Genomic DNA, 55,677 nt, shown 5'->3' with positions numbered 1-55,677 from the left:
TCTGGTATTCCTTGCCCGTCAGGTGAACGCGCTGTCCGCCGACTTCGACGGTCTTGGCGTCGAGGTTGACGATAAGCTCGCCCGTGACGATGACCGACTGAGCATGGCCCTTAGAACGGCGGACGATGGCGTGGATGCGGGCGACGAGCTCGTCCTTGTGGAACGGCTTCGTCATGTAGTCGTCGGCGCCGAAGCCGAGGCCACGAACCTTGTCTTCGATGCCGGCCATGCCCGAGAGGATCAGGATCGGTGTCTTGACTTTCGACAGGCGGAGAGTGCGAAGCACTTCATATCCGGACATGTCGGGAAGGTTCAGATCAAGAAGGATGATGTCGTAATCATACAGCTTGCCCAGATCCACGCCTTCTTCGCCGAGATCTGTCGTATAAACATTAAAACTCTCAGATTTGAGCATCAATTCGATACTCTGCGCCGTAGCGCTGTCGTCCTCAATGAGAAGTACCCGCATAATTATCCCCTTTACCGCCGCCGAAAGGTGGCATGGCCCCCTACGCGATACCGAATAAGCTACGTGATTTGGAAGCTGCCACGAAATGGTTAACAAATTCTAATTCACTCTGGCAAGGTGTATCGAATTTATTAAATAATTTTTCCATTTCACTGTTTTCCAATGAGAATCTCAAAACACATTTCTCAACTATGACATTAAGAAGCCGCGCTAAGTGATTCATCTGACTCGCCAATGAAAAGGTTCGGCATTCCTGTCCTGGTGTTTACCGACCCTTAAATCATCGGGCCTATCATTAACGATGCCCGTAAACGAAAGGTTACCAGCGGTAGGTTTTTGTTAATATCGCAGGAAATTTTTCGGCAAACCGTGTCAAAGCGGCGCGCAAGGGCGGTTTCAAGTTGAGCCGGGGTCTCGCATCACGGGAGTAATGCGTATGAAGTCGCGAGAGAGCCTCGTTCGCCTGAAAGAGTTTCAGGTGAACGAAAAACGTCGTCAGCTGCAGCAGTTGCAGATGATGATGTCCGAATTTGAACGGATGACGAAGGATCTGGAGAGCCAGATCGTCGTCGAGGAAAAGAAGTCCGGTATTTCCGACCCGAATCACTTCGCATATCCGACCTTTGCAAAGGCCGCACGTCAGCGCGCCGACAATCTTCAGGTTTCGATCAAGGAACTGAAGGTTCAGGAGGAGGCGCTGGAACTGGTGCTGGAGGAAATGCAGGCGGAATATGCCAGGGCAACGGCGCTCGAAGAGCGCGACGGCGCAGTTCGCGCCCGGGCCTGACGAATATTGCAGGCGCCGATCCCGGCGCCTTGGGGATAACCACAGAAGCCATGCATGACGGGCGCGGTGTCCGTCATGCATGGCTTTTGGTGTTTCCGTCGGATAACGGGCGCGATCAGTTCACCACATCGTTCCATTCGGGATGGCGCTGCGCCTGTGATTTAAAGAAAGGGCAGAGCGGGATAATCTTCCAACCGCCCTTTCGGGCGGCCTCAACCGCATGAAGGGCGAGCGCCTGGCCGACGCCCTTACCGCGCAAGGCGTCCGGCACACCGGTATGATCGATGATGATCAGTTTCGGCGATGTGCGGGAATAGGTCATTTCCGCTTCATGGCCTTCCAGCGCTGCAACATAGCGGCCGCCCGACGTATTCTCCTCAATCCTAATATCCATGTCTGTCTCCTGACGAATTATGTGATCGGGAGCGTGACATGGCGGCATCGGCATGCCAAGCCGTGGCGGCAGGAGACAGTGTGTTCAAAGAGGAGGCGGGAAATTGAACAGGCTCTCAGCGATTCGGCCCGTTCTGCTGGTGGCAGCACTGTTTCTTCTGGCGCTTGGCCTTGTCCTGCCGCTCGTCCGCTTCGAGAAGCTCTGGTTCTTCGACGAGACGCCGTCGCTCCTGGAAATCGTGGCCTCGCTCTGGGGTGGCGGCGACGTGGCGCTTGCGGCACTCGTTGCGCTCGTCTCGATTGTGCTGCCGGTTCTGAAGATGATCGGGTCGCGGCGGAATCCATGGCTGCCGGCAGCACCGGCAGCCTGTTTTATCGCAACGTCGTGCCGCATCTGTCCAAGTGGTCCATGATGGACGTGCTGCTCGTCGCGATCGTGATTGCGGCAGCGAAGACGACTGGACTCGCGAATGCGTTTACGCAGCCCGGCCTCTGGTGTTACGCAGCCTCGGCAATGATTTCGGGCCTTCTTCACTCCCTCGAGGGAAATGCGTCCGGCCCGAAATAATCAAATCGAATGGAACGTGATCAGTGGCGGTACTGCTGGATGCGCGTGGTGCGCAGGCCGGCGAGACCATGGCTGTTGATGGAGGACTGCCAGGACAGGAATTCTTCGACAGTGAGCGTGTAACGCTCGCAGGCTTCTTCCAAGCTCAACAAGCCACCGCGAACAGCCGCGACAACCTCTGCCTTGCGACGGATGACCCAGCGCCGCGTATTTGGCGGCGGAAGATCGGCAATCGTCAGGGGGCTGCCATCGGGGCCGATGACATACTTTACTCGGGGACGTATCATTTCGGTCATTGGACTCTCTACACAACGCAAGACCACGGACGCCACTCTAACTTGCCACATTTAAAAATTGCCTAAACTCATCGTAAGACTTTGATAACAACTTTAGGCGCCGGTCGCGGGTGATTTGCGGATCGCCTGCCGTTACGTCAATTTGAGGCGGCTGCATGGGAGCCATGCGGAATAAATGTTACATATTTTTCCCAGGCAATTTTATAAGCGCTGCAACATAAGCATGAGCGCAAAGACTTCGTCTCCGTTCTTCTCGCAGTATCAATAAAGATTGCCATTTGAATGCTTCGTATCCTTCGGATGCGGGGCAAACGCCGTCTTTCCTGATCGTCCGGCGCGTCCAATCCGCGGCCGGTTGCGGAGCCGAGCCGAAGCCAGGCCCGTGAAGGAACATAGAGAATGAAGAGACGTGAACGCGCAGTCCGCGACTGCGCCGATGATACCGCATTTTCGCCTTTCGGAGCCCGTTCTACGGGCATTTCCGTCATCGACGGCGCAAGCCGCCTGGACGAGCTGACGAAGGCTGCCGGGTTCGAATTCCACCTGTTTTCCGTGTTCCCGCGCGGGGACCGGACGGCCTTTCTCGAAAACAAGCTGATCAGCAACTGGCCGCCGAGTCTCGTCAACTTTTACGAGGAGGCGGACCTCTTCTATTGCAGCAAGCTGGTTGCTGTCATGAAGCGCACCATCATGCCCGTCTTCTGCGATGAGGGGCCTTTTGGCGGCAATGCAGCGAATCAGGAAAACCGCCGTCTGAACACGATGTTTCAGATGCACGGGTTGAAGCATACCTTCGCCTTCGCGCTGCACGACGCTGACCTGAAACAATACATCTTCGCTTTTTCGGGTACGCGTGCCATGCCCTCTCGCGAAGAAGCAACGGCGCTGCTTTATGGCTGCATGGAGCTTCTGGACACGCTTCCGAGCGACGAGAAGCCGGAAGACCGGCCATCGGAAAGCCTCACACGGAGGGAGATCGAATGCCTGCGCTGGTCGGCCGCGGGCAAGAGCAGCGACGAAATTGCGATCATTCTCGATCTCTCATCGCATACAGTGGTGGGATATCTGAAGAGCGCCATGCGCAAGCTGGATTCGGTCAACCGCATGCAGGCTGTCGCCCGAGCATTCCGGTATCGGCTGCTCTAACAGCCGATACGCTTTTTTCCAATCAGAAGCCTTTACCGCCGTTCAGCTCGGAAATCAGCGTTCCGATGATGATGCGGATGTCCATCATAAGCGAGAAGTTCTCGACATAATGGAGATCGCTGGCGATGCGGGCGCGGGCCTTGGCCGGGCGGTCCGTCGGGCCGCGCAGGCCGCGCATCTGCGCCAGACCGGTGATGCCGGGACGCATGGCGTGGCGGTGATGATATTGCGGAACCAGCTCTTCATAGAGCATGCCGCCGGCACGCATGCCGATTGCATGGCAGCGCGGTCCGACAACCGACATGTCACCCTTCAGCACGTTGAGAAGCTGCGGCAACTCATCAATGTTCGAGCGACGCAGGAAAGCGCCGACGCGGGTGACGCGTGGATCGTTCTTCACGGTTTGGGCAACGCCCGTGACGTCGCACATGTCGGTACGCATCGAGCGGAACTTGTAGACCTTGATGGAACGGCAATTCTTGCCCCAACGGGTCTGCTTGAAAAGCACCGGACCGGGGCTGTCCATCTTGATCAGGGCGGCGACGACCAGAAGAAGCGGAGCAAGCACGATGAGTGCGCTGATCGAGGCAAAAATATCGAAGGCTCGTTTCAGCGCGAACTGCACGGAGGCAGGCGGCGGAACGATGCTGTCGAGTGCGGCAACTGGGAACCTCGCGTTGACCTGATGAACAGGCGTAACGCGAAAGCTCTCTTCAGAAATACTTTTGTTAAGGTCCATGACGCTCAAGGATCTACCCTTTGTATTTTGAAGCTTTCGGGGTGTCATTCGATGGCTTGGTTAGCGCCACATTAAGGCGCTACAATGTTAGGCGGCGTTTAACCCTACTACATCCTAAATTTGCGACATTTGTTTAACCGAGTCCAGAGAAATTTCGCATCGCAGCAAACTTCGCAGTTGCGTTAAGTTAATGCAAAATCAGGAGTTTTATTTTTCAACCGGGGTTTTTATTAGGAATTATATGTGCTTGGCAGATTCGAGACAGCAAACGACGGTTGTGATAGTCGTGGCTTACACCGTGCCAAAACGCTCCATTCCCGGCGGGGCTGGGGTGATCCCGGTCCGCCAAGATCGAATTTATCGCCTGTTGTACCAGAATGGGAGTGAGTGGAATTGCCCGGACTGGTGTTCCGAAACTATGGTTTAGCTATCATAATTATGTCTGCCTGCCACAGCGATGTTACCGAAGTCACACGATGTGCGCGGCGGCGATTGTGGCGACATTGTGTCGAGAGGGCATGCAGCGGGAAGGGAAGGGGGCGTTGGTTCTGAATCAAATTGAGGACCGAGACCGGAACTGCCGGGTGATTCTTCAAGCCGGAGGGCATCCAGGCGCTGATGTAAATCGCCCTGCTGCAATATTACTGCGAAGAAGCTGAAAGAGACGCTAACTTCGGCGACCGTCACGCCCGCTTGAGCGCAGGCTTCGTGCCACCCCAGGAGACGAAATGGGGATTTGCGAAGTCGAAATCTGCAGATGCACCGGTTTTGCCGTAGATGAGCGGCTGGCCATCCATCGTGACAGTCGATCCACCGGCTGCCCGCAAGACCGCATCGCCGGCCGCGGTATCCCACTCCATGGTCCGGGTGAAGCGTGGGTAGACGTCGGCCTTGCCTTCTGCCAGCAGACAGAATTTCAGGGACGAGCCGATGTTGGTGCATTTGGAGATCGCATGCCTGGCGAGGAAAAGACCGGTCTCTGGGCTGTCATGCCGGAAACTCGCGAGCGCCATACTCTCTGCCGGCTGTTTGCGCACCTTGATCGGCATTCTCTCTGTTATCGCAAAGTTCTCATCGATTATCAGCTTCTCCGCGCTTCCGCGCTCGCCGGAAAAAGCGATGCCGAGCGCTGGGGCATAGACGATACCGGCGACGGGGACGCCGTTTTCCACGTAGGCGATGTTGACGGTGAATTCCTGGCGCTTATCCAGGAATTCACGGGTGCCATCGAGCGGATCGACAAGGAAGAAGGAGTTTCCGGCGATATCAGGCACTTTGCCAGCTGCTACCGATTCCTCGGCGATGACAGGGATCTCGGGGAAATCGCGTTCCAGATGCGCCAGTATGATGCGCTCGGCCTCCTGATCGGCGATCGTCACGGGGCTTTCATCAGCCTTCATTTCCACCGGGCAGCCGTGGCAGAAGACCTCCAAAATAGCCTTGCCGGCTTCGAGCGCCGCCCGTTCAAATGTCCTCAGCATATTCCTGCCGTTCGTCTGCGAATTCGTCTTGAGATCGCCGTGTCATATATAGTGCATACCGGGAGCTGCCGCATCCCTTCACTGAAACCCCATAACACTAGCACGGGCTTGCCAGTTTGCATAAGCACGTCATGAGCATTTGCCCGTGAAATGCCATTTGCAATTGATGGCATCTTCGAGTTTGAAATTTCGTCAACTTCCTTACTTGTGGAACAGTTTGCGCAGAGGGCGAACATTTTCGGTTTCGTTCAGTACACAAAGATTAATTGACGAAGCCGGATCTGGCTAAAAATTTGCCAAACGATGCCGCTTTTGTGTGGATTTTGGTTTGAATTGCGCCATTTAGGGCTGTTTACCCAAGATTCTGACGCGGTAAATCCTTTTTGTCTTCACATTTCCAACGAAACCGCTATGCAATGCGAGCTAGTGGTTCGTGTGAAAGCACGAGCGATAAAACCAATAAGAGATGCAACTTAAATTTGGTTCGCATCCAGGGGAAATGACATATGGAGTATTTCGTCCAGCAGCTCTTCAATGGGCTGACTCTCGGATCCATCTATGGCCTTGTGGCTATTGGCTATACGATGGTTTACGGCATTATCGGCATGATCAACTTCGCCCATGGCGACATTTTCATGCTCGGTGGCTTCGCTGCTCTTATCGTCTTTCTCGTTCTCACATCCATCTTCGCAGGTCTTCCGGTAGCCGTGCTGCTGCTGGCGATGCTTGTGATCGCGATGCTGATGACGAGTTTGTGGAATTGGACGATCGAGCGTGTCGCCTACCGCCCGTTGCGCGGTTCTTTTCGCCTGGCGCCGCTGATTACCGCGATCGGCATGTCGATCACGCTATCGAACTTCATCCAGGTCACGCAGGGTCCACGCAACAAACCGATTCCGCCACTTGTCGGCACGGTTTATAATGTCGGCAATATCTCGATCTCGCTGAAGCAGATCATCATTATCATCGTGACCGTCGTCCTGCTTGCCGCCTTCTGGTACATCGTCAACAAGACAGCACTCGGGCGCGCCCAGCGCGCGACGGAACAAGACCGCAAGATGGCAGCCCTGCTCGGCGTCAATGTCGACCAGACGATCTCCATCACCTTCATCATGGGTGCGGCACTCGCTGCCGTCGCCGGCACGATGTACCTGATGTACTACGGTGTCGCCTCGTTCAACGACGGCTTCGTTCCGGGCGTGAAGGCCTTCACAGCGGCGGTTCTCGGGGGCATCGGCTCGCTGCCGGGCGCCGTTCTCGGCGGGTTGATGATCGGTCTCATCGAATCCCTGTGGTCGGCCTATTTCACCATCGCGTACAAGGATGTCGCCACCTTCGCCATCCTCGCTTTCGTGCTGATCTTCAAGCCGACGGGCATTCTCGGCCGGCCGGAAGTCGAGAAGGTATAAGTCATGGCAAACATCGATACTTCCGCTGGCAAGTCCAACGCCGGGCTTGTCCAGAAGGGGCTTAGGGAAGCCTTCTTCGCCGGTCTCATCTCGCTTGGCCTGTTCGTTCTCTATGTCGGTCTCGGCACGCAGCAGAACATCAACAACGAGCTGATCGTCGTTCAGCGCTGGGGTCTGCTGGCAGTCTTCGTGCTGGTCGCTGCCATCGGCCGTTTTATCATGGTCGTTTTTGTCAGGCCGCATCTTGATCAGCGCAAGCTTTCGAAGGCGCGTCATGGTGAACTGGATATTTCAACGGATAAGGGCTTCTTCCGGACGCATTTCCTGAAGATCGCGCTCGTATTCCTTCTGGTCTATCCGCTTGCCACTGCCTATTTCCTCGGCCCGCAGGGCGCGTTGAAGTGGGTGGACAATTTCGGCATCCAGATCCTGATCTATGTGATGCTCGCCTGGGGTCTGAACATTGTCGTCGGCCTCGCCGGGCTGCTCGACCTCGGTTATGTCGCCTTCTACGCGGTCGGTGCCTATTCCTATGCGCTGCTTTCGGCCCATTTCGGCCTGTCCTTCTGGGTGCTGCTGCCGCTCGCCGGCATCTTTGCGGCTCTTTGGGGCGTCATCCTCGGCTTTCCGGTGCTGCGCTTGCGCGGTGACTATCTGGCGATCGTCACGCTTGCCTTCGGTGAAATCATCCGTCTCGTCATCATCAACTGGACGGAAGTCACGAAGGGCACCTTTGGTATCTCCGGCATCGCCAAGGCTTCGGTCTTCGGAATCTGGAGCTTCGATGTCGGCAAGGCGAATAACTTCGCCAAGGCCTTCGGCCTGCCGTCATCATCGGCCTATTACAAAATCTTCCTGTTCTACGTTATCCTGGCGCTCTGCATGCTGACCGCCTATGTGACGATCCGGCTGCGCCGCATGCCGATCGGCCGTGCATGGGAAGCGCTTCGCGAAGACGAAATCGCCTGCCGTTCACTTGGCATCAACACGGTGACGACGAAACTGACGGCTTTCGCTACCGGCGCGATGTTCGGCGGCTTCGCCGGCTCCTTCTTCGCTGCCCGCCAGGGCTTCGTTTCGCCGGAATCCTTCGTGTTCCTGGAATCGGCCGTCATCCTCGCCATTGTCGTCCTTGGCGGCATGGGTTCGTTGACAGGTATCGCGATCGCAGCCGTCGTTATGGTCGGCGGCACGGAAGCGCTGCGCGAAATGGACTTCCTTAAGGTTATCTTCGGACCGGATTTCACGCCGGAACTCTACCGCATGCTGCTCTTCGGCCTCGCCATGGTGATCGTCATGCTGTTCAAGCCGCGCGGTTTCGTCGGCTCGCGTGAACCGACCGCCTTCCTCAAGGAGCGCAAGGCGGTATCTGGAAGCTTTACCAAGGAGGGCCATGGTTGATGAGCCCTATCGAGAACACGATGTCGAATGACACTTTGCTCAAGGTCGAGCACCTGTCGATGAAGTTCGGCGGCCTGATGGCCATCAACGACTTATCCTTCGAGGCCAAGCGCGGCGATATTACCGCGCTGATTGGCCCGAACGGTGCGGGCAAGACCACCGTCTTTAACTGCATCACCGGTTTCTACAAGCCGACGATGGGCATGATCACACTGACGCAGAATAGCGGCAAACAGTATCTGCTCGAGCGCCTGCCGGACTTCCGCATCACCAAGGAAGCCAAGGTTGCCCGTACCTTCCAGAACATCCGTCTATTCTCGGGTCTCACCGTTCTGGAAAACCTGTTGGTCGCCCAGCACAACAAGCTTATGAAGGCTTCGGGCTTCACGGTGCTGGGTCTGCTCGGCATCGGTCCCTATAAGAAGGAGGCGGCTGCCGCCATCGAGCTTGCACGCCACTGGCTGGAGAAGGCCGACCTTATCGACCGCGCCGACGACCCGGCCGGCGATTTGCCTTACGGCGCCCAGCGCCGCCTGGAAATCGCCCGCGCCATGTGCACCGGCCCGGAGCTGCTTTGCCTCGACGAGCCGGCTGCCGGTCTCAATCCGCGTGAATCGGCGTCGCTCAATGCCTTGCTGAAAGGCATTCGCGCCGAAACCGGGACCTCCATCTTGCTTATCGAGCACGACATGTCTGTCGTCATGGAAATTTCCGACCACGTCATCGTCCTGGAATATGGCCAGAAGATTTCCGACGGCAATCCTGACCATGTGAAGAACGATCCGAGGGTTATTGCGGCCTATCTCGGTGTCGAGGATGAAGAAGTCGAAGAGGTCATTGCGACCGTAGAAGGGGGCGCAATCTGATGGCGGCCGGAGAACAGCTTCTCAAGGTTCAGAGCGTCGAGACCTATTACGGCAATATCCGCGCGCTCGCAGGCATCGATGTCGAGGTGAAGAAGGGCGAGATCGTCAGCCTGATCGGCGCCAACGGCGCCGGCAAGTCGACGCTGATGATGACGATCTGCGGCAGCCCGCAGGCCCGCACCGGCTCGATCATTTTCGACGGCCAGGACATTACCAAGCTGCCGACGCATGAGATTGCACGGTTGCGTATCGCGCAGTCGCCCGAAGGGCGGCGTATCTTCCCACGCATGACTGTTCTAGAAAATCTCCAGATGGGCGCTGGTCTCGACAACCTCAAATATTTCAATGAAGACGTCGAGAAGATTTTTACGATGTTCCCACGCTTGAAGGAGCGCCAGTCGCAGCGCGGCGGCACACTTTCGGGCGGCGAACAGCAGATGCTTTCAATCGGCCGCGCGCTGATGGCGCGTCCGAAGCTGCTGCTGCTTGACGAACCCTCGCTCGGCCTTGCGCCGCTGATCGTCAAGGGCATCTTTGAAGCCATAAAGGTGCTGAACGAGAAGGAAGGGCTGACCGTCTTCCTCGTGGAGCAGAACGCATTCGCAGCGCTCAAGCTGTCGCACCGTGCCTATGTGCTGGTCAACGGCAAGGTGACGATGAGCGGCAGCGGCAAGGAACTGCTCGCGAATCCCGAGGTCCGTGCTGCCTATCTCGAAGGCGGGCGGCATTGATCGCGGCAGAAGGGAGAGTTTGATCATGCAGGGACTTTTCTTCGAAAGCGACAGCGGGGTGAAGCTCGTCATCCGCGCATTCGTGGTGCTTATCGGTTTCTGGACGGCGTGGCGCGCCGGCAGGGCGGTTGCAGACGGCTGGAACAACTATTCGCTGGTTGTCGTCTACACCTTCCTGCTCGCTTGGGCGATGCAGTTCCTGCATCATGCGCTGTTTGACGGCCCGATGCTCAGCGCCTTCTTCTACATCATCGATTTCGTAACTTTGCTGGTCTTCTCGACAGCCGGGTTCCGCTATCGCCGTACCAATCAAATGGTCAACAACTATTACTGGCTGTACGAAAAAACTTCCGCGTTTTCGTGGAAGGAGAAACATTGACAGCCCGTTGAAACTAGGCATGAATTGCCTTCAGAGTGGAACAGCTTTCCTGGCGCAGTCAAAGGTGGGGTATGTGTCAGGCCTTGGAAGAAACCCGCCCAAAAATTGGGAGTAACAATATGAAGAAGTCTCTCTTGTCAGCGGTGGCACTGACGGCGATCGTTGCGTTCGGCGGCGTCGCACGAGCTGACATCGTGATCGGCGTTGGCGGCCCGCTGACGGGTCCAAACGCTGCATTCGGCGCCCAGCTTCAGAAGGGTGCCGAGCAGGCAGCCGCTGACATCAATGCTGCTGGCGGTATCAACGGCGAGCAGATCAAGATCGAGCTCGGCGACGACGTTTCCGACCCGAAGCAGGGCATCTCCGTTGCCAACAAGTTCGTTGCTGACGGCGTGAAGTTCGTTATCGGCCACTTCAACTCGGGCGTTTCCATCCCGGCTTCCGAAGTTTACGCAGAAAACGGCATTCTCGAAATCACCCCGGCTGCTACGAACCCTGTTTTCACCGAGCGTGGCCTGTGGAACACCTTCCGCACCTGCGGCCGTGACGACCAGCAGGGCGCCATCGCCGGCAAGTATCTGGCCGACCACTTCAAGGACGCCAAGATCGCCGTCATTCACGACAAGACTCCTTATGGCCAGGGTCTCGCTGACGAAACCAAGAAGGCTCTGAATGCCGCTGGCGTTACCGAAGCCATGTACGAAGGCGTCAACGTCGGCGACAAGGACTTCTCGGCCCTCATCGCAAAGATGAAGGAAGCCGGCGTTACCATCATTTACTGGGGCGGTCTGCACACCGAAGCCGGTCTCATCATCCGTCAGTCGGCCGACCAGGGCCTGAAGGCAGCGCTCGTTTCGGGTGACGGTATCGTCTCGAACGAACTTGCTTCCATCGCTGGTGACGCCGTTGCCGGTACGCTGAACACCTTCGGCCCGGATCCGACGATCAACCCGGCCAACAAGGACCTCGTCGCGAAGTTCAAGGCTGCCGGCTTCAACCCGGAAGCTTACACGCTCTATTCCTACGCTGCGCTGCAGACGATTGCTGCTGCTGCCAAGGCTGCCGGTTCTACGGACGCTGAAGCGGTTGCCGCGGCCATGAAGGAAAAGGGTCCGTTCCCGACCGTTCTCGGCGACATCTCCTTTGATGAAAAGGGCGACCCGAAGCTTCCGGGCTACGTCATGTATGAATGGAAGAAGGGCGAAGACGGCAAGTACAGCTACTTCCAGAAGGCCGACTAATTTCAGCCTCCGGCAGTGAATGCCTCTTATGGAAGCCCGGTCATCAACCGGGCTTCTTTCGTTTTGCCCAGCGGCATCGGATTGGTGCTCGTCAACTCAAAGACCATTCCATTCCCGGCCGGCATGCCCTAAGCCAAGGGCAAAGGATGAAGGAACCAGATCGATGCCAAGACCCCGCATTCTCGTCACCCGGCGCTGGCCTGCCGCGGTCGAAGCCGTGCTCGTCGAGCGTTTCGACGTAACGCTCAATACGGATGATGCGCCGCTCGGCGAAAATGAGCTGCGTCAGGCGCTGGCGGATTATGATGCGGTGCTGCCAACCGTCTCCGACAAGCTGCCGGCTGCGATCTTTGCAGGCGATATCCGCACGAAGATCCTTGGCAATTTCGGGGTCGGCTTCAATCATATCGATATCGCGACCGCCAAAGCGAAAGGCGTTACGGTGACGAATACGCCGGGCGTTCTCACCGATTGCACTGCCGATATCGCCATGCTGCTCCTGCTGTCCGTCGCGCGCCGCGGCGGGGAAGGCGAGCGGCAGCTACGTGCCGGAGAATGGAAGGGCTGGTGCCCGACACATATGATCGGCACGAAGGTGACCGGCAAGACTGTCGGTATCATCGGCTTCGGGCGGATCGGCAAGGCTTTTGCACAACGCTGCCATTTCGGCTTCGGCATGGATGTCGTGTTCTACAACCGCTCAGAGGTCGATCCGGCTGAAGCGGCGCGCTACGGCGCACGTCAGCTTGCTTCGGTGGAGGCGGTGCTGGCGACTTCCGATTTCGTTTCCCTGCATTGCCCTGGAGGAGCGGAAAACCGGCATCTGATGAATCCGGCACGGTTCGCCGCAATGAGGCCGGGCGCTTTCCTCATCAACACTGCGCGCGGTGATGTGGTCGATGAGACGGCACTGATTGCCGCACTTGCCAAAGGCACGATCCGGGGCGCGGGACTCGACGTCTATGAGGCGGAGCCGCATGTGCTGGAAGCGCTGCGGCGCATGGAGAATGTCGTTCTGCTGCCACATCTCGGCAGTGCTACGCAGGAAACGCGCACGGCGATGGGGATGAAGGTCGTGGAGAATGTGACCGCCTTCTTCGAGGGGCGGGAAGTGCCGGACCGGGTGGTCTGAAGACGCTGCCCTTCATTTGCTACATCTCATGCAAGACATGCGCCGCCTTCACGGCAGCGGATGCCCTGTTTTCCACGCCAAGCTTCACATAGATCTGTTCGAGGTGCTTATTCACTGTGCGCGCCGAAAGGCCGAGAATTTCGCCGATATCGCGATTGGCCTTGCCCTTGGCGATCCACATCAGCACTTCGGATTCACGCTGCGTCAACGAAAAATGCCGGCGCAGGACTTCGTCGTCGCTGCGCTGGTTGGCAGCCGTCAGGCGGAAGAGGTATTCGTCGGGGCCGATGGCGCCGAGGAAGGCGAGCTGAAGAGCGGCCTGACCGACATGAGCGATGGAGATGAGGGCGTCACGTGCGGCGACGTCACGCTCCTTCATCCAGACGCCGATCGTGCGGGAGACGACCTCCATGCCATCGTCGCTTCCCATGGCGGCATTGACGAGGCGGGTGGCCTGCGGCGTGGACCAATGGATCGCGCCATTTCCCTTCACGGCCAGCAGATGACGGCCGGCGGCATCGAGTGCCACGCGCGCGCTTTGGGCCGAGCGGGCATTGCGCAAGTGAACGCGAATGCGGGCGCGCAGTTCATCGATGTTGATCGGTTTCGACAGGTAGTCGACTCCGCCCGATTCCAGGGCATGCACGACATGCTCGGTTTCGGTCAGCCCCGTCATAAAGATGACGGGTACCTGGGCGACGGCGGCATTGGCCTTCAGCCTGCGGCAGGTTTCGAAGCCGTCCATCGAGGGCATGACCGCATCGAGCAGGATAAGATCCGGAGTGATGCGCTCAACGATATTAAGCGCAGCCGAGCCTGATGTGGCGATCAGTACGGAAAAGCCTGATTGCTCCAACGCGTCGGTCAAAAAGCCGAGCGCTTCGGGCGAATCGTCGACCAAGAGAACGATGTCGCGAGGAAGCTCAGCCAACGGTTTCACCCTTTTCTTCGAATTTGTGCAGGAAATCCATGAAGCCGGCGAGATCGAAAGCGGCGACATAGGAGCGGAGCTCCTCAGTGAATGGCTGATTTGCCTCCACTTTGGCAAGGTCGGCGAGCTTGGCTTCTATGCCCCTGATGTAGCCGATCTCGCCAAGCCGCAGCAGTTCCTGCACATGTGCAGCCCCCGGGCTCTTCAGCGATATGGCTGCAGGTGCCGGAGCCGGCGCCTGATCGTCGGCATAGAGCCACTTCAGGCCGAGATGCAGGGCGAGCTTATCGCGCAGTTGTTTGATATCGACCGGCTTGCCGATCGCATCATTGTGGCTGTCGTCGCTGTCGCTGTGAGCGGCTGCGTCGCCGATATTGGCTGACAGCATCACGATCGGCGCGGCGCGTCCCGTCTCACGCAGCCGGGAAACGAGCTGCCAACCGTTCATGCCGGGCATAGAGATATCGACGAGGAAGAGATCTGGCTCGATGCCTTCGACGAGCGTCAGGCAGTCCAGGCCGCTTGCTGCCGTGAGCACGATGAAATCGAGTGGGACCAGGATTTCGCGCATCATCTCGCGATGATCCTCGTTATCATCAACGACGACGATCGTGCGGCGCGGGCCGTCATAGCCGACGATCTTCTTTTCCTGCGGCGGAGCGGCAGGGCGCATCACGGCCGACAGCATGAGGCGGACACGGAAGGTCGAGCCTTTGTTCTTTTCGCTGTCGACCGCGATTTCGCCGCCGAGCGTGTTGGTCAGAAGGCGGGTAATGGTCAGGCCAAGACCGAGGCCGGGCATGGGCCGCACGCTTTCTGCTTCACCGCGCTGGAAGGGCTCGTAAATGCGCGTCAGATCCTTTTCGGCGATTCCACGGCCGGTGTCGGAGACGGTGAAGGTCGCGACCTGGCTGCGGTAGCCGACATCGAAGGTGACGCTGCCATCGTCGGTGAATTTGATGGCATTGGAGAGCAGGTTGACGAGGATCTGGCGAAGCCGCTTCTCGTCAGTGCGTACGAACTGCGGCAGAGCCTGCGAGCGGTTGTGGATGAAGGTGAGGCCTTTCGCCTGCGCCTGCGGCCGGAACATGTCGACGATCTGGTCGAGGAAATCCTGGATGTTGATCTCGTTCGAATAGACCTGCAGGCGGCCGGCTTCGATCTTCGAAACATCCAAGAGGCCGTCGATCAGGCCGGACAGATGCTCGGCGCTGCGGCGGATGACCTTGATGGAGGATTGACGCGGGGCGGGGATGGTCTCGTCGCGTTCGAGGATCTGGGCGTAGCCGAGGACGGCATTCAGCGGCGTGCGCAGTTCGTGACTCAAGCCCACCACGTAGCGGCTCTTGGCGCGATTGGCGGCTTCGGCCGTTTCCTTTGCGGTCTGCAGCGCGGCGTCGGTCTTCTTGTGAGCGGCGATTTCCTTGAGCAGAAGCGTGTTCTGGCGGGAGGATTCCTCCTCGGCGACGACACGGCTGTCATGGGCGAGCACATAGAACCAGCAGGCAATGCCGGCGATGACCGAAAAGACGAAGAAGACGATCAGGATGGTGCGGTTGACGACTTCGGCGGTCTCCGGCGAAGCCGAGGCCACCTGATGGGCGATCATCGCAAGGATCGCGCCGACGGCCGTCAGTGCCAGTGCCACGGCAATGCCATAGCGGCCAAGGCGGGTCGTCAGTTTCTGGACGATGGTTTCCGGCAGCAGGGTCTTTGCGACGGCGCCGACCTGCGCGTTGAGGCGGGCGTTCGGCTTGCACATGTCGTGGCAACGGCTGTCGAGCGAGCAGCAGAGCGAGCAGATCGGCGCGGCATAGGCTGGGCACCAGGCCATATCTTCAGGCTCGAAGGGATGTTCGCAGACGGAGCAGTTGATAGTGGTCAGGTTCTTCCAGGCATGGCGCGGCTTGCGGGCGAGATAGAACTTGCCTTTGGTCGCCCAGGCGAGGGTGGGTGAGGCGATCAGCGCGATCACCAGCGTGATGTAAGGGGCAAGCGAAGCTGCGATCGAGCCGAAGGTGCCGAAATGGGCGATGAGCGCGAGGCCGGCCGACAGTGTCATGGCGCCGAGGCCGACCGGGTTGATGTCGTAGAGATGGGCGCGCTTGAACTCGATACCGGGCGGGGCAAGGCCGAGCGGCTTGTTGATGAAGAGATCGGCCGAGATGGTGCAGAGCCAGGCCATGGCGATGATCGAGAAGATGCCGAGTGTTTCCTCGAGCAGCCGGTAGATGCCGAGTTCCATCAGAAGCAGCGCGATCGCCACGTTGAAGACCAGCCAGATGACGCGGCCGGGATGGCTGTGCGTCAGGCGCGAGAAGAAGTTCGACCAGGCGAGCGAGCCGGCATAGGCGTTCATGACGTTGATCTTCAACTGCGAGACCACCACGAAGGCTGCCATCAAGAGCAGGGCGGCATTATGCCAGGGGATCATATAGCCGAAGGCAGTCAGGTACATCTGTGCCGGGTCGGCGGCACGGTCGACTGGCACGCCGGATGTGAAAGTCAGCACGACTAGAAATGAGCCGGCCAGCAGTTTCGGTGCGCCGATGATGACCCAGCCGGGACCGGCGAGGAAAACGGCGAGGCGGTGGCGCCATTTGCGCTGCGGGTCCGGCGGCAGGAAGCGCAGGAAGTCCGCTTGTTCGCCGATCTGCGACATGAGCGCGAGGATGACGGCGGAGGCCGCGCCGAATTCCACAAGATTGAAATCTGCGACCGTGCCGGGCGGGCCGGAGGCATGGCGGATGCCCGCAAAAGCGCGCCAGACATCGAATTGCTGCCAATCCATCAGGGCGATGAAGATGAAGGGCAGGATATTGAGGACGATCCAAAAGGGCTGGGTCATCAGCTGGAACTTGCTGATGAGGCGCACGCCGTGCGTGACGAGCGGGATCACCATGACGGCGCTGATGATGTAGCCGATCCACAAGGGAATGCCGAGCGTCAACTCCAGCGCGCCAGACATGATCGAGGCTTCGATTGCAAACAGCATGAAGGTGAAGCTTGCATAGATCAGCGAGGTGATCGTCGAGCCGATGTAACCGAAGCTCGCGCCGCGCGTCAGCAGGTCGATATCGACGCCGTGGCGAATGGCATAGCGGCTGATCGGCAGGCCGATCGCGAGCATGGCGATGGAGGCGACGATGATGGCGAAGAAGGCGTTGGTCGTGCCATAGGAGAGCGTAATCGCGCCGCCGATCGCTTCGAGAGCCAGGAAGGAGATGGCGCCGATCGCTGTCTGCGAGATGCGTTGGGAGGAGAAGCGCCGGGCGCTCTTGGCTGTAAAGCGCAGCGCGTAGTCTTCAAGCGTTTGGTTGGCGACCCAGCGATTATATTCGCGTCTCACCGGAATGATGCGTTGGCGCGCTGTCATGCCCTCTTTCCGGCGTTCCGGTCAGCTTATCGTCTCCGAGCCACTTTTGGCGGGATGGGCGGGAAAGGCAAGAGGCGGAACGCCGGCAGATTCACAGAACGGCAATATTTTTGAAACCGGTCTGTCACATAAGCGCTCTAACTCTCCCGCCGTCCGTTCAACCATCTCGGGTATCACCATGTCTGTTCCAAGCCTTTGCCGCCTGAGCACCGCGCTCGTCTGCCTTCTTTCGATTGTGCCATCGCTTGCCGCCGCCGAGCAGGCCACGGCGGCGAAAGCGCCTTATGTGGAGGCCGGAAACACCAACAAGCGCGGCGACGCGTGCTTCTCGACAGTGGACACCAATGCCGCCGTCCATCTTCTCTCCGGCTTCCTCGACGTATGGACGCCGCGCACGCCATTCGTCGATGCCGGCGTAGAGGCCCCAGCCAAGGACAATTGCCCCGCGGTTGCCAAAACGGATTGGGACGGCATTCCCTTCAGCAAGACCGACGGCCAGGTCGTCAACAAACTCGTCCATGACGCCAATATCGCCTATGTCGTCAAGGCGACGAAGGCGCGGACGGACGATCAGGCGGTTGCCGCTTATCTCGACGATCGCCGCGGCAAGAATGCCAGCATCGTCGATGGCCTTGGTCCGCTGACCGATGCCTGGAAGGCCGGCTCCAAGCAGACCACGACGATTACCGAAGTCGCGGCCGATGCGACGACGGTCAAATACGACGACAAGGGCAACAATCGCGGCGCCGGCAGCAAGCCGGACGCGGAAAACAAGACCGACGCCAATCCGGACATGGGCCTTGCCATCGACTTCATCAACGCCGCAAGCGGTGACGGTTCGACGGAGCCCGCCAAGCGTTATTTCAAATATGGCCGTCCCTACCGCTGGAGCCAGGAGGTATCGGTCGTCCCGACGCTGGAGCCCGCCAAGAGCGGCAAGCCGGTCGAGGACGGCGGCTTCCCGAGCGGGCATACGGCGGAAGCCTGGCGGGATGCGCTCGCCATGGCCTATCTCGTACCGCAGCGCTTTCAGGAGATGATCACGCGCGCCAGCGAACTGGGCGAAGATCGTATCCTTGCCGGCATGCATTCGCCGCTCGACGTCATGGGTGGCCGCATGCTCGGCACCGCCACGGTCGTCTATAATCTGAACAAGGCCGACAACGCCGCGCTGAAGAGCGATGCTTACACCCAAGCGCAGTTATGGCTCATTGCCAAATCAGGCGTTGCGGATGCGGGCGCGCTCGAAGTCGTGGCTCATGCAGCGCCGCTCGCCGCAGACCGTTTCGCTGATCATGACGCCAACCGCGCTTACGTGCTGCAGCGCCTGAGCTACGGCCTGCCCACCATCCATGGGACCGACCAGCCGGCCCGCGTGCCGCAGGGGGCCGAAGCGCTTCTCGAAACGCGTCTGCCCTATCTCGACGGCGAGCAGCGCCGCGACGTGCTTGGCACGACGGAGATCGCCTCGGGCTATCCGCTGCTCGATGATGCTGAGGGCTATGGCCGCCTCAACCTGTTTGCCGCGGCAGACGGCTACGGCGCCTTCGATCAGGACGTGATCGTGACGATGGATGCCGCAAAGGGCGGCTTCAACGCGATTGATACTTGGCGCAACGATATCGGCGGCAAGGGCAAACTGGCGAAGCGCGGCAGCGGCATTCTCGGCCTTTCCGGCGCTAACAGCTATACCGGCGGCACGGTGCTGGAAGAAGGCGCGCTGGTGGCAGGCTCGCCCTCGGCCCTTGGCACCGGCGGACTGTCCGTGAACGGCGGCTCTCTCGTCCTGGCGGCCGATAAGCCCCTGACTGTGGGCGGTGATTATCAGCAGCTCGCCAATACCGTGGCGAAGCCGACGCTCGGTGCTGACGGTGCGGGCACGCTGGTCATCGCGGGCAATGCGGTACTCTCCGGCGCTCTCGACGTCACACTTGCCCCAGGCTACGCCCCGGCGCCCGGAACGAAGATCGAGATCCTGAAGGCAAGAGCCGTCACCGGCATCTTCGACAAGTTCACCATCTCCGGCCACAAGGCGACCCTTTCCTACGGCCCGACGTCGGTCACCTTGACGATCGGCGGATAATATCGAACTGGCAGGGCGTCCTCTCCGCGGGATGCCCCGTCTTGTCTTTACCTGCCCGTTTGCCCCTGCCGCCTACGTCATTTTGCGTATGTGTTTTTGCGTTGCAGCACCCGATAGTTCTTTAAGCAACAGTTAATCTCCGTTTCCGGCCCTGTTGCGGAACAAGAAGAGGGGAGTTCAACCAGATGAATCTCAAATCCACTATTACGGGCGCAGCACTCGGCGCGGTCATTGCCGCATCGGCCGCCTTCCACGGCGCGGTTGCTGCCGACGACACGATCAAGGTCGGCGTTCTGCACTCGCTGTCCGGCACGATGGCGATTTCCGAAACGACGCTGAAAGACGCCATGCTGATGCTCATCGACGAGCAGAACAAGAAGGGCGGTCTCCTCGGCAAGAAGCTCGAAGCCGTCGTCGTCGACCCGGCTTCCGACTGGCCGCTCTTCGCCGAAAAGGCCCGCGAGCTGATCGAAAAGGACAAAGTTGCCGCCGTCTTCGGTTGCTGGACCTCCTCTTCGCGCAAGTCGGTCCTGCCTGTTTTCGAAGAGCTGAACTCGCTGCTCTTCTACCCGGTCCAATACGAGGGTGAAGAATCCTCGCGCAACATCTTCTACACGGGTGCTGCTCCGAACCAGCAGGCGATCCCGGCCGTCGACTACCTGATGAACACCGAAGGCGTAAAGCGCTTCGTGCTCGAAGGCACCGACTATGTCTACCCGCGCACGACCAACAAGATCCTGGAAGCCTATCTGGAATCCAAGGGCATTCCGAAGGAAGACATCCTCATCAACTACACGCCGTTCGGCTTCTCCGACTGGCAAACGGAAGTTTCCAAGATCAAGGAATTCGGTTCGGCCGGCAAGAAGACGGCCGTCGTCTCCACCATCAACGGTGACGCCAACGTTCCTTTCTACAAGGAACTCGGCAACCAGGGCATCAAGGCGACCGATATCCCTGTCGTCGCCTTCTCGGTCGGCGAAGAAGAGCTTGCCGGTCTCGACACCAAGCCGCTTGTCGGCCATCTCGCCGCCTGGAATTACTTCGAATCGGTCGATATGCCGATCAACAAGAAGTTCATCAAGGAATGGCATGCTTACACAAAGAACGACAAGCGTGTGACCAACGACCCGATGGAAGCTGCCTATATCGGCTTCAACGCCTGGGTTAAGGCCGTCCAAGCTGCCGGCACGACCGATACGGATGCGGTTCTCGACCACATCATCGGCGTCTCTGTTCCGAACCTCTCCGGCGGCACCGCGACCGTCATGCCGAACCACCACATCACCAAGCCGGTGCTGATCGGTGAAATCCAGGCCGACGGCCAGTTCGAAATCGTTCAGCAGACCCCCGCGGTCGTCGGCGACGAATGGTCCGACTTCCTGCCGGACTCCAAGGATCTGATCTCCGATTGGCGCAAGCCGATGAACTGCGGCAACTTCAACGTTGCCACCGGCAAGTGCGGCGGCAAGGGTTCCTGAGTTAGCCCGTTCGACATGAGCCACTAAGACTTCCGTCCGGATTTCAGATCCGGGCGGAAGCTTCGTCCCCAGCGGTTGCTACGATAATTTAGGCGGGAAAGCCGATGTATCGCGCCATCAAGATCTTTCTTTTGACTGTTTGCCTCGCGTTTTCGGGGCTGGCGCTTGCCGGCGTGACGGCAGGACTCAAAGCTCAGGATGATGTCCACGCTCTTGTCGATGCGCTCGGCGTCGGCGGTTTTCCGGAGCGCGAAGCGGCCATCAAGGCGCTCGTCGCTTCCAAGGATGCGCATGTCAGCCAGATATTGCAGCAACTGAGCGATGGCCTTCTCTACGTCAATTCCGACGCGGGAGGCCCCGTCCTCGTTCAGGGCGGCACGGATGACGAGCCGACCTATTCCGATCCGCTCACCGGTGAAGCAGTTGCAGATATCGATCCCGACACGATGTCGAAGGTCAGGATCAACAATTCGGTGCGTACGCTCATCGGCACATTGATGAGCCAGATGACGCTGTTGAGCCCTGATCGCGGCGCCCGCCTTGCAGCCGCCCAGGGGCTCCTTAAGGATGCCGATCCCGCCAATCTCGATTTGCTGAATTCGGCGCTGGCGGATGAGAAGGATGGCGAGATCAAGAGCACGATGGAAGCGGCGCGCGCCGTCATGGTGCTGAAGAGCGATGCGAGCGCCGACGAGAAGAGGCAGGCGATCGATACGGTTGCCGCACGTGGCGGCCGCGATGCGCTGACCATCCTCAGTACGGCGTTGGCAACCGCGCCCGACGATCTCAGGCCTGCCATTCAGACGCATATCTCGACCATCAACCGCAGCCTCGCTCTCTGGAATATCGTCCAGAATATCTGGTACGGCCTTTCGCTCGGCTCGGTGCTGCTGCTTGCTGCCATCGGCCTTGCCATCACCTTCGGCGTCATGGGCGTCATCAACATGGCGCATGGCGAGATGGTGATGATCGGCGCCTACACGACTTATGTCGTGCAGGAATATATCACCGCGAATTTTCCCGGCATGGCCGACTATTCGCTGGCCTTTGCCGTGCCTGCCGCCTTCGTCTTCACCGGTTTCGTCGGTCTCATCATCGAGCGCGTCGTCATCCGCTATCTCTACGGCCGGCCGCTGGAAACGCTGCTGGCCACCTGGGGCGTGTCGCTGATCCTGCAGCAGGCGGTGCGCACGGTCTTCGGCCCGACCAACCGCGAGGTGCGCAATCCGAGTTGGATGTCGGGTGCTTTCGAACTCGGCGGGTTGTCGATCACCTGGAACCGTCTCTGGATCATCGTCTTCTCGATGGCGGTTTTCGTGACGCTGCTGATGCTCTTGAAGCGCTCCGCCTTCGGCCTGCAGATGCGCGCGGTCACACAGAACCGGCGCATGGCTTCGTCCATGGGTATTCGCACCGGCTGGGTCGATGCATTTACCTTCGCACTTGGGTCCGGCATTGCCGGCATGGCGGGTGTGGCGCTCTCGCAGATCGATAACGTCTCGCCGAACCTCGGCCAGAGCTACATCATCGACAGTTTCATGGTCGTGGTCTTCGGTGGCGTCGGCAATCTCTGGGGCACACTCGTCGGCGCTCTGTCGCTCGGCGTCGTCAACAAGTTCCTCGAACCCTTTGCCGGTGCCGTGCTCGGCAAGATCCTAGTGCTCGTCCTCATCATTCTCTTCATCCAGAAGCGTCCGCGCGGGCTCTTCGCACTCAAAGGAAGGGCGGTGGAAGCATGATTACGGCCTTCCTTCTCCGGTCTCTCGATCGCCGGATCTCCATTGCTATCGCCATTCTGCTGGTGATCGCGGTTCTGGTGCCGGTGCTGAACCTCGCGACCGCGGCGGATAATCCGCTGCATGTGCCGACCTATATCATGGCGCTGTTCGGCAAGTACCTGACCTATGCGCTCTTGGCGCTGGCGCTCGATCTCGTCTGGGGCTTCTGCGGCATTCTCTCGCTCGGCCACGGCGCCTTCTTTGCGCTCGGCGGTTATGCGATGGGCATGTATCTGATGCGGCAGATCGGCCCGCGCGGCGTCTATGGCGATCCTATCCTGCCTGACTTCATGGTCTTCCTGAACTGGAAGGAACTGCCGTGGTTCTGGTACGGCTTCGACCAGTTCTGGTTTGCGGCACTAATGGTGCTGCTCGTACCTGGTCTGCTCGCTTTCATCTTTGGCTGGTTTGCCTTCCGCTCGCGCGTCAACGGCGTGTATCTCTCTATCATCACGCAGGCCATGACCTATGCGCTGCTGCTTGCCTTCTTCCGCAACGACATGGGCTTCGGCGGCAATAATGGCATGACCGATTTCAAGGATATCCTTGGTTTCAACGTGCAGGCGGACGGCACACGTGCCACGCTCTTTGCAGCCACCGCAATCTTCCTGGCACTCTCGCTGATGATTGCCTCGGCGATCGTGCGGTCGAAATTTGGCAAGGTACTGGTCGGCGTGCGTGATGCGGAAAGCCGCACGCGCTTCCTCGGCTATCGTGTCGAGCATTTCAAGCTCTTCACCTTCGTCGTCTCAGCGATGATGGCGGGCATTGCCGGCGCGCTCTACGTGCCGCAGGTCGGCATCATCAATCCCGGCGAATTTGCGCCGGCCAACTCCATCGAAGTCGTCATCTGGACGGCTGTCGGCGGGCGGGCGACGCTGATCGGGCCGATCATCGGCGCGATCCTCGTCAACGGCGGCAAGACGATCTTTACCGGCCTCTTCCCCGATTACTGGCTGTTTGCGCTCGGCGGTCTTTTCGTGCTTGTCACGCTGCTTCTGCCGAAGGGCATTGTCGGCACGATCGCCCAATATCTCGGCAAGCGGAAGCCTGTATCCAACGGCGTGCCGCCGGCCGCTGCCGAAGAAGGCGTCGACGCAAAAATCCAGGCTGCGGAGTAGACCCATGATCCCCGACGTCAAACCCAACAGCGTGCTCTATCTCAATGGTGTCTCAGTCTCCTTCGATGGTTTCAAGGCGCTGAACTCGCTCTCTATCGTCATTGAACCGGGTGAACTGAGAGCGATCATCGGCCCGAACGGCGCCGGCAAGACGACGATGATGGATATCATCACCGGCAAGACCCGGCCGGATGAAGGCGAGGTCTTTTTCAATGGCAATATCGACCTGACCAAGAGAGACGAGGCCGATATTGCCCAGCTCGGCATCGGCCGGAAATTCCAGAAGCCGACGGTCTTCGAAAGCCATACGGTCTGGGACAATCTCGAACTGGCGCTGAATCGCCGGCGCACGGTATTCTCGACTTTGTTCTATCGGTTGTCCGGCGAGGACAAGGACCGTATCGAGGAAATCCTGGAGACGGTGCGGCTGACGCATCGCCGCGATGAGTTCGCCGCCAACCTGTCGCATGGGCAGAAACAGTGGCTGGAGATCGGCATGCTGCTGGCGCAGGAGCCGAAGCTCCTGCTCGTCGACGAACCGGTAGCGGGCATGACCGATGCCGAGACGGCGGAGACAGCGATCCTGCTCAAGGATATCGCCAAGACACGGTCGGTCGTCGTCGTGGAGCACGATATGGGTTTCATTCGCGATCTCGGCGTGAAGGTAACCTGCCTTGCGGAAGGTTCGGTGCTGGCGGAAGGATCCATCGATTTCGTCAGCAACGATCCGAAAGTGATCGAGAACTATCTGGGGCGCTGAGATGCTGACCGTTGAAAATGCAAATCTTCATTATGGTGCTGCACAGGCGCTGCGCGGCATCTCGATCAAGGCCGAGATGGGCAAGATCACCTGCGTGCTCGGGCGTAACGGTGTCGGCAAGAGTTCGCTCTTGCGCGCCGTCACAGGCCAGCACCCGATATCGGCGGGAACCATCACGTTCAACGATGCGAAGCTCAACGGCCTGCCGCCCTTTGCCCGCGCCAAGCAGGGCATCGGCTATGTGCCGCAGGGGCGTGAAATATTCCCACTGCTGACCGTCAAGGAAAACCTCGAGACCGGCTTTGCTCCGCTTGGCCGCCGCGACCGCAACATCCCCGACGATATCTTCAGTCTCTTCCCGGTGCTGAAGTCGATGTTGTCGCGTCGCGGCGGCGATCTTTCGGGCGGGCAGCAGCAGCAGTTGGCGATCGGCCGGGCGATGGTCACGCGGCCGAAAATCCTTGTGCTCGACGAGCCGACCGAAGGTATTCAGCCTTCTATCATCAAGGATATCGGCCGGGCGATCCGTTACCTGCGTGATTCCACCGGCATGGCGATCCTGCTGGTCGAACAGTATCTCGATTTCTGCCGCGAGCTTGCCGACTATGTGTACATCATGGATCGCGGCGAGATCGTTCACGAAGGTCTTGCCGAGACGCTGGACACGCCGGAAGCGCGCCGCCATCTAACCGTATGATCTTTCTGGCCAACACGCTGGCATCTGCCGCATTTTGCGGCAGATGCCTTCCGCGCCATCCTTATGGCCCGTGGGGGTACGGGCTTTCGGAAAGCGGCATGGGACTTGCTTTGTTGCAGTCAACAGACACATTCAACGCAAGATGCCAGACAGGATGGCATCTGCACGGGGGTGGCATGACAGGCGCGGCGGCGGGCATCACGAGACCGCAGAGAGCGGAAGGACGCGGGCATCTTGCTGCCAAGGTGCAGGATGGGCGTACGCGAATCCGCGAGCTTTATCAGGAAGGTGCGGCAAAGATCCGTCTGCCGGATACATTTGATGCCTCGATGGAGGCTGTTATTATCAACACGGCCGGCGGGCTGACCGGCGGCGACCGGATGAACTGGAGCGTATCGGCGGGGGCGGGTACGCGCATCGATGTGACGACGCAGGCCTGCGAGAAGATCTACAAGGCATCGGCCGGCACGGCAGAGGTGACGACGCAGATCGAGGTCGGGCCGGGTGCCCGCGTCGACTGGCTGCCGCAGGAGACCATTCTTTTCGATCGCGCCTCGCTGTTTCGCCGTCTGGATGTCGATCTCGACGACAGCGCGGAGTTCCTTGCCGTCGAAGCCATCCTGCTCGGTCGCACAGCCATGGGCGAGACGATGGAGACGGGGCTGTTTCGCGATCGCTGGCGCATCCGCCGCTCGGGCCAACTTGTTCATGCCGAGGAGCTGCGCCTTTCCGATGCCGTTGCGCTGCTGGCGGCAGAGCAGGCTGTGCTTGGCGGGCAGGTGGCTTTTGCGACGGTGCTTTATGCCGGGCCGATGTCGGAAGCTTATCTTGCCAAGGTCCGGCCGCTGGTGGACGGGCATATGGGTGGGGCAAGCGCCTGGAGCGACAAGATCGTCGTGCGCCTTGCCGCAGCCGATGGCTTTGCGCTCAGAAAAATCCTCATCCCTGTCATTTCCGCCTTGCGCAATGGAGCGCCTGTGCCGAAAGTCTGGAATCTATGAGTTCAATAAGCGGATAGACAATGAACCTCACCCCGAGAGAAAAAGACAAGCTGTTGATTTCCATGGCCGCCGTGGTAGCGCGCCGACGGCTGGAGCGCGGCGTCAAGCTGAACTATCCGGAAGCCATTGCCCTTATCAGCGATTTCGTCGTCGAGGGCGCGCGTGATGGCCGCCCGGTCGCCGAACTGATGGAGGCCGGCGCCCATGTGATCAGCCGCGACCAGGTTATGGAGGGCATTGCCGAGATGATCCATGATGTACAGGTCGAGGCGACATTCCCTGATGGAACGAAGCTTGTGACCGTGCACGAACCGATCCGCTGAGGAGTACGCCATGCTGGAGCTTCGACCCAATTGCGAATGCTGCGATAAGGACCTGCCACCCGATAGCGCCGAGGCGATGATCTGCACGTTCGAGTGCACCTTCTGTGCGGATTGTGTCGAGGTGCTGAAGGGCGAGTGCCCGAATTGCGGCGGCAATCTCGTTGTCAGGCCGATCCGGCCTGCGTCGAAGCTCGAGAAATATCCGGCTTCCACCAAGCGTGTCTTGAAGGCCGAGGGCTGCGCGCCCAAGGCGGCTTAAGGAGAGATAGATGATCCCTGGCGAAATCATTGCTGCAGGCGGCGAGATCGAGCTCAATGCCGGCGCGCCGACTGTGACGCTCGAGGTCTCCAATACCGGCGACCGTCCCGTACAGGTCGGCAGCCACTATCATTTTGCAGAGACCAATGCCGGCCTGTCCTTCGATCGCGACAAGGCGCGTGGCATGCGGCTCGATATTCCCTCGGGTACGGCGGTGCGCTTCGAGCCTGGCCAGACCCGTTCGGTGACGCTCATACCGCTCTCCGGCAACCGTGAGGTCTATGGCTTCCGCCAGCTCGTCATGGGCCGGCTCTAATCAAAAGAAAATGACGGGAGGACATTCATGCGCTTGAAGATAGGGATCATCGGTGCAGTTGTGATGCTGTTTGCCACCGGTGTTGCCCATGCCGAGGACGTGGACTGCGACAATGCGCAGACACAGGCTGATATGACCAGCTGCGCGCAGGCGCGTTACGATGAGGCCGACAAGGGGCTCAATGCCCAATACAAGAAGACGCGCGCTGCCATGGTGGCGATCGACAAGGACCTCGATGCCGACATGAAGGGCGCCGAGCAGGCGCTGCTCAAGGCGCAGCGCGCCTGGATCACCTATCGCGACGCCCAGTGCGAAAACTACGGCTTCCAGGCCCGCGGCGGCACGATGGAGCCGATGCTGGTAGCAGGTTGCCTTGCCGATCTGACGGACCTCAGAACCAAAGAGCTCAAGGAGCTCTCCGAAGGAACGGGCCAATAAGGTGGGCAGGACAATCATGATCGTCGGCAACGGTGAAGTGGGAGAGGGAGGGGCGGAGATCATCGACGCTGCCGATTTCGTCATCCGCTTCAACGAATGCCGCTCCTATGGCGCCGGAGGCGCACGCACCGATGTGGTGGCCGTGTGCAATACCGGCCGCCCTGCCAAGGCCATGCTCGGATCCGAGAGCTGGCGCATCCATCCCGGTGTTGTCGAAGCCTCGGAAATCTGGAGTGTGCGCGATCCAGCAAAATTCGAGGCGATGCGCGCGCCGCTTGCCGTTTCCCATCCCGAACTCGATGATTTCTGCGACGATTACACCAACCAATTCAGCGACTTCTGCATGCAAGCTGGCAAGGAGCATCGGGTCGTTGACAAACGGATTCATGACGCCGTCGATCAGGCGCTGTCGGCTTTATCGCCGGCGCCTTATGTCGTGCCGAGCAGCGGCATGATCGTGATCGGCGAAGTGCTCGACAGATTTCCCGATGACGAAGTGACGCTCGCGGGCTTCGGCCATGTTGGCTGGGAGTGGCATCCCTTTGCCGCCGAGAAGCAGCTCGTCGACTCCTATATTGCAGCCGGCCGCCTCACGCGGCTTGCCGGAAAACCGCTCGTCTCTTCCTCCCAAGGAGCCTGATAGATGCCCTACAAGATCTCCCGCGCGGCTTATGCCCGCATGTTCGGTCCGACCACCGGCGACAAGGTCCGCCTTGCCGATACGGAGCTTTTCATCGAGATCGAAAAGGATTTCACCACCTATGGCGAGGAGGTGAAGTTCGGCGGCGGAAAGGTCATCCGTGACGGTATGGGCCAGAGTCAGGTGACGCGGGCAGGTGGGGCGGTCGATACCGTTATCACCAATGCCGTCATCATCGACCACACCGGCATCTACAAGGCCGATATCGGCCTGAAGGACGGTCGTATCGCTGCGATCGGCAAGGCCGGCAATCCGGATATGCAGCCCGGCGTCAACATCATCGTCGGTCCCGGTACGGAAGCGATTGCCGGAGAAGGCAAGATCGTGACGGCCGGCGGCATGGACAGCCACATCCATTTCATCGCCCCGCAGCAGATCGAGGAAGCGCTGATGAGCGGCGTGACCTGCATGCTCGGCGGCGGCACAGGGCCGGCACATGGCACCTTGGCGACGACCTGCACGCCCGGCCCCTGGCACATTGCGCGCATGATCGAGGCTGCCGATGCCTTCCCGATGAACCTTGCCTTTGCCGGCAAAGGCAATGCGTCGCTGCCGGGCGCGCTGCAGGAAATGGTGCTTGCCGGTGCGACCTCGCTGAAGCTGCACGAGGACTGGGGCACGACACCAGGCGCCATCGACTGCTGCCTGTCGGTTGCCGACGACTATGACGTGCAGGTGATGATCCATACGGATACGCTGAACGAGAGCGGTTTCGTGGAAGATACGATCGGCGCCATCAAGGGCCGCACCATCCATGCCTTCCACACGGAAGGTGCGGGTGGCGGTCACGCACCCGACATCATCAAGATTTGCGGCCAGCCGAACGTCATTCCGTCATCTACCAATCCGACGCGGCCCTATACGGTCAACACCATCGCCGAGCATCTGGACATGTTGATGGTCTGCCATCACCTCTCGTCGTCGATCCCCGAAGATATCGCCTTTGCCGAAAGCCGTATCCGCAAAGAGACGATCGCGGCCGAAGACATCCTGCACGATATTGGCGCCTTCTCGATCATCTCGTCCGACAGCCAGGCCATGGGCCGTGTCGGCGAAGTGCTGATCCGCACCTGGCAGACGGCCGACAAGATGAAGCGCCAGCGCGGCAGTCTGAAGGAAGAAAAGGGCGACAACGACAATTTCCGCGTCCGCCGCTATGTTGCTAAATACACGATCAACCCGGCGATCGCGCATGGCCTGTCGCATGAGATCGGCTCCATCGAAGTCGGCAAGCGTGCCGACCTCGTCCTATGGAACCCGGCCTTCTTCGGCGTGAAACCGGATATGGTGCTGCTCGGCGGTTCCATCGCGGCGGCTCCGATGGGCGATCCGAACGCTTCGATCCCGACTCCGCAGCCGGTGCATTACCGGCCGATGTTTGCCTCCTTCGGCAAGAGCCTGACGAACTCCTCGGTCACCTTCGTTTCGCAGGCCTCGCTCGATGCCGGTATCAAGGGTCGTATCGGTGTCGCCAAGGATCTCGTTGCCGTCAAGAACACCCGCGGCGGCATTTCCAAGGCGTCGATGATCCACAATGACCTGACACCTGAAATCGAGGTCGATCCGGAAACCTACGAGGTGCGGGCAAATGGCGAGTTGCTGACCTGCGAACCGGCAACGGTGCTGCCGATGGCGCAGCGTTACTTCCTGTTCTGAGGCCGTTTCATCTGTGGGCGGTTTGAAGCTGGCAGCGCGATGGCTGATACGAGCAATCGCGCTGCTTTTATTGTTGGTAGCGGGTGGCACTTTCATTCCGAGGCCGCTGCTCGTGGCAGCCGAAGCTTCTCCCGAAACGGCAACCTCGCAGCGCATTCTGCTGCTTTCAGGTCCGATCCATACGGATATTGCGATCCCGCTCGATGATCGGCTTCGGGCGTCATTTTCCTTTCTTGAAGATGCCGGCATTCCGGTGAGCGATCCTGCCGCCCAATGGCTGATTTTCGGATGGGGCGGCCGTTCCTTCTATCTGGAGACGCCGACCTGGGCTGACCTGAAGCCGATGCCGGTATTTCGCGCGTTGACGATCGACAGATCGGTGATGCATGTCGATATTGCCGGGGACATCTCCGAAACCCATCCGGCCGTGACGGTTCTCAATGTCAATGGCGGGCGCTTCGAGCAATTGCTCGGATTTGTCAACGACAGCTTCATCCGGGAGAATGGAGTGGTGCTGCCGATTGGGGACCGGGCATATGGCACCTATGACAGGTTCTTCGAGGCGAAGGGCTATTTCAACGCGCTGCTCGGCTGCAACACATGGACTGCGGCTGCATTGCGCAAAGGCGGCTTGCGAAGCGGTTTCTGGAACCCGCTGCCGCAACCTTTGGCGCTTTCACTTCTCCTCTTTAATTGAAGTATAATCGGTGTTCCGCAACTTTGGCGCTGCTGATGACGCCGCGTTATTTTCCGTTTTGGCCCTTGTCTTTTTGAGGCGCCGCCCCGCGTTGCGGCCCTTAAAGTGAAATCTGAACATCACTCTCCAGAGGGTTGTGAAAATCAGGAGATAGACTGTGGTTTTTCAGCCATAGACCATTCTGAAACAGACCTTGATTGTACTCTATAAAGTCACATTAAAATCAATAGCTTATGTTTGTTTCTCATAATGATAATTCCTGTCTCGAAAAGTTGCACCTCCTGCTAGAAAAAACAGATTGACTGAATCCCCTGAAATCACTCGAATTTTAGCGATTGGATTAAGACCCCCGCAGCAATTGCGACCCTATCAATGCCCAGGAAACGCTGAGCAGGAAGGTCGATTCTCATGGAAAATTGGATATCGCTTCAGGCTGAACTAGGCAGTTTCGAGCATCGCAGAACCGTTTATACTTTTGCGCTGAAGATGAGTTTTCTGGCGGTTATCCTGTCCGGCTTCATCATCCTGATAACGCTGCCTCCGCTCGACTTAATGGGAATGCTGCCGATCACCCTCGGGCATGCCATGGTCTTCGCCATCCTCCTTTCCTGGCTGATCGGTGGAATGGTGTCGGGCGTGCTGTCGCTCGTTGCAGGCTTCGCCATTCATGACCTGACCGTTTCGCGTGCCAAGTTCGAAAAGCTCAGCCGCACCGATACGCTGTCCGGGCTGTTGAACCGACGCGCTTTCACCGATGCTCTGGAGAAAGTGGAGGGGGATGCCTGTCTCGCCATTTTCGACGTCGATCGTTTCAAGGCGATCAACGATCGTTTCGGCCATGGCTGCGGAGATGCTGTCATCACTGCCGTCTCAGCCATGCTTTCCGCGGCTTTCGATGGCGCGTCGGTCGTAGCGCGGCTCGGTGGTGAGGAGTTCGGTGTCGTCGTTCATGGCGGGACGCCGGCGGAACGGGTGGCGCGCATCGAAGGGGTGAGGGCACAGGTTGCCGCGCGGCCGATTCCGGCGGACGGGCATGAGGTTACCATCACGATATCGGGCGGCATTGCCGATTTCCACGAGGGACGCGACAAGGAGGCGGTCTATGCCTCTGCCGACAAGGCGCTCTATCTCGCCAAGGCGCTCGGCCGCAATCGCGTCGTTCACGAGCGGGAAGGGCTGAATCATGCCTGGCATGGCCTCGTCGAAAACGGGCTTGGTGTGCAGGGTATTGGACCCAATGAGGTGAGCCTGTTGCAGGCATCCGGAATTTAGGGTCTTTTCCGACGGAGCATTTACGAAACGTGCATTGGTGCTTGCATCGCGAAGGGCTATTTTGCATGGTCTACGTCCCAGTTTAACGGATATGTCATGCAGCGCGTCACCTCTTATCTTCCCGCCGGCACCCCTTCCTCTCACCCGACCGCACAGGTCAAGCTGCCGCATGATCTGCGGCACCTGCGCCGCAAGCTCCTGCATCTGGAGAACGGTGAGATGGTGATGCTCGATCTCAAGGAGCCGGTGCTTTTCGCCAATGGCGACATGCTGGTGCGCGAGGATGGCGAGCTGATCGAAATCCTTGCTGCCGATGAAAAGCTGTTCGAAGTGCGCGGCCGCGACCGCGCGCATCTGATCGAACTCGCCTGGCATCTCGGCAACCGCCATCTTTCTGCGCAGATCGAAGAGGATCGCATCCTGATCCTGCGCGACCATGTCATCCGCACCATGCTGCAGGGACTGGGCGCGATGGTGCTCGACATCAACGAGCCCTTCCAGCCGGCACGCGGCGCCTATCATTCCCATGGCGGGCATTCGCACGGGCATGACCATCATGACCACGAACACCATTCTCACGGACACAGCCACGAGCATGGGCACGATCATCACGACCATGACCACGAGCATGGACACGACCACGGCCATCATCACAAGCACGACTGAAACCTGATGGATGAGGATCGCGAGCTGCAGGCTCTGCTTCGTCTGACGGCATGGCTTTCTCCGTCTTTTCCCGTTGGTTCATTCGCCTATTCGGGCGGTCTTGAGCGGGCCGTAGCCGACGGGCTCGTCAAAGATGCCGGCATGCTGCGGCGTTGGCTGGAGACGCTGACCGGCAATGGCTCCGTATGGAACGATGCGGTGCTCTTTGCCGAAGGTCATCGCAGCCATAGTGACGCGGCCCACCTTGCCGAGCTTGCCGAACTTGCCGCAGCCCTTGCCGGCTCGCGCGAACGACATCAGGAAACCATCTTGCTCGGGGAGGCTTTTCTCGCGGCTGCGCAAGCCTGGCCGGACGATGTGTTCGGTCGGTTGCCGAAAAGGGCAGCCTATCCAGTCGCCGTCGGCGCGGTAACGGGCGCGCATGGTATTCAACTGGACAAAGCGCTTGCCGCCTTTCTGCATGCCTATCTCTCCCAGGCCGTTTCCGCCGGTATCCGGCTCGGTGTTGCGGGGCAGAAGGACGGCGTTGCCATCCTCGCCGGACTGGAGGAGCATGTAATAAACATTGCCGCGCGTGCAGCCCGCTCCAGCCTCGACGATTTGGGTTCGGCGACGGTTCAGGCCGATATTGCGGGGCTTCGTCATGAGACGCAGCAGACACGGCTGTTCCGCTCGTGAGGTGAAATTACCCGCGCAGCTGCGTCATTTGACGGTGGCGGGAAAGCAGCGCTTCGCTATCATCTGACTTCGATTGGAGTAAGACACATGAAATCAAGAAACGGACCCCTGCGGGTTGGTATCGGCGGGCCGGTCGGCTCGGGCAAGACGGCGCTGACCGAAAAGCTCTGCAAAGCGATGCGTGACGACTATTCCGTCGCTGTCGTGACCAACGACATTTACACGACCGAGGACGCAGAGGCGCTGGTGCGCATGCAGGCGCTGCCGTCCGAACGCATTGTCGGTGTGGAGACCGGCGGCTGCCCGCATACTGCCATACGCGAGGATGCGACGATCAACCTTCAGGCGATCGCCAATCTCAACGAGCGCATCCCGGATCTTGATGTCGTCTTCATCGAATCCGGCGGCGACAATCTGGCTGCGACCTTCTCGCCCGATCTCGCCGATATCACCATCTATGTGATTTCCGTCTGCCAGGGCGAGGAAATTCCGCGCAAGGGCGGGCCGGGCATCACCCGATCGGACCTTCTCGTCATCAACAAGAAGGATCTGGCGCCCTATGTCGGCGCTGACCTCGATGTGATGGACCGGGATGCGACGCGCATGCGGGCGACCCGCCCCTTTGTCTTTTCCGACATGAAGCGCGGCGACGGCATCAGTTCGATCGTCGACTTCCTGCGGGTGCAGGGCGGTCTCTAGATCCTTTTCAGCGTATTGACGTCGCTGATGGCGATGAAGCGGCCGCGCACGGTTACGCCCGCCGATTTGAGCGTCGAGAAGGCACGAGATAATGCCTCCGGTGCCAGGCCGAGCTTGCGGGCGAGCAGGTTCTTCGGGAAGGGCAGCCGCAGCGATGCCATTGCCGGTCCTTCCTCCACGCAATGCGAGAGAAGGTAGTGCGCCACGCGCTGTGGTGCCGTCTGCATCCGGTCGTTGGCGAGGCATTCCATCGTCGACAGCAGATGCAGCGACAGGCTGCGCATGATCGTGGTGCCGATCTGTGGGTGTTCCGCCAAGAGGGCGCGTACCTTGCCGATGTGGAAGCGGGCAAGCACCGTGTTGTCCATCGACTGGGCACCATAACGATAGACGCCGCCTGCCTGGATCAGACATTCGGCGAAGCTGTCGCCCGGCTCGCAGATGCGGATGTCTGCCTCGCGACCTTCGCCGTTCAGACGAAAGAGCCGGACGTAGCCTTCCAGCACGCTGTAGAAATAAACGCCAGGTTCGCCTTCCTGGAAGAGAATGTCGTGCGAGACGGAAGAGATCACGGTGGAGCAGGCGCGCAGCGCCTCGGTCTCCGCGCTGTCCAGTTCTGCAAATATTCCGGCTCTGGAAAGCAGCGCCCGCTCGCGGCTGCTCGGCATCAGCATCCTGTTCATGTTTCGGCCTCCGGCAGCGGTCGATGCCGCCAATATCCCCTTGATGATGCCAGAATAGGGGAAGCGGAGCGCGGGGGGATTGATTTTGGTCAAACGCTGTAGGTGAGCCTCTCATCGAAGCCAGCGATCGATCGGGATGGTAAAGGACCAGGGGTTCGGACCTTTACGGTTTCTGGTGAACCGGCGGATGAAGGGCAGGAGCACAAACAGACGCTTGCCGCGTTCGGCCTCCTCGGCAGGCTGCCTGTTACGCGGGTTACCCCAGCGGTCTTCATAGAGATCCTTGAATAGCGAACTGATCGGGATCATCGCTCCATTCTCCATATTTTTGAATCGATTCAAAATACGGCCGCATATATTGAACCGATTCAATCCTCTTCCTCATTCTTAATGCTGTCAAGTTTATTTTGAACCGATACAATCTTTTGCTAGAGTGCGCCGAATTCGTACCTGCAAGGAGTAGCTTTGGCCAAAGGACATGTGAGGTTGGCTGATGTCGCCAAGGCGGCAGGCGTATCGCAGGGTACGGCATCGAATGTCTTTAGCCGTCCGGACGTGGTGCGGGAGGAAGTGCGGGAACGGGTGCTCAATGTTGCCCGCGAGCTCGGTTACGGTGGGCCTGATATCAAGGGCAGGCTGCTCAGGGCAGGGCGGGTGAACGCGATCGGCGTCGCCGCTGTCGAGCCGCTCGCCTATTTCTTCGACGATCCCTGGGCACGCTCCCTGATGACCGCGATCGGCGAAGTCTGTGATGCCAGCGGCACCGGTATTGCCGTCGTATCGGCAATGAACGAGGAGCGGCTTGCCTGGAACATCAACAGTGCGCTTGTCGACGGCTTCATCCTGCTGTGCGTGGAAGGTGGGGAGAGGCTGGTGGAACTCACCCGCCAGCGTCAGCTGCCGTTCATCGCGCTTGCGCTCGGCATCGAGGACGAGACCATTCCGGCAATCGGGATCGACAATGTCTCCGGCGGGGCTGTGGCTGCGCGGCATCTGCTGGAACTCGGGCACCGTGACATCGCGATCCTGTCGATTGGCGATGTCGATGGCCTTGTCGGCCTGGTGGCGCCGGAGCGTGTGGACCCCGAAATGGAGGCTACGCCACGCGACCGCATGCACGGTTACTGGCAGGCTATGGCGGAATACGGTATCCCACGTGAAGCCGTCCCGATCCAGGGAACGCTGCATGACAGGCCGAGCACGCTGACAGCAATGGAAGCCCTGTTCTCCTCCGACAATCCGCCGACGGCCATTCTGGCGATGTCGGACAAGGTTGCGCTGTTTGCCATGCAGTGGCTGGCCGAACAGGGGCTGAAGGTGCCGGAGGATGTTTCCATCATCGGCTTCGATGGCGTGCCCGAGGCGGCGACCTCGCTGCCGCGCCTGACCACGGTCGCCCAGCCTTTTGCCGAAATCGCCCGGCGCGCAGTGACGGCGATTCTCGAAAATGCGCTGCCGGAGGACCATGAGGCGCTCGATCTCGAACTTGTCGTGAGAGACAGCACGGCGATGCCAAGGCTGCGGTAAGCCCGGAAAATAAAAAGGCCGGGTCGATGCCCGGCCTCTTCTCTTGTGATGTCCTGATTACTCGGCCGCGAATGGCGGCAGCCGCAGCACGTTGGTGTCGTTGCCGGTCTTGCGCTTGCTTTCCGGCTTCTCGATCGCAGTCAGCCGTTCTTCCAGCGAGTCGATGTCGCTGCGGTTCTCGCGTGCGGCACGGGTGAGATCTTCGCTCGACATCGGCAGCTCTTCCTCGTCCTTCCTGCCGACCAGACGGCCGAAGATCCAGCCGAGCAGTCGGGAAAGATCGTCCATGATCAGGAAGAAGGAGGGTACGACGACGAGCGAGAGCACCGTCGAGACGATAATGCCGCCGATCACCGCGATCGCCATCGGTGCGCGGAACGAGCCGCCTTCGCCGACGCCGAGTGCGGAAGGTAGCATGCCGGCCGACATGGCGATCGAGGTCATGATGATCGGGCGGGCGCGCTTGCGGCCGGCTTCGACCATGGCCTCGACACGAGCCATGCCCTGGTGGCGCATCTCGATCGCGAAATCCACGAGCAGGATGGCGTTCTTGGTGACGATACCCATCAGCATCAGGATGCCGATCATGACCGGCATCGACAGCGGATTGCTGGTGACGATCAGGCCCGCCGCCACGCCGCCGATGGCGAGCGGCAGCGAGAACAGGATGGTGAAGGGCTGGATCACGTCCTTGAAGAGCAGGATCAGCACCGTCAGCACCAGGAGAAGGCCCATCAGCATGGCGTTGACGAAGCTCTGCTGCATCTCCGTCTGGACCTTCGTATCGCCGCTTTCGGCAAGATGCACCGTGGCCGGGATCTTGGCCTCGTTGACGATCTGGCGGAAGCGGGCCGAAGCCGTGTCGAGGGCGACACCCTGAGGCAGGTCGGAACCGATCGAGACGACGCGGTAGCGGTTGTTGCGCTTGATCGAGCTTACGCCTTCCGAATAGTCGATATCGGCGACGGTCGCGAGCGGAACGGTGCCGCCGCTGGCGGTCTGGATCTTCAGCGCCCGGATGGCCGAGAGATCGCGGCGCATGTCGAGCGAAGCCTGGACCCGGATCGGGATCTGGCGGTCGTCGAGCGAGATCTTGGCAAGGGCCGCATCGACATCGCCGATGGTGGCGACGCGGATCGTTTCGGAGATCTGCTGCGGCGTGATGCCGAGGCGGGCAGCCTCGTCCTTGCGCGGACGAACCTGCAGTTCCGGACGGGGCAGGGCACCGTCGGCGCTGACATTGGCAAGCAGCGGATCGGCGCGGAGCTCGGATTCCAGAATGCCGACCGCATCGTTCAAATCCTGCTCGTTTTTGGAGAGGAAGTTGAAGGAAAGGTCGCGTTCGCCGCGGTCATTGAGCTTCAGGATACGAACGTCGGGAATGTCGCGCAGTTTGGCGAAGACTTCCTTCTCGATATCCCATTGCGGGCGTTCACGGCCATGGACTTCCACCTTTGGCAGCATCGGGCCGATGACCGGGATATGGCCAAGCACATCGTTGACTACCTTCTTGACCAGCGATTGGTCGAGCTTGTCGAGTGCGAGCGTGATGGTCGCGCGGCGCAATTCGAGATCGCCCTTCGGTGAAGCGCCGCCGAGGACGAATACGCTTTCGACGCCGTTGATGTCCTTGACCCTGTCATAGATCGCATTGGTCGTCTTCTCGGTGTCGTCGAGCCGCGCGTTCGGCGGCAGTTCCACCGAGAGAACGATGCGTGAGGCGTCTTCCGGAGGCAGGAAGCTGCCGGGAACCTGCATCAGCAGGAAAACGGAGCCGACGAGGAAGCCGATCGCCGCAAGCAGCGTCGCATAACGCGTGTACCAGCGCCCGGTCGTGCCGCGCACGAGGCGCGTATAGCCCTTCATCAGCAGACTATCATTGTCATGATGGTCTTCCATGCCGTCTTCGGCGCGCATGAGATAGGCGGCCATCATCGGGGTGATGAGGCGCGCGACCATCAGCGAGAAGAAGACGGAGAAGGCGACGGTCAGGCCGAACTGAATGAAGTATTGGCCCGGAATGCCCGGCATGAAGGAAACGGGCACGAAGACGGCGATGATCGTGAAGGTCGTGGCAATGACGGCAAGACCGATTTCGTCTGCCGCCTCGATCGCCGCTCGATAGGGCGTTTTGCCCATCTTGATGTGGCGAGCGATGTTTTCGATTTCCACGATCGCGTCGTCGACGAGAATACCCGTCGCGAGCGTCAAGGCGAGGAAGCTGACGAGGTTCAGCGAGAAGCCCATCATGTCCATGACCCAGAAGGTCGGGATCGCGGAGAGCGGAAGGGCGATGGCGGAAATCAGGGTTGCCCGCCAGTTCCGGAGGAACAGCAGGACGACGATGACGGCGAGCAGCGCGCCTTCGAGCAGCGTATGAATGGCGGCTTCGTAGTTGCCGTAAGTGAAATAGACCGAATCGTCGATCATCTCGATCTTCACATTCGGGTTTTCGCTCCTGACCTTGTCGAGGCTCTGCGCTACGGTTTCGGCGACGCTGACTTCGCTGGCCCCCTTCGAGCGGAAGACGCCGAAGGTGACGACCGGCGTATCGTTGAAGCGCGAGAAGGATTTCGGCTCCTCGTAGGTGTCCTTGATAACGCCGAGATCGGACAGCTTGACGAAGCGGCCGCTCGGCAGCGCAATCGTCGTGTCGGCGAGCTCGGCGACGTTGCGGGCATCGCCGAGAACGCGGATCGCCTGTTCGCTCCCAGCCACCTGGCCGCGGCCGGAGCCGAGATCGACGTTGGTGCCGCGCAGCTGCTGGTTCACGCTTGCGGCGGTAATGCCGTGGGCATTGAGCTTGTCGGGGGTGAGCTCGATGCGGACTTCGCGCTCGGCGCCGCCGTAACGGTCGACGCGGCCGATGCCAGCCTGACCCTGCAGCGCACGCTTGATCGTATCGTCGACGAACCAGGAGAGTTCTTCCAGCGACATATCGGGCGAGGAGACGGCGAAAGTCTGGATCGCCTGGCCTTCAACGTCGACCTTGGTGACGATCGGTGTCTCGGCGGTTGCCGGCAGGTCGCTGCGGATGCGGTCGATCGCGTCCTTGACGTCCTGAACGGCCTGCTCCGTCGGCACTTCCATCCGGAACATGACGTTGGTCTGCGAACTGCCGTCGGTGACTGTGGACTGGATTTCGTCGATGCCGGTGATGGAGGCGATCGCGTCCTCGATCTCCTTCGTCACCTGCATTTCGAGTTCGGCCGGCGAAGCGCCGCTCTGCGTCACGCTGATCGAAACGAGCGGCACGTCGATGTTCGGGAAGCGCGTGATCGGCAGCTTGTTGAAGGACTGCATGCCGATGAATATCAGCAGGCAGAAGGCCAGAAGCGGCGCGACCGGATTTCGAATGGACCAGGCTGAAAAATTCATCGGATGGTCTCTTTAGTTGGAAGCCGAAGGCTGTTCGCGCACCGGCGTGATGTGGTCGCCGTCGCGGACATAGGCGCCCGCCTTGGCCACGACTTCGTCGCCGGTCTTCAATCCACTTGTAATTTCGACATAGGCTCCGTCCTGAATGCCGGTCTCGACCTTGGCGAATTTCACAACGCCATTCTCGACCCTGCGGGCGGAGGAGCCTTCGCTGCCGGTGAGCACCGCCGTCAGCGGAAGGGATACGCCCTCGGTCTCGCGGACGATGATCTCGGCGCTGCCATACATGCCGGAACGCGCCTTGCTGTCATCGTCGATGGAGATATGGACGAGGCCGAGGCGGGTGACCGGATCGACGGTCGGCGACACCAGGCGCACTGCGCCGGAAAGCTTCTCGCGGCTGCCGGAAAGCGAGATCGTCGCCTTCTGGCCGGCCATGATCCTGACAATGTCGCTTTCGGCGACTTCGGCGACAAGCTCGACATCGCCGTCGCGGATAAGCGTGAACAGCGGATCGCCGTTGCCGGCAGCAATGGCGCCGACCTTGGCGTTCTTTGCCGAGATCGTGCCGGCGACCGGCGTCTTCACGTCGGTTCGGGCGAGCTTCAGATCCGCATCGGCAATCTGGCTGTCGAAGACCTTGAGGTCGGCTTCGGCGACTTCGATCGCCTGCTCGGCGGAAGCGACGCGCGCGTTGGCGGCGGCGGCGGTCGCATCGGCCTGCTCGACCTGGGCAGTCGAAACCGTGCCCTTCTTACCCATTTCCTGGGCGCGGGCCTGCTGCTGCCTTGCCTGTTCGGCATTGGCCTGTGCTTCGATGAGCTGGGCGCGTAGCTGGGCGAGGCTCGCCTCGCCCTTGGCTTTCGTCGCCATCATCTGGCTCTTGGTCAGCACCAGAGCGTCATCGTTCAGCGTCGCCAGCGTACTTTCGGCCTGAACCTTGTCGCCGACATCGGCCTTCAGGGTGCGAATGGAGAGGCCTTCAACCTGCGGCTGGATATAGACTTCCTCGACAGGCTTGACGGTTCCCGTGCCGATGACACGGTCAACGAGGGTGCGGTTCACCGCCGTTGTGACGACGATTGCCGGCAAGTTCTGGGAAGCCTGGGTCTGCGCATGCGTGACCTTGGGTTCCTCGGCAAATACAGCCGAGGCCGCAAAAGCGGCGATCGGAAAAATGGAGGCGCGTAGTAATGCGTGCGGCTTGAGTGCCATGCGTCGTCGTCCAATCTCTTGACGGGATCGGCCGAACTCGCGCGTTCTCAAACAGGGGCGCGGTCGGGCGAATGCCGTCTTCCAAATCTCAGAGGTATTTACCCGCATCCCATTCGCCGGAACTTATGGTCCCAATCCGGCAAATCCGGCTAGTACGTGGTATCGATTTGCTCCACGCGCAAGCCCGGCAGAAAATAATTCCCCATGAGATACCATTAATTACCATTGCGACGCCCATCAATCACCTAAGGGTTATGTGAACATGACGATGATTGATCGGCTCTCATATGCTTTGACGTTTGACGCCTGATAAATGCGACAGTTGCAAGGCGATTTTTTCATTGAGTGCAAAAAATAGAAACGCGCGGGAGAATTTCCCGCGCGCGTTGTATTTCGGCATCGATATTCTGTTACTTGGCGGCGGCGTCAGTGATGTCGTGAGTCCAGGCGCCCGACGGCTCCTTGTTGATGATCTTCTGGTCGAGCAGGGCCTTGGCCGTGCGGTCATAAAGCGTGGTGTCGAGCTTGCCGGTGCCGTCTCCGATCAGCTTGGCGACTTCGCCCATCATCCGCTTCTGATGGTTCTCGTCCTGGCCGCCGGCGTCGACGACGATCCCGGCTGCATCGTCAGGATTTTCCATGGCGTATTTCCAGCCCTTCATGGAAGCGCGGACGAACTTGACCATCTTCTCCTTGAAGGCCGGATCCTTCAGCTTGTCTTCCATTGCATAGAGGCCGTCTTCCAGGAGGTCGTTGCCCATGGCGGTATAGTTGAAGACAACAAGGTCTTCCGGCTTCAGGCCGGCATCGATCGCCTGCCAGTATTCGTTATAGGTCATGACGGAGATGCAATCGGCCTGCTTCTGCAGCAGCGGCTGCACATCGAAGCTCTGCTTCAGCACGGTCACGCCGTCAGGGCCTCCGTCGGTCTTGAGGCCAAGCTTGTTCATCCAGGCGAAGAAGGGATATTCGTTGCCGAAGAACCAGACGCCGAGCGTGTGGCCCTTGAAGTCGGCTTCGGTCTTGACCGGGCCATCCTTGCGGCAGATCATTTCCATGCCGGATTTCTGGTAGGGCTGGGCGATATTGACGAGCGGAACGCCCTTTTCGCGGGCGACCAGCGCGCCGCCCATCCAGTCGACGATCACATCGGCGCCGCCGCCGGCAATCACCTGCTCAGGCGCAATATCCGGGCCGCCCGGCTTGATATCGACATCGAGGCCTTCTTCTTCGTAATAGCCCTTGTCCTTGGCGACGTAATAACCGGCGAACTGCGACTGGGTGACCCATTTCAGCTGCAGCGTCACCTTGTCGGCGGCCATCGCGTGGGCGGCGGCAAGCGACATCGCGCTCGCCATCATTGCAACCATCAACTTTTTCATTTTCTTTTCCCTCTGAAGTTATGCCCAGGCCCTATGCGGGGCCGGGGCGCGTCTAACCACCACGGATAGACGGATGCCAGAACGTCACCGCCCTCTCGGCAAGGGCGACGACACCATAGAAGATCGAGCCTGCAAGCGCCGCGACGGCGATCTCGGCCCAGACCATGTCGACATTCATGCGGCCCATCTCGGTGGAGATGCGGAAGCCCATGCCGACGATCGGCGTTCCGAAGAATTCCGCAACGATGGCACCAATCAGCGCCAGCGTCGAGTTGATCTTCAGTGCATTGAAAATGAAGGGCATTGCGGCGGGAAGCCGGAGCTTTAGGAGCGTCTGCCAATAGTTCGATGCGTAGGTGCGCATCAGATCGCGTTCCATGTTGCCGGAGGCGGCAAGGCCGGCGACAGTGTTCACCAGCATCGGGAAGAAGGTCATGATGATGACGACGGCTGCCTTGGACTGCCAGTCGAAGCCGAACCACATGACCATGATCGGCGCCACGCCGATGATCGGCAGGGCGGACACCATATTGCCGATCGGCAGCAGGCCGCGGCGCAGGAAGGCGAAGCGGTCGGCGAGGATGGCGACCACGAAGCCGCTCAGGCAGCCGATGGCGTATCCGATCAGAACCGCTTTGAAGATCGTCTGCCTGATATCTTCGCCAAGGATTGGCAAGGAACCCGATATGCGTGCCCAGATCGCGCTCGGCGGGGGCAGGATGACGAAGGGAATGCCGGCGCCGCGCGTTATCGCTTCCCAGATGATGAGGATCCAGGCGCCGAAAATCGCCGGTATCAGGAGACGCAGCAGCCATTTGCCAACATGGGTTGGCGGCTGGAGTTCCGAAAGTTCCGTGACGCAGCGCGAGGCAAGCAGCCAGCCGGCGGCAAGCAGCAGGAAGAAGGAAGCGCCCGCGAAGCGTTCGTTGCCAGAGAGCGTGCCGAGCAGTAACCACGCGGCGCCATGGGTACCGATGAAGAGGGCGGTTGCTGCGATCGTTGTGGATAAAGGCGCGAAGCAGACCAGCGCTGCGGCGATGACGAGCAGAGTGATCAGTGCGGTTGTGGCGGATGATGGAGGCGCAGGGGCTCCTAGCGCATAGAGAGGGAGCATAAACATGGCTGCTACCGCGCAGAGGAGGGCGATCGAGCCCTGCCAGGAAAGCGTGATCTGCTTCATGCCGGTCTCCCGCCCATTGCGCGATCGACGATCTTTGCTACGAGGCCGACGACGGTGACGAGGATTGCCGCGAGGACCGAGCCGGCAACGAGTGCCGCCCATATATCGATGGTCTGGCTGTAATAGGAGCCGGCAAGCAGCTTCGAGCCGATGCCGGCGACGGCACCTGTCGGCAGTTCGCCGACGATGGTGCCGACGAGGCTTGCGGCGATCGCCACCTTCATCGAGGTGAAGAGGAAGGGAATGGAGGCCGGCACACGCAACTTCCAGAAGGTTTGCGCAGCCGTGGCGTTATAGGTGCGCATCAGGTCGAGATGCATGACTTCGGGCGAACGCAGCCCCTTCACCATGCCGACGGCGACTGGAAAGAAGGAGAGATAGGTCGATATCAGCGCCTTCGGGATCAGGCCGGTGATATTGATCGAGCCGAGAACGACGATGATCATGGGCGCGACCGCCAGAATCGGCACGGTCTGCGAGGCGATGATCCACGGCATCAGGCTGCGGTCGAGCGCCTTGATGTGGATGATGCCGACGGCAATGACGATGCCGAGCAGCGTGCCGAACGCAAAGCCGAGCACGGTTGAGGAAAGCGTGACACCTGCGTGATAGACGAGGCTGCGATTGCTGGAGAGCTTTCTGAGAAACGTGTTCTCGAACACATTCTGCGCCACCTGATGCGGCGCCGGCAGGACGGGCTTTGGCTGTGAAAGCGTCTTGCCGATGAATTCCATCGTCGTCGAGGTGATGTTGTTGCGCGTATCCATGTCACGCTGGAAGGGCGCGTTGAGGAGCACGGCGGCGATATACCAGATGGCGATCAGGACCAGCAGGATGGTGAGGACAGGGAAGATTTTGTCCTTGAAGGCGTCGGGTTTCATGCGGCCTCCCTCAAGAATGGTGCGGCATGTTTCTGTATTTCGATGAAGACGTAGTCTGGGCCATCGAGCACTTGGGCATTGTCAAAACGGAGTACGGTGAAGCCTTGATTTTTTAAGAAGGCATCGCGAGCGAGATCATGGCGGCGACCGCCTTCGGTTTCATGGCTGTCGCCATCGACTTCTACTATCAGGCGAGCAGAGAGCCAGGCAAAATCGGCAATATAGCGGCCGATTGGTGTTTCGCGGCGGAAGCGAGCGCCATAGGGGCGAAGATCTCGAAGCATGTCCCACATGGCGGATTCTGCTTTTGTCAGTTCGCGGCGAAGTCGGCGGGCTCTTTCACGGGTTTTGGGTGTGATATTGGAATGTGGCATTCAGACCTCCATTCCTGATGTGGCGAGGAAGACCCCTCCCCAACCCCTCCCCACAAGGGGGAGGGGCTCGGGCGGTTGCCCCCCGCTCAGCGTATATATCTCGATGTCGCTGCCAGCTGTGAACTCGAAGTCGAAAGAAGAGGGTGCGGCAGCTCTGCCCCTCCCCCTTGTGGGGAGGGGTTGGGGAGGGGTCTTTGCCAAGTACTGTTCGCCCAACTTACTGCTCATAGCTATGCCCCGCTCTCAGCCCTTCGCGGACACGATGGGCGATTTCCAGGAATTCCGGGGTCTCGCGAATGTCGAGGGGGCGCTCCTGCGGCAATGTCGAGTCGATCACGTCTGTCACGCGGCCGGGGCGCGGCGACATGACGACGATCTTGGTGGAGAGATAGACGGCTTCCGGAATGGAGTGAGTGACGAAGCAGATCGTCTTGTTGGTACGCGCCCAGAGTTTCAGGAGTGCGGCATTCAGATGGTCGCGGACGATTTCGTCGAGGGCGCCGAAGGGTTCGTCCATCAGCAGCAGGTCGGCGTCGAAGGCGAGCGCGCGGGCGATCGAGGCGCGCTGCTGCATGCCGCCCGAGAGCTGCCAGGGAAATTTCTTCTCGAAGCCGGAGAGTTCGACGAGGTCGAGCGCCCCAGCAATGCGCTTCTTCTGTTCGGGTTTTGAATAACCCATGATCTCCAGTGGCAGGGCGATGTTTTTCTCGATCGTGCGCCAGGGATAAAGCGCCGGCGCCTGGAAGACGTAGCCATAGGCACGGGCCTTGCGGGCCTCGTCCGGTGTCATGCCGTTGATGGCAATGTCGCCGGAGGTCTTGCGCTCGAGATCGGCGATGACGCGCAGGAAAGTGGTCTTGCCGCAGCCGGAAGGGCCGATGAAGGAGACGAACTCGCCCCTGCGGATATCGAGATTGACATCAGCAAGCGCGTGCACCGCGCCGTCATTCGTCTGGTAGGTTAGACAGAGATCCTTGGCGGATACGACGGAGGGTGCTTGCATCAATTGACCAGTCTTGTTTTCGCCGCGCCAGCGCGGTTTTCCATGATATCATTGCCGCCGGCCTTTCCGGCGGCACAGTCCTTGGAGGATGAGGATGGACGTAGAATCAAAGCCCACCTGCCATATTATTCGCCCCAACCATACCTATGACGGCAAGCAGGGGCTTAGCTATTTCCAGGGTGTCGCGGCCGAGACGGTGGGGGCGAAGGGCATCTGCATGCATCTTCTGACGATCCCGCCCGGTGTGCGCGCCAAGGCGCATCTGCATGAGGCGCATGAAACGGCGATCTATATGCTCTCCGGCGAGGCGCATACCTGGTACGGCGACAAGCTGGAAAACCACGTCGTGGTGCATGCAGGCGAACTCTTCTATATTCCGGCCGGTGTGCCGCACCTTCCGGCGAACCTCAGCAGCACGCCCTGCACGGCGATCATTGCTCGCACCGACCCGAACGAGCAGGAAAGCGTGATCCTGCTGCCGGAGCTGGATGCCTTGGTGCCGGCGTGAGGCTATTTGCATAGCGGCAGCGGCCCCCACTTGATCGCGGCATCGGCCGCGAACCCGATCGTATAGCCTTTAGGCCCTGATGTGATCTTAACGGTGTCGTCGTTACTGCTCTCTTCGCCCTCCGCCTCGCAAGCGACCGTGGCGGTGAAGTCCTTGCCTTCGGTCTTCAGAACTTTCTTGATTTCGCAGTAAGAGGCCGCCGTGGTGATGCCCTCGGAAGTCAGCAGAAAGAAGTTGTCGGAACCTGTGCTTTCGCCGCTCTTGGCGTAGGCGCAGCCATCCCTGTTGCCGTAGCTGCCCTTGATCGGCAGCGTGTCGGCCTGAGCCACATTATAGAGGGCCGCAGTGGAAAGCGCGGCCAGGGAAACGATCGTCAGAAGCAGAGGGCCGCGCATCAATATCACACCCCGCTCGCCGGGATGCCTGTGCGTTCGACTTTGCGCGGGGCGGTGATCTCCTTCCAAGTAGAGAGCGCCTTGCTGACGGCGGTGACCGGCTCGCGCCTGACGAATTCGCCATGGCCCGAGCGGGTCTTGATCGTGTCTTCCTCGATCGCCACGACGCCGCGCGTCAGCGTGTAGCGCGGCAGGCCGGTGACTTCCTTGCCTTCGAAGACGTTGTAATCGATTGCCGATTGCTGGCGCTTCGACGAAATGGTCTTGGAGCGCTTCGGATCCCAGACGACGAGATCGGCATCGGCGCCGACGAGGATCGCTCCCTTCTTCGGATAGATGTTGAGGATCTTGGCGATGTTGGTCGAGGTGACGGCGACGAATTCGTTCATCGTCAGGCGGCCGGTATTGACGCCATAAGTCCAGAGCATCGGCATGCGATCTTCAAGGCCGCCGGTACCGTTCGGGATCTTGGTGAAGTCACCGACGCCGAAACGCTTCTGCGCCGTGGTGAAGGCGCAGTGGTCAGTCGCCACCACCTGCAGCGAACCGGAGGCAAGGCCGGCCCACAGGCTGTCCTGATGCTGCTTGTTGCGGAAGGGCGGGGACATGACGCGGCGGGCGGCGTGGTCCCAGTCCTTGTCGAAATATTCGGTTTCATCGAGCGTCAGGTGCTGGATCAGCGGCTCGCCATAGGCGCGGATGCCCTTCTGGCGGGCGCGGCGGATCGCTTCATGGGCCTGTTCGCAGGACGTGTGGACGATATAGACGGGGCAGCCGGCCATGTCGGCGATCATGATGGCGCGGTTGGTGGCCTCGCCCTCGACTTCGGCCGGGCGCGAATAGGCATGTGCTTCGGGGCCGTTATTGCCTTCCGACAGCAGCTTGGCGGAAAGGGAAGCGACGACATCGCCGTTTTCGGCATGGACGAGCGGCAGGGCGCCAAGCTCGGCGCAGCGCTGGAAGGAGGCGAACATCTCGTCGTCGTTCACCATCAGGGCGCCCTTGTAGGCCATGAAGTGCTTGAAGGTGTTGATACCCTTGTCCTGAACGATGGTCTTCATCTCGTTGAAGACCTGCTCGCCCCACCAGGTGATCGCCATGTGGAAGGAATAGTCGCAATTGGCGCGGGTGGACTTGTTGTCCCACATGGTCAGCGCTTCAAGCAGCGACTGGCCGGGCGAGGGAAGGGCGAAATCGACGACCATGGTCGTGCCGCCGGCAAGGGCCGCGCGCGTGCCGCTTTCGAAATCGTCGGAGGAATAAGTGCCCATGAAGGGCATTTCGAGATGGGTGTGCGGATCGATACCGCCGGGCATGATGAAACAGCCTGTGGCATCAAGCACCTCGTTGCCGGAGAGGTTCGGACCGATCTCGACGATCTTGCCGCCGTCGATCTTCACGTCAGCCTTATAGGTGAGGTCGGCCGTGACGATGGTGCCGTTCTTGATGACTGTGGTCATGATCGTTCCCTATCCTTATGATTTTAAGTGAGCTTCGCTGCGATTACTTCAGACGACAATCTCCGCCGTCTCGACCACCGCATGGAACAGCACGTCGGCCCCGGCCGTCGCCCATTCCTTGGAAATCTCCTCAGCCTCGTTGTGCGAAAGTCCACCCACGCACGGGCACATGACCATGGTGGCAGGCGCGACCTTGGCGGCCCAGCAGGCGTCGTGGCCGGCGCCGGAGATGATGTTCATGTGGGAGTAGCCGAGGCGGTCTGCGGCGGAGCGGACCGAGGTGACGAGCTTTTCGTCGAAGGTAACTGGCTCGAAATGGCCAATCGCCTCGATGGAACAGCCGACACCCAATGCATCGCAGATCTTCGGCGCTTCCGCTTCGATCTTTGCCCGCATGCGGTCGAGCTTGGCCTTGTCGGGTGAGCGGATGTCGACGGTGAAGACCACCTTGCCCGGCAGCACGTTGCGGGAATTCGGCGAGAAGAAGACCTGGCCGACGCCACCGACGGCGCCCGGCTGTTCGCCCATGGCGACACCCTGGACCATCTCGAGGATGCGCGACATGGCAAGGCCGGCATTGACGCGCATGTTCATCGGCGTCGAGCCGGTATGGGCCTCCTTGCCGGTCAGCGTGAATTCCAGCCACCATAGGCCCTGACAGTGGGTGACGACGCCGATCTGCTTGTTTTCGGCTTCGAGGATCGGCCCCTGTTCGATGTGATATTCGAAATAAGCATGCATCTTGCGGTCGCCGACCTCTTCGTCGCCGACCCAGCCGATGCGCTTCAGTTCGTCGCCGAAGAGATTGCCCTCGGGATCTTTGCGATTATAGGCGAAGTCCAGGCTGTGCACGCCGGCAAAAACACCTGAAGCCAGCATGGCCGGCGCGAAGCGCGCGCCTTCCTCATTGGTCCAGTTGGTAACAACAACAGGATGCTTCGTCTTGATGCCGAGGTCGTTCATCGTGCGGACGACTTCGAGTGCGCCGAGCACGCCGAGCACGCCATCATATTTGCCGCCGGTCGGCTGGGTATCGAGGTGCGAGCCGACATAGACGGGAAGCGCATCGGGATCGGTGCCGGGGCGGGTCGCGAACATCGTGCCCATCTTGTCAACGCCGAGGGTCAGACCGGCGTCTTCGCACCATTTTTTGAAAAGGCTGCGGCCTTCGGCATCCGAATCCGTCAGCGTCTGGCGGTTGTTGCCGCCGGCGATTCCCGGGCCGATCTTTGCCATGTCCATGAGACTGTCCCAGAGACGGTCCCCGTTGACGCGCATGTTTTCGCCTGGCGCTGCCACCATAATGAAAGTCCTCACCTGTTTTGCGGCAGTCGTGCAAGGTGCATGCCCGCCATGTTCCCGTAGTCAAATCCGTCGCCGCTTTGTTGTTCTTTCAGCGCCGGAAAATCGCCAGTTGCCTTTGTTTTTTATCTGGCGGATAATTTGACCGATTGGTAAACATTACAACTTCCATCGCTGCGCTCAAGACGAAAATCACGAAAAATACATAGAAATATAAGGGCAAAAATACCGGCAAGTGCCCATTAAAGCGGCGGGAGGGGCCGTTCTTTCAATCTTGAGCGAAGGAGTTGAATTTCAAGGGGAAAAGAGCGGATGGCCATACCGAGAGCGGCGAAGACACTTCGGCGGACACGCATTCAGGAGGAGAAGGAAGAGCAGATCCTGGAAGCGGCGCTCGATGTGTTTTCGGTCAGCGGCTTCCGCGGTTCGACCATCGACCAGATCGCCGAGGTGGCCGGCATGTCGAAGCCGAACCTGCTCTATTATTTCCGCACCAAGGAAGCCATGCACCGCGCGCTGATCGACCGGGTGCTCTATAACTGGCTCGAGCCGCTGAGGGCCTTCGATGCGGAAGGCAATCCGGAATCGGAGATCCGCAGCTATATCCGCCGCAAGCTCGAGATGGCGCGCGATTTTCCCCGCGAAAGCCGGCTTTTTGCCAACGAGATGCTGCAGGGGGCGCCGCACGTTCTCGATATGCTGAAAGGCCCCTTGAAAGAGCTGGTCGACGAAAAGGCGGCCGTTATCCGCACCTGGATCAAAAGCGGCAAGATCACCTATTGCGATCCCTATCATCTCATCTTCTCGATCTGGTCGACGACGCAGCACTATGCCGATTTCGACGTTCAGGTTCGCGCCGTGCTCGGCGAAGAGCATTCCGGCGACGGGCGCTTCGAGGATGCGGCGCGGTTCCTTGAGCAGCTTTTCATCGGGGGATTGCGGCCGGATCGGTCAGGCCGCTAATTCATCGCCGGATGCTCGCTGCTTAGCCCATCATTGCCGGAAGCCGGGCGGCGAGCGTGTCGATCGCCAGTCTTACCTTCGGCAGCATGACCGGCGAGCGCAGCCAGAGGGCATGGGCATCGAAGATGCTCTGCTGTTCGTGTTTCAGCACCTGGACGAGGCGGCCTGCGGCGACGTCGTCGCGGATCAGCCAGCAGGGCAGCCAGGCAAGCCCGCGTCCGGCAACCGCCGCATCTGTGATCGCCCCGAGATCATCGAGCCGTAGCCGCGTCTTCGGCTGGATCTCCCGCCATCGATCATCGGGCGTCGGGAATATCCAGCTTCTTTCATAATCGCCGCGCCGGTAGACGATGCCTTTGTGCTGAGGAATATCGGCGATCGATTGCGGCATGCCATGTCGTTCCAGATAGCCGGGTGATGCGCAGACGGTCATACGCTGGTGAGCGACCGCGCGGGCCATCAGGTCTGGATGGTCCTTCAGCGGCCCGTTGCGGATGGCAAGATCGAAGCCGTCCTCGAGCAGATCGACGATGCGGTCGTTAAACGAAAGGTCGAGTTCCAGTTCGGGATGTTCATCGAGCAGGTCCTCCAGAACAGGCGCGATACAGAGGCGGCCGAAGAGCACGGGCATCGAGACACGGAGCCGGCCGCGCACGGTGCGGCGGCCCGATTCCAGCATTGCCTCGCCAAGGCGGATTTCCTCAACCGCGCGCAGGCAGCGTTCGTAGAAGAAGCGGCCTTCCTCCGTCAGGCTCTGCATACGTGTCGTGCGGTTGAAGAGGCGCACGCCGAGCCGCTGCTCCAGGCGGGCGATGGTCTTGCCGACGGCGGAGCGCGTGAGATGAAGCCGCTCGGCGGCAGCCGAAAAGCCGCCGGCCTCGACGGCTTCGACGAAGATCGAGATGCCTTTCAGGTGCTCCATATTGTTTCCCTTACGGAACCAGTCTGGTGAATTAATATCTCAACTGGAGAGAATATTTCAACGATATGTTTCGCTTCCCGCAATCGGACAAGGAGTGAGACAATGCAGACGACACGGCAATGGCAGATCGACACGGTTGGACCGGAGCGGAAACTTGCGATCGGTGAGCGGAGACTCGAGCCGGTTTCGAGTGACAGAATTCTCGTGCGGACGGAGGCTGTCTCACTGAATTTTCGTGACAGGCTCGTGATGGAAACCGGCATGGGATTGCCGCTGCAATTTCCCTTCGTGCCGGCTTCCGACATGGCCGGGATCGTAGAGGCCGTCGGTCCCGATGTCACCCGCTTCAAGCCGGGAGATCGGGTGATCTCGACCTTCTCGCCCGACTGGATCGACGGACGCGGTCTGGGTGACGCCCGCACGCCGCCCTACAGCACGCGTGGCGGCGTTTATCCCGGCGTTCTCTCGCAATATACGGTGCTTTCAGAGGAATGGTATTCGCGCGCACCTGACACACTCGATGCGGCTGAGGCGAGCACATTGCCCTGCGCCGGACTGACGGCCTGGTTCGCGCTGATCGAGCGCGGCGGCCTGAAGGCTGGCGACAAGGTGCTGGTTCAGGGCACAGGCGGCGTTGCGCTCTTCGGACTGCAGATCGCCAAGGCGCATGGGGCGGAGGTCTTCATCACATCGGGCAGCGCTGAAAAGCTGGAACGCGCCGTTGCCCTTGGTGCCGATCATGCGCTCGGCCGCAATGACGGTGACTGGGTGGAGCAGCTCTATTCGCTGACCGACGGCTACGGCGCCGATCACGTCCTTGAGATCGTCGGTGGCGCGCATCTCGGTCAGGCGTTGAAGGCTGTGGCGGTCAACGGCCGCATCTCGGTCATCGGCGTTCTCGAAGGTTTCGAAGTGTCCGGTCCGGCCGGCCAACTCTTGCTCAAGGCGCCTGTGGTACAGGGTATTTCCGTCGGTCATCGCCGGGCGCTGGAGGATCTGGTCCGGGCGGTGGATCAGATCGGGCTGAAACCCGTCATCGACAAGCGCTACGCTTTCGAGGAATTCCCCGAAGCGCTCGATCATCTCTATCGCGGGCCGTTCGGGAAGGTCGTGGTCGAGTTTTGAGCTATGGTTCCCTTCTCCTCGAGCGAGGAGAAGGGAACCCGGATCAGGCGGCAACGCCTGCTTCGCCTTCGAAAGCAAAACCTTCGTCCGCCCATCCGGTGAGGCCGCCGATCATAAGCTTGACGGACAGACCGAGGCGGGAGAGGCGGAGTGCCGCCTTGTCCGCGCCGTTGCAATGCGGACCGGCGCAATAGACGACGAACAGCGTATCCGCAGGCCATTGCGACATGCGATGGGCGGTCATCTTGCCGTGCGGCAGGTTGAGGGCGCCTGGAATATGCGAGAGGGCGAAGAGTGCCGGCGAGCGGACGTCGAGCAGCACAAAATCGACCTTGCCCGAAGTGAAGGCGGCGTTCACATCCGAGCAGTCGGTCTCGAAGGCGAGCTTGCGGGCGAAGTGCTCGGCGGCAGCTTCGGGTGCGGCGGCAGGGATTTCGGAAACCGGGCTCGGCATGATCTTGTCCTTTTTGACTTGGTTGCAGCCGATCATTGCCGATGATAGTGATGAGCGAAATTGGCCATCGTGACTGATAGCGTAAAGATCATGCCAGAATCGGATGTTCACAAGACACGGGGGCCGCATGTCGTGGCGCTTGCCTATGACGGGCTCTGCACCTTCGAATTCGGCATCGCCTATGAGGTGTTCGGCCTGTCGCGGCCGGAAATGGGCGAGAGCTGGTATCGTTTCTCGGTCGCCGGCGTCGAGCCCGGCCCGCTGCGAGCCGCCGGCGGGCTGACGGTTGCGGTCGACAGAGGGCTTGAATTGCTCGACGAAGCGGACCTGATCATCGCGCCGGGATGGCGGGCGATCGATGCGCCGGTGCCGGAGCCTCTGATCGCAGCGCTTCGTGATGCCCACGAGCGCGGCGCGCGAGTGATGTCACTCTGCTCGGGTGTCGCTGTCCTTGCCGCGGCAGGCCTGCTCGCTGGGCGGCGTGCGACGACGCATTGGCGGTATGTCGCCTCGATTGCCGAGCGTTACCCCGACATCGCGCTGGATGCCCATGTGCTCTATATGGACGAAGGAACCATCCTGACGGCGGCAGGCAGTGCGGCCGGCATCGACCTCTGCCTGCATGTCGTGCGCGGCGATTTCGGCCCGGACGCCGCCAACAGCGTCGCGCGCCGTCTGGTCGTTCCGCCGCATCGCGAGGGCGGGCAGGCACAGTTCATTGCGGCTCCCGTGCCGGAAGAACGCGAGGGTATTCGGCTTGGACCGTTGATCGAATGGATGCGCGAGCGGCTTTCCGATGAGCAGCCGATCAGCCTGCTTGCCGGCAGGGCCGGCATGAGCATGCGGACCTTCCAGCGTCGCTTCGAGGCGACGACCGGCGACAGTGTCGGCGAATGGCTGCTGAAGGAGCGTTTGCGGCATGCGCGCGACCTTCTGGAGAAGGAGCTTGCCGTGTCGCTCGATGATATCGCCATCGCCAGCGGTTTCGGCACGCTTGCGACCATGCGCCACCATTTCAGGAGGCGGTTGGGGACGAGTCCGAGCGCTTACAGGAAGTCGTTCGGGTTTTGAGAATCGACGGCAGGTAAAGAAAAAGCCGCCGTGGATGGGCGGCTTCTTCATCAGGTGTTTCGGAGGTCTTACTCCGCAGCCTGGCGGGCCATCGGGTTGTTCGGGTGGGTCGTCCAGTTGGCGTAGTTCGGATCGACCACTTTCCCGGTGCGTTTGTCCAGCGAGCCAGCCGGAAGCTGCTCCATGGTGATGCAGTTCTCGACCGGGCAGACGCTGACGCAGAGATTGCAGCCGACGCATTCCTCGTCCATCACCTCGAAATGGCGAACGCCATCGACGACGTTGGTGATCGCCTGGTGCGAGGTATCCTCACAGGCGATGTAGCAGCGGCCGCATTTGATGCAGGCGTCCTGGTCGATCTTCGCCTTGGCGATGTAGTTGAGGTTCAGGTACTGCCAGTCGGTGACGTTCTGCACGGCGCGGCCGGTGATGTCGTCGAGGGTTCTGTGGCCCTTTTCATCCATCCAGTCGGAGAGGCCCGTAATCATTTCCTGTACGATCTTGAAGCCATAGGTCATGGCTGCCGTGCAGACCTGGACGTTGCCGGCGCCGAGCACCAAGAATTCCGCCGCATCGCGCCAGGTGGTGATGCCGCCGATGCCTGATATCGGCAGGCCGTAGGTTTCCGGATCGCGGGCGATCTCGGCGACCATGTTGAGCGCGATCGGCTTGACCGCCGGGCCGCAATAGCCGCCATGGCTGCCCTTGCCGCCGACGGTCGGGTTCGGCGCGAAATTATCGAGATCGACCGAGACGATCGAGTTGATCGTATTAATCAGCGAGACGGCATCCGTGCCGCCGGCCTTGGCGGCGCGGGCAGGGCGGCGAATGTCGGTGATGTTGGGCGTCAGCTTGGTGATGACGGGCATGCGGGTGTACTGCTTGCACCAGCGCACGACCATTTCGATATATTCCGGCACCTGACCGACGGCCGAGCCCATGCCGCGCTCGGACATGCCATGCGGACAGCCGAAGTTGAGTTCGATACCGTCAGCCCCGGTCTCTTCGACCAGCGGCAGGATCGCCTTCCAGGCCTGTTCCTCGCAGGGAACCATGATCGAGGCGATGAGGGCGCGATCCGGCCAGTTCATCTTGACCTGCTTCATTTCGCGAAGGTTGGTCTGCAGGTCGCGGTCGGTAATGAGCTCGATATTGTTGAGGCCGAGCAGGCGGCGGTCAGCGCCCCAGATCGCGCCGTAGCGCGGGCCGTTGACGTTGACGACCGGCGGGCCTTCCTCGCCGAGCGTCTTCCAGACGACGCCGCCCCAGCCGGCCTTGAAGGCGCGCTCGACGTTGTAGGCCTTGTCGGTCGGCGGTGCAGAGGCGAGCCAGAAGGGGTTCGGAGACTTGATGCCGACGAAATTATTGCGGAGATCAGCCATTGTTCATTCTCCCCTTCAGGCGACGGCGACAGCCGGAGCGGCAGCGGCGGACAGGGCGCGGTGAATGGATTCGGCCGCATCGCGGCCATGGGCGACGGCAGATACGGTGAGGTCTTCGCCGCCGAAGACGCAGTCGCCGCCGGCCCACACACCTTCAATCGATGTGCGGCCTTCGGCATCGACGGCGATACGGCCGGATTCCATCCGCAATGCTCCAAGGCTGGAGGCTTCGAAGGTCTGGCCGATGGCTTTGAGGATATGATCGGCGGTGATGACGCCGGTCTCGCCTGTGCCGGTGAGGCGGCCATCGACGAGAGCCGTATATTCCACCTCGATCGCGGCTACCTTGCCGTCCTGGGAAAGGATGGATTTCGGCGCCAGCCAATGGCGGATGATGACGCCTTTTGAGGTCGCAAGATCCTGCTCGAATTCCGAGGCGTTCATGTGCTCCTTGCCGCGGCGGTAGCAGATGGTCACTTCCTCCGCGCCGAGAAGCTTTGCCTGC

At 60.1% G+C, this 55,677-nt stretch carries 55 protein-coding genes and 1 pseudogene (2 of these 56 cut by a window edge); 33 read left to right on the top strand and 23 right to left on the bottom strand.

The window, feature by feature from the left end; all coding sequences use genetic code 11:
* Positions 1-469 carry the 5' portion of a cell cycle two-component system response regulator CtrA gene (ctrA, locus tag FHT82_RS15680; protein WP_112562832.1) on the bottom strand. It extends 233 nt beyond the left edge of the window, so the window shows 469 of its 702 coding nt (coding positions 1-469); it begins with the start codon at positions 467-469; its stop codon lies off the left edge, out of view.
* Positions 470-905: 436 nt separating this feature from the next.
* Between ctrA and FHT82_RS15675 the strand changes: the two genes are divergently transcribed.
* Positions 906-1,256, top strand: a complete 351-nt coding sequence (locus FHT82_RS15675; RefSeq protein WP_132653380.1) for a flagellar export protein FliJ — start codon at positions 906-908, stop codon at positions 1,254-1,256.
* A 115-nt stretch (positions 1,257-1,371) separates the two neighbouring features.
* Here the strand turns inward: FHT82_RS15675 and FHT82_RS15670 are convergent, their stop codons facing one another.
* The gene (locus FHT82_RS15670; protein ID WP_183732295.1) at positions 1,372-1,650 is read right to left on the bottom strand and encodes a GNAT family N-acetyltransferase; all 279 of its coding nucleotides are present in this window, start codon (positions 1,648-1,650) and stop codon (positions 1,372-1,374) included.
* A gap of 52 nt (positions 1,651-1,702) precedes the next feature.
* On the opposite strand from FHT82_RS15670, the pseudogene FHT82_RS15665 reads away from it, so the two are divergent.
* A pseudogene (locus tag FHT82_RS15665) lies at positions 1,703-2,217 on the top strand (paraquat-inducible protein A).
* 20 nt (positions 2,218-2,237) lie between these two features.
* Here the strand turns inward: FHT82_RS15665 and FHT82_RS15660 are convergent.
* Entirely contained in the window at positions 2,238-2,513 is a 276-nt protein-coding gene (locus FHT82_RS15660) for a DUF1153 domain-containing protein (RefSeq protein WP_007533628.1), read from the bottom strand.
* Positions 2,514-2,912: 399 nt separating this feature from the next.
* Between FHT82_RS15660 and FHT82_RS15655 the strand changes: the two genes are divergently transcribed.
* Entirely contained in the window at positions 2,913-3,659 is a 747-nt protein-coding gene (locus tag FHT82_RS15655; protein ID WP_183732292.1) for a LuxR C-terminal-related transcriptional regulator, read from the top strand.
* A 22-nt stretch (positions 3,660-3,681) separates the two neighbouring features.
* On the opposite strand, the gene FHT82_RS15650 is transcribed toward FHT82_RS15655, so the two are convergent.
* Positions 3,682-4,407: a sugar transferase gene (locus tag FHT82_RS15650; RefSeq protein ID WP_183732289.1), complete on the bottom strand. Its 726-nt coding sequence runs from the start codon at positions 4,405-4,407 to the stop codon at positions 3,682-3,684.
* Positions 4,408-5,081: 674 nt separating this feature from the next.
* Entirely contained in the window at positions 5,082-5,879 is a 798-nt protein-coding gene (gene cysQ, locus FHT82_RS15645; protein WP_183732286.1) for a 3'(2'),5'-bisphosphate nucleotidase CysQ, read from the bottom strand.
* Positions 5,880-6,385: 506 nt separating this feature from the next.
* On the opposite strand from cysQ, the gene FHT82_RS15640 reads away from it, so the two are divergent.
* The 7 genes from FHT82_RS15640 (at position 6,386) to FHT82_RS15610 (ending at position 13,038) form a co-directional block, all read left to right on the top strand.
* Positions 6,386-7,288, top strand: a complete 903-nt coding sequence (locus FHT82_RS15640; protein WP_183732284.1) for a branched-chain amino acid ABC transporter permease LivH — start codon at positions 6,386-6,388, stop codon at positions 7,286-7,288.
* A gap of 3 nt (positions 7,289-7,291) precedes the next feature.
* A complete protein-coding gene (gene livM / locus FHT82_RS15635; protein WP_183732281.1) occupies positions 7,292-8,689 on the top strand; it encodes a high-affinity branched-chain amino acid ABC transporter permease LivM in 1,398 nt (465 codons plus the stop codon).
* Entirely contained in the window at positions 8,689-9,555 is an 867-nt protein-coding gene (locus tag FHT82_RS15630; RefSeq protein ID WP_183732279.1) for an ABC transporter ATP-binding protein, read from the top strand. Before livM ends, FHT82_RS15630 begins: the two co-directional genes overlap by 1 nt.
* Positions 9,555-10,286: an ABC transporter ATP-binding protein gene (locus FHT82_RS15625; protein WP_183732276.1), complete on the top strand. Its 732-nt coding sequence runs from the start codon at positions 9,555-9,557 to the stop codon at positions 10,284-10,286. Before FHT82_RS15630 ends, FHT82_RS15625 begins: the two co-directional genes overlap by 1 nt.
* A gap of 25 nt (positions 10,287-10,311) precedes the next feature.
* Positions 10,312-10,665 carry a DUF6867 family protein gene (locus FHT82_RS15620; RefSeq protein ID WP_183732273.1) on the top strand — a complete coding sequence of 118 codons (354 nt, stop codon included), beginning with the start codon at positions 10,312-10,314 and terminating at the stop codon, positions 10,663-10,665.
* A 119-nt stretch (positions 10,666-10,784) separates the two neighbouring features.
* Positions 10,785-11,906, top strand: a complete 1,122-nt coding sequence (locus tag FHT82_RS15615) for a branched-chain amino acid ABC transporter substrate-binding protein (RefSeq protein WP_183732270.1) — start codon at positions 10,785-10,787, stop codon at positions 11,904-11,906.
* A gap of 163 nt (positions 11,907-12,069) precedes the next feature.
* Positions 12,070-13,038, top strand: coding sequence for a D-glycerate dehydrogenase (locus FHT82_RS15610; RefSeq protein WP_183732267.1), 969 nt, complete (start codon positions 12,070-12,072; stop codon positions 13,036-13,038).
* Between the two features lie 19 nt (positions 13,039-13,057).
* On the opposite strand, the gene FHT82_RS15605 is transcribed toward FHT82_RS15610, so the two are convergent.
* Together FHT82_RS15605 and FHT82_RS15600 are read right to left on the bottom strand one after the other, a co-directional pair.
* Complete coding sequence (locus FHT82_RS15605) at positions 13,058-13,969, bottom strand: response regulator transcription factor (protein WP_183732264.1); 912 nt, start codon at positions 13,967-13,969, stop codon at positions 13,058-13,060.
* Entirely contained in the window at positions 13,962-17,345 is a 3,384-nt protein-coding gene (locus FHT82_RS15600; protein WP_183732261.1) for an ATP-binding protein, read from the bottom strand. The genes FHT82_RS15605 and FHT82_RS15600 overlap by 8 nt, the downstream gene beginning before the upstream one ends.
* A gap of 178 nt (positions 17,346-17,523) precedes the next feature.
* Between FHT82_RS15600 and FHT82_RS15595 the strand changes: the two genes are divergently transcribed.
* The 18 genes from FHT82_RS15595 to ureG all read left to right on the top strand — a co-directional run bounded on the left by FHT82_RS15595 (position 17,524) and on the right by ureG (position 33,967).
* Entirely contained in the window at positions 17,524-19,428 is a 1,905-nt protein-coding gene (locus FHT82_RS15595; protein WP_183732258.1) for a phosphatase PAP2 family protein, read from the top strand.
* 185 nt (positions 19,429-19,613) lie between these two features.
* Positions 19,614-20,906, top strand: a complete 1,293-nt coding sequence (urtA, locus tag FHT82_RS15590) for an urea ABC transporter substrate-binding protein (RefSeq protein WP_183732255.1) — start codon at positions 19,614-19,616, stop codon at positions 20,904-20,906.
* A gap of 104 nt (positions 20,907-21,010) precedes the next feature.
* Complete coding sequence (gene urtB / locus FHT82_RS15585) at positions 21,011-22,645, top strand: urea ABC transporter permease subunit UrtB (RefSeq protein ID WP_183732252.1); 1,635 nt, start codon at positions 21,011-21,013, stop codon at positions 22,643-22,645.
* Complete coding sequence (urtC, locus tag FHT82_RS15580) at positions 22,642-23,805, top strand: urea ABC transporter permease subunit UrtC (protein ID WP_183732249.1); 1,164 nt, start codon at positions 22,642-22,644, stop codon at positions 23,803-23,805. Before urtB ends, urtC begins: the two co-directional genes overlap by 4 nt.
* A gap of 4 nt (positions 23,806-23,809) precedes the next feature.
* Positions 23,810-24,565, top strand: a complete 756-nt coding sequence (gene urtD / locus FHT82_RS15575; RefSeq protein ID WP_183732246.1) for an urea ABC transporter ATP-binding protein UrtD — start codon at positions 23,810-23,812, stop codon at positions 24,563-24,565.
* A gap of 1 nt (position 24,566) precedes the next feature.
* On the top strand, positions 24,567-25,262 hold the full coding sequence (gene urtE / locus FHT82_RS15570) for an urea ABC transporter ATP-binding subunit UrtE (RefSeq protein ID WP_007816041.1): 696 nt from the start codon (positions 24,567-24,569) through the stop codon (positions 25,260-25,262).
* A gap of 176 nt (positions 25,263-25,438) precedes the next feature.
* Positions 25,439-26,263, top strand: a complete 825-nt coding sequence (locus tag FHT82_RS15565; protein WP_183732243.1) for an urease accessory protein UreD — start codon at positions 25,439-25,441, stop codon at positions 26,261-26,263.
* A gap of 20 nt (positions 26,264-26,283) precedes the next feature.
* On the top strand, positions 26,284-26,586 hold the full coding sequence (locus FHT82_RS15560) for an urease subunit gamma (protein WP_183732241.1): 303 nt from the start codon (positions 26,284-26,286) through the stop codon (positions 26,584-26,586).
* Positions 26,587-26,596: 10 nt separating this feature from the next.
* Entirely contained in the window at positions 26,597-26,845 is a 249-nt protein-coding gene (locus FHT82_RS15555; protein WP_183732238.1) for a DUF1272 domain-containing protein, read from the top strand.
* Between the two features lie 10 nt (positions 26,846-26,855).
* Positions 26,856-27,161 (top strand): urease subunit beta, encoded by a 306-nt coding sequence (locus FHT82_RS15550; protein WP_183732235.1) that lies wholly within the window; start codon positions 26,856-26,858, stop codon positions 27,159-27,161.
* A 27-nt stretch (positions 27,162-27,188) separates the two neighbouring features.
* Positions 27,189-27,599 carry a lysozyme inhibitor LprI family protein gene (locus tag FHT82_RS15545; protein ID WP_183732221.1) on the top strand — a complete coding sequence of 137 codons (411 nt, stop codon included), beginning with the start codon at positions 27,189-27,191 and terminating at the stop codon, positions 27,597-27,599.
* A gap of 16 nt (positions 27,600-27,615) precedes the next feature.
* Positions 27,616-28,239: a Urease operon accessory protein gene (locus tag FHT82_RS15540; RefSeq protein WP_183732790.1), complete on the top strand. Its 624-nt coding sequence runs from the start codon at positions 27,616-27,618 to the stop codon at positions 28,237-28,239.
* A gap of 3 nt (positions 28,240-28,242) precedes the next feature.
* Complete coding sequence (gene ureC, locus FHT82_RS15535; protein WP_183732219.1) at positions 28,243-29,955, top strand: urease subunit alpha; 1,713 nt, start codon at positions 28,243-28,245, stop codon at positions 29,953-29,955.
* A 22-nt stretch (positions 29,956-29,977) separates the two neighbouring features.
* Positions 29,978-30,652, top strand: coding sequence for a TIGR02117 family protein (locus tag FHT82_RS15530; protein ID WP_183732787.1), 675 nt, complete (start codon positions 29,978-29,980; stop codon positions 30,650-30,652).
* Positions 30,653-31,060: 408 nt separating this feature from the next.
* A complete protein-coding gene (locus tag FHT82_RS15525; RefSeq protein ID WP_183732216.1) occupies positions 31,061-31,924 on the top strand; it encodes a GGDEF domain-containing protein in 864 nt (287 codons plus the stop codon).
* A gap of 96 nt (positions 31,925-32,020) precedes the next feature.
* Entirely contained in the window at positions 32,021-32,590 is a 570-nt protein-coding gene (ureE, locus tag FHT82_RS15520) for an urease accessory protein UreE (protein WP_183732214.1), read from the top strand.
* A gap of 6 nt (positions 32,591-32,596) precedes the next feature.
* Entirely contained in the window at positions 32,597-33,268 is a 672-nt protein-coding gene (locus tag FHT82_RS15515) for an urease accessory protein UreF (protein ID WP_183732211.1), read from the top strand.
* An 87-nt stretch (positions 33,269-33,355) separates the two neighbouring features.
* Positions 33,356-33,967 (top strand): urease accessory protein UreG, encoded by a 612-nt coding sequence (gene ureG / locus FHT82_RS15510; RefSeq protein WP_183732208.1) that lies wholly within the window; start codon positions 33,356-33,358, stop codon positions 33,965-33,967.
* On the opposite strand, the gene FHT82_RS15505 is transcribed toward ureG, so the two are convergent.
* A complete protein-coding gene (locus tag FHT82_RS15505; protein WP_183732205.1) occupies positions 33,964-34,650 on the bottom strand; it encodes a Crp/Fnr family transcriptional regulator in 687 nt (228 codons plus the stop codon). The genes ureG and FHT82_RS15505 overlap by 4 nt on opposite strands.
* Positions 34,651-34,761: 111 nt before the next feature.
* Positions 34,762-34,959, bottom strand: a complete 198-nt coding sequence (locus FHT82_RS15500; protein WP_183732202.1) for a hypothetical protein — start codon at positions 34,957-34,959, stop codon at positions 34,762-34,764.
* Positions 34,960-35,115: 156 nt separating this feature from the next.
* On the opposite strand from FHT82_RS15500, the gene FHT82_RS15495 reads away from it, so the two are divergent.
* Positions 35,116-36,177 carry a LacI family DNA-binding transcriptional regulator gene (locus FHT82_RS15495; RefSeq protein WP_183732199.1) on the top strand — a complete coding sequence of 354 codons (1,062 nt, stop codon included), beginning with the start codon at positions 35,116-35,118 and terminating at the stop codon, positions 36,175-36,177.
* Between the two features lie 57 nt (positions 36,178-36,234).
* Here FHT82_RS15495 and FHT82_RS15490 read toward each other — a convergent pair whose 3' ends face one another.
* From FHT82_RS15490 to FHT82_RS15460, 7 genes are all read right to left on the bottom strand, one after another.
* The gene (locus FHT82_RS15490) at positions 36,235-39,555 is read right to left on the bottom strand and encodes an efflux RND transporter permease subunit (RefSeq protein ID WP_183732196.1); all 3,321 of its coding nucleotides are present in this window, start codon (positions 39,553-39,555) and stop codon (positions 36,235-36,237) included.
* Positions 39,556-39,567: 12 nt separating this feature from the next.
* The gene (locus FHT82_RS15485; RefSeq protein WP_183732193.1) at positions 39,568-40,770 is read right to left on the bottom strand and encodes an efflux RND transporter periplasmic adaptor subunit; all 1,203 of its coding nucleotides are present in this window, start codon (positions 40,768-40,770) and stop codon (positions 39,568-39,570) included.
* Positions 40,771-41,180: 410 nt separating this feature from the next.
* Positions 41,181-42,152, bottom strand: a complete 972-nt coding sequence (locus FHT82_RS15480; RefSeq protein ID WP_183732190.1) for an ABC transporter substrate-binding protein — start codon at positions 42,150-42,152, stop codon at positions 41,181-41,183.
* A 52-nt stretch (positions 42,153-42,204) separates the two neighbouring features.
* Positions 42,205-43,332 carry an ABC transporter permease gene (locus FHT82_RS15475; RefSeq protein WP_183732187.1) on the bottom strand — a complete coding sequence of 376 codons (1,128 nt, stop codon included), beginning with the start codon at positions 43,330-43,332 and terminating at the stop codon, positions 42,205-42,207.
* On the bottom strand, positions 43,329-44,213 hold the full coding sequence (locus FHT82_RS15470; protein WP_183732184.1) for an ABC transporter permease: 885 nt from the start codon (positions 44,211-44,213) through the stop codon (positions 43,329-43,331). Before FHT82_RS15470 ends, FHT82_RS15475 begins: the two co-directional genes overlap by 4 nt.
* Positions 44,210-44,587, bottom strand: a complete 378-nt coding sequence (locus FHT82_RS15465; protein ID WP_183732181.1) for an endonuclease domain-containing protein — start codon at positions 44,585-44,587, stop codon at positions 44,210-44,212. The genes FHT82_RS15470 and FHT82_RS15465 overlap by 4 nt, the downstream gene beginning before the upstream one ends.
* 217 nt (positions 44,588-44,804) lie before the next feature.
* Positions 44,805-45,590, bottom strand: coding sequence for an ABC transporter ATP-binding protein (locus FHT82_RS15460; protein ID WP_183732178.1), 786 nt, complete (start codon positions 45,588-45,590; stop codon positions 44,805-44,807).
* Between the two features lie 94 nt (positions 45,591-45,684).
* Here FHT82_RS15460 and FHT82_RS15455 point away from each other — a divergent pair, with 94 nt between their 5' ends.
* On the top strand, positions 45,685-46,098 hold the full coding sequence (locus tag FHT82_RS15455) for a cupin domain-containing protein (protein WP_183732175.1): 414 nt from the start codon (positions 45,685-45,687) through the stop codon (positions 46,096-46,098).
* A gap of 2 nt (positions 46,099-46,100) precedes the next feature.
* On the opposite strand, the gene FHT82_RS15450 is transcribed toward FHT82_RS15455, so the two are convergent.
* The 3 genes from FHT82_RS15450 to FHT82_RS15440 are packed head-to-tail and all read right to left on the bottom strand — an operon-like array spanning position 46,101 to position 49,255.
* Positions 46,101-46,493: a hypothetical protein gene (locus FHT82_RS15450; protein WP_210276772.1), complete on the bottom strand. Its 393-nt coding sequence runs from the start codon at positions 46,491-46,493 to the stop codon at positions 46,101-46,103.
* Positions 46,494-46,498: 5 nt separating this feature from the next.
* Positions 46,499-47,953: a dihydropyrimidinase gene (gene hydA / locus FHT82_RS15445; protein WP_183732170.1), complete on the bottom strand. Its 1,455-nt coding sequence runs from the start codon at positions 47,951-47,953 to the stop codon at positions 46,499-46,501.
* 48 nt (positions 47,954-48,001) lie between these two features.
* Positions 48,002-49,255: a Zn-dependent hydrolase gene (locus FHT82_RS15440; protein ID WP_183732167.1), complete on the bottom strand. Its 1,254-nt coding sequence runs from the start codon at positions 49,253-49,255 to the stop codon at positions 48,002-48,004.
* A 312-nt stretch (positions 49,256-49,567) separates the two neighbouring features.
* Here FHT82_RS15440 and FHT82_RS15435 point away from each other — a divergent pair, with 312 nt between their 5' ends.
* Positions 49,568-50,218 carry a TetR family transcriptional regulator C-terminal domain-containing protein gene (locus tag FHT82_RS15435; RefSeq protein WP_183732164.1) on the top strand — a complete coding sequence of 217 codons (651 nt, stop codon included), beginning with the start codon at positions 49,568-49,570 and terminating at the stop codon, positions 50,216-50,218.
* Between the two features lie 22 nt (positions 50,219-50,240).
* Here the strand turns inward: FHT82_RS15435 and FHT82_RS15430 are convergent, their stop codons facing one another.
* Positions 50,241-51,140 (bottom strand): LysR family transcriptional regulator, encoded by a 900-nt coding sequence (locus FHT82_RS15430; protein WP_183732161.1) that lies wholly within the window; start codon positions 51,138-51,140, stop codon positions 50,241-50,243.
* A 102-nt stretch (positions 51,141-51,242) separates the two neighbouring features.
* Here FHT82_RS15430 and FHT82_RS15425 point away from each other — a divergent pair, with 102 nt between their 5' ends.
* Positions 51,243-52,265 (top strand): NAD(P)-dependent alcohol dehydrogenase, encoded by a 1,023-nt coding sequence (locus FHT82_RS15425; protein ID WP_183732158.1) that lies wholly within the window; start codon positions 51,243-51,245, stop codon positions 52,263-52,265.
* A 43-nt stretch (positions 52,266-52,308) separates the two neighbouring features.
* Here the strand turns inward: FHT82_RS15425 and FHT82_RS15420 are convergent, their stop codons facing one another.
* Entirely contained in the window at positions 52,309-52,719 is a 411-nt protein-coding gene (locus FHT82_RS15420; RefSeq protein ID WP_183732155.1) for a rhodanese-like domain-containing protein, read from the bottom strand.
* 69 nt (positions 52,720-52,788) lie between these two features.
* Between FHT82_RS15420 and ftrA the strand changes: the two genes are divergently transcribed.
* A complete protein-coding gene (gene ftrA / locus FHT82_RS15415; RefSeq protein ID WP_183732152.1) occupies positions 52,789-53,790 on the top strand; it encodes a transcriptional regulator FtrA in 1,002 nt (333 codons plus the stop codon).
* 68 nt (positions 53,791-53,858) lie between these two features.
* Here ftrA and preA read toward each other — a convergent pair whose 3' ends face one another.
* Both preA and FHT82_RS15405 read right to left on the bottom strand, forming a co-directional pair.
* Positions 53,859-55,172, bottom strand: a complete 1,314-nt coding sequence (preA, locus tag FHT82_RS15410) for an NAD-dependent dihydropyrimidine dehydrogenase subunit PreA (protein WP_183732150.1) — start codon at positions 55,170-55,172, stop codon at positions 53,859-53,861.
* A gap of 15 nt (positions 55,173-55,187) precedes the next feature.
* Positions 55,188-55,677: the end of an NAD(P)-dependent oxidoreductase gene (locus FHT82_RS15405; protein WP_183732147.1), read on the bottom strand. It continues 872 nt past the right edge of the window; 490 of the gene's 1,362 nt are visible here — the last part of the coding sequence; its start codon lies off the right edge, out of view; its stop codon occupies positions 55,188-55,190.

This window comes from Rhizobium sp. BK275, assembly GCF_014193555.1.
Classification (GTDB): domain Bacteria; phylum Pseudomonadota; class Alphaproteobacteria; order Rhizobiales; family Rhizobiaceae; genus Rhizobium.
This window is presented reverse-complemented; position numbering and strand designations above follow the sequence as displayed.

Excerpts from the sequence above, each read along its gene's own strand:
- FHT82_RS15485 (WP_183732193.1), bottom strand. The coding sequence starts at position 40,770 with ATGGCACTCAAGCCGCACGCATTACTACGCGCCTCCATTTTTCCGATC.
- ureC (WP_183732219.1), top strand. The coding sequence starts at position 28,243 with ATGCCCTACAAGATCTCCCGCGCGGCTTATGCCCGCATGTTCGGTCCG.
- urtA (WP_183732255.1), top strand. The coding sequence starts at position 19,614 with ATGAATCTCAAATCCACTATTACGGGCGCAGCACTCGGCGCGGTCATT.
- FHT82_RS15550 (WP_183732235.1), top strand. The coding sequence starts at position 26,856 with ATGATCCCTGGCGAAATCATTGCTGCAGGCGGCGAGATCGAGCTCAAT.
- FHT82_RS15560 (WP_183732241.1), top strand. The coding sequence starts at position 26,284 with ATGAACCTCACCCCGAGAGAAAAAGACAAGCTGTTGATTTCCATGGCC.
- FHT82_RS15655 (WP_183732292.1), top strand. The coding sequence starts at position 2,913 with ATGAAGAGACGTGAACGCGCAGTCCGCGACTGCGCCGATGATACCGCA.
- FHT82_RS15595 (WP_183732258.1), top strand. The coding sequence starts at position 17,524 with ATGTCTGTTCCAAGCCTTTGCCGCCTGAGCACCGCGCTCGTCTGCCTT.
- FHT82_RS15475 (WP_183732187.1), bottom strand. The coding sequence starts at position 43,332 with ATGAAGCAGATCACGCTTTCCTGGCAGGGCTCGATCGCCCTCCTCTGC.
- FHT82_RS15500 (WP_183732202.1), bottom strand. The coding sequence starts at position 34,959 with ATGATCCCGATCAGTTCGCTATTCAAGGATCTCTATGAAGACCGCTGG.
- FHT82_RS15490 (WP_183732196.1), bottom strand. The coding sequence starts at position 39,555 with ATGAATTTTTCAGCCTGGTCCATTCGAAATCCGGTCGCGCCGCTTCTG.
- FHT82_RS15675 (WP_132653380.1), top strand. The coding sequence starts at position 906 with ATGAAGTCGCGAGAGAGCCTCGTTCGCCTGAAAGAGTTTCAGGTGAAC.
- FHT82_RS15640 (WP_183732284.1), top strand. The coding sequence starts at position 6,386 with ATGGAGTATTTCGTCCAGCAGCTCTTCAATGGGCTGACTCTCGGATCC.
- FHT82_RS15440 (WP_183732167.1), bottom strand. The coding sequence starts at position 49,255 with ATGGTGGCAGCGCCAGGCGAAAACATGCGCGTCAACGGGGACCGTCTC.
- urtB (WP_183732252.1), top strand. The coding sequence starts at position 21,011 with ATGTATCGCGCCATCAAGATCTTTCTTTTGACTGTTTGCCTCGCGTTT.
- FHT82_RS15545 (WP_183732221.1), top strand. The coding sequence starts at position 27,189 with ATGCGCTTGAAGATAGGGATCATCGGTGCAGTTGTGATGCTGTTTGCC.
- urtC (WP_183732249.1), top strand. The coding sequence starts at position 22,642 with ATGATTACGGCCTTCCTTCTCCGGTCTCTCGATCGCCGGATCTCCATT.
- FHT82_RS15425 (WP_183732158.1), top strand. The coding sequence starts at position 51,243 with ATGCAGACGACACGGCAATGGCAGATCGACACGGTTGGACCGGAGCGG.
- FHT82_RS15625 (WP_183732276.1), top strand. The coding sequence starts at position 9,555 with ATGGCGGCCGGAGAACAGCTTCTCAAGGTTCAGAGCGTCGAGACCTAT.
- FHT82_RS15670 (WP_183732295.1), bottom strand. The coding sequence starts at position 1,650 with ATGGATATTAGGATTGAGGAGAATACGTCGGGCGGCCGCTATGTTGCA.
- FHT82_RS15525 (WP_183732216.1), top strand. The coding sequence starts at position 31,061 with ATGGAAAATTGGATATCGCTTCAGGCTGAACTAGGCAGTTTCGAGCAT.
- FHT82_RS15505 (WP_183732205.1), bottom strand. The coding sequence starts at position 34,650 with ATGAACAGGATGCTGATGCCGAGCAGCCGCGAGCGGGCGCTGCTTTCC.
- FHT82_RS15460 (WP_183732178.1), bottom strand. The coding sequence starts at position 45,590 with ATGCAAGCACCCTCCGTCGTATCCGCCAAGGATCTCTGTCTAACCTAC.
- FHT82_RS15610 (WP_183732267.1), top strand. The coding sequence starts at position 12,070 with ATGCCAAGACCCCGCATTCTCGTCACCCGGCGCTGGCCTGCCGCGGTC.
- FHT82_RS15565 (WP_183732243.1), top strand. The coding sequence starts at position 25,439 with ATGACAGGCGCGGCGGCGGGCATCACGAGACCGCAGAGAGCGGAAGGA.
- hydA (WP_183732170.1), bottom strand. The coding sequence starts at position 47,953 with ATGACCACAGTCATCAAGAACGGCACCATCGTCACGGCCGACCTCACC.
- FHT82_RS15660 (WP_007533628.1), bottom strand. The coding sequence starts at position 2,513 with ATGACCGAAATGATACGTCCCCGAGTAAAGTATGTCATCGGCCCCGAT.
- livM (WP_183732281.1), top strand. The coding sequence starts at position 7,292 with ATGGCAAACATCGATACTTCCGCTGGCAAGTCCAACGCCGGGCTTGTC.
- FHT82_RS15630 (WP_183732279.1), top strand. The coding sequence starts at position 8,689 with ATGAGCCCTATCGAGAACACGATGTCGAATGACACTTTGCTCAAGGTC.
- FHT82_RS15620 (WP_183732273.1), top strand. The coding sequence starts at position 10,312 with ATGCAGGGACTTTTCTTCGAAAGCGACAGCGGGGTGAAGCTCGTCATC.
- ureG (WP_183732208.1), top strand. The coding sequence starts at position 33,356 with ATGAAATCAAGAAACGGACCCCTGCGGGTTGGTATCGGCGGGCCGGTC.
- FHT82_RS15470 (WP_183732184.1), bottom strand. The coding sequence starts at position 44,213 with ATGAAACCCGACGCCTTCAAGGACAAAATCTTCCCTGTCCTCACCATC.
- urtE (WP_007816041.1), top strand. The coding sequence starts at position 24,567 with ATGCTGACCGTTGAAAATGCAAATCTTCATTATGGTGCTGCACAGGCG.
- FHT82_RS15455 (WP_183732175.1), top strand. The coding sequence starts at position 45,685 with ATGGACGTAGAATCAAAGCCCACCTGCCATATTATTCGCCCCAACCAT.
- FHT82_RS15615 (WP_183732270.1), top strand. The coding sequence starts at position 10,785 with ATGAAGAAGTCTCTCTTGTCAGCGGTGGCACTGACGGCGATCGTTGCG.
- FHT82_RS15420 (WP_183732155.1), bottom strand. The coding sequence starts at position 52,719 with ATGCCGAGCCCGGTTTCCGAAATCCCTGCCGCCGCACCCGAAGCTGCC.
- FHT82_RS15555 (WP_183732238.1), top strand. The coding sequence starts at position 26,597 with ATGCTGGAGCTTCGACCCAATTGCGAATGCTGCGATAAGGACCTGCCA.
- FHT82_RS15450 (WP_210276772.1), bottom strand. The coding sequence starts at position 46,493 with ATGCGCGGCCCTCTGCTTCTGACGATCGTTTCCCTGGCCGCGCTTTCC.
- FHT82_RS15465 (WP_183732181.1), bottom strand. The coding sequence starts at position 44,587 with ATGCCACATTCCAATATCACACCCAAAACCCGTGAAAGAGCCCGCCGA.
- cysQ (WP_183732286.1), bottom strand. The coding sequence starts at position 5,879 with ATGCTGAGGACATTTGAACGGGCGGCGCTCGAAGCCGGCAAGGCTATT.
- FHT82_RS15430 (WP_183732161.1), bottom strand. The coding sequence starts at position 51,140 with ATGGAGCACCTGAAAGGCATCTCGATCTTCGTCGAAGCCGTCGAGGCC.
- FHT82_RS15480 (WP_183732190.1), bottom strand. The coding sequence starts at position 42,152 with ATGAAAAAGTTGATGGTTGCAATGATGGCGAGCGCGATGTCGCTTGCC.
- ureE (WP_183732214.1), top strand. The coding sequence starts at position 32,021 with ATGCAGCGCGTCACCTCTTATCTTCCCGCCGGCACCCCTTCCTCTCAC.
- FHT82_RS15515 (WP_183732211.1), top strand. The coding sequence starts at position 32,597 with ATGGATGAGGATCGCGAGCTGCAGGCTCTGCTTCGTCTGACGGCATGG.
- FHT82_RS15540 (WP_183732790.1), top strand. The coding sequence starts at position 27,616 with ATGATCGTCGGCAACGGTGAAGTGGGAGAGGGAGGGGCGGAGATCATC.
- FHT82_RS15435 (WP_183732164.1), top strand. The coding sequence starts at position 49,568 with ATGGCCATACCGAGAGCGGCGAAGACACTTCGGCGGACACGCATTCAG.
- urtD (WP_183732246.1), top strand. The coding sequence starts at position 23,810 with ATGATCCCCGACGTCAAACCCAACAGCGTGCTCTATCTCAATGGTGTC.
- preA (WP_183732150.1), bottom strand. The coding sequence starts at position 55,172 with ATGGCTGATCTCCGCAATAATTTCGTCGGCATCAAGTCTCCGAACCCC.
- FHT82_RS15600 (WP_183732261.1), bottom strand. The coding sequence starts at position 17,345 with ATGACAGCGCGCCAACGCATCATTCCGGTGAGACGCGAATATAATCGC.